Source organism: Sphingobacterium sp. MYb382, from assembly GCF_037572665.1.
Classification (GTDB): Bacteria; Bacteroidota; Bacteroidia; order Sphingobacteriales; family Sphingobacteriaceae; genus Sphingobacterium.
Map to the genome: position 1 here is coordinate 403,700 of NZ_JBBGZT010000029.1, position 57,671 is coordinate 461,370.

Below are 57,671 nucleotides of genomic sequence, written 5' to 3' on the forward strand. Positions count from 1 at the left end.
TGTCTTCTTTTTTCGCGTAGCGTTGTAGGTCGGGCCATACTTGAAACCGCAACTGAGGATCGGTTAAAGAATCTTTTGTTGAGTATAAAAATACCTGTCCTTGATTAATCACAGCGATATGAAGCTGGCTAGAAGTACTATAAATTTTTATTCCCCGATAGGAAGAAAGGTGAATAGCGGTCCATGAAGAACGAAATAAAAGCACGGATAAAACGGCAACAAACAAGAGTATATTACGCTTCGTAGTCCTTCGCCAAGTCAATAATAAAAGATACAACAACAAGCTGGCTATAATCAGTTGCCCCTTATCGAAATCTATTCCTGAGCTGACCGCGAAAGGTAGCTTACTCATCCATTTAAGCCCATAAATGGTAAAATCAATAAAATAAGTTAGCAATAGCGCTATCCAACCATTCACCATCCCCACAGGACATAGTGCCAAGGCAATACCGCTGTACATTATTAAATTTGAAGGAAGCATAATGAAGAGGTTTCCAACTAAAAACAAATTTGGAAACTGCTGAAAATAGAACAGTGCCAATGGCGCGGTAAACAACTGCGCGGATATAGAAACCCAAATTGATGATACCATATTACGCATCCAAGGGCGCTTAGGTAGCCACCATTCGCGCAGTAGCGGATATAACGTAAAAAGACCAAGCATAGCACTATAGGAAAGCTGAAAACCAACATCGAACAGTACTTTAGCATCGACAAGGAGCATAAAAAAAGCAGAAGCAAAAAGGGTATTCAAGTGATTTTGCGGCTTTCTAGTTCCTTCGGTTATCAAAAAAAAGCTCATCATAATTCCCGCCCTTAAAATAGGTGGTGCCAATCCGGTCAGAATTACATAGCCCCAAATACACAAAAAACTGAGTACTAAACGCACAATTCTACCACGAGAGAACCTATCAAAAAAGCTTAAAATTCCATATAAAATATAGAAAACCATGCTAACGTGTAATCCCGAAACGCTTAACACATGAATGGTGCCTGTATCTGTAAAAGCTTCCAATACGGAAGCATCAACGTCGGCACGATACCCTAGAATCAAAGCCACGCTTACCTGATAGCCCCGCTCGCTGGACAAATAATAGCGAAACTTATCCACGAGGTATAGACGCCATTTCAAGGCATAATTTATGACCATCTTTCCTTCATCTGCTTTCAACAGCCGTAGCTGATTACTCTTCAAAAAAGCTTGATGATAAATAGCACGCTTTGCCAAATAACTGCTATAATCAAACTGTTTGGGGTTTAATGCTAGAGGCACCACCTGCGTGGTATTTGCCAAAATAATATGGTCGCCATAGGCATAGCTATTTCTACTGCTATCGGATTTAAGCGAAACCATAACTATCCCTTCGGAAGGGTAAGCTCTCTTATCTGCGTAACCACTTATAATTCTAACAGGAAAGCGTATACTACGGCTACGCTCTACAGGCTCATCGTCGATAATCCCTGCTAAAAGGGTATACTTATGATGTTGAAAATGCCGCGATTGATGATTGGGCTGATGATATTTTATAACGATAAAACCTGTCAAGACCAATAGAGGAAAAAGCAGCCTTGGAAAAATATAACGACTAACTGCTGGCCTTGCTATTTCTAGCGTCACTATTAAGCAAATGCAGACACATACAACACCGACGCCCCACTGATACAAACGGTGGCTTACAGGCAGGTAGAAGCCCAAGAAAATCCCTAATGCGTAGCCGATGAAAAGCCTCAAAAAGGGCATATGCGCCGCTGACCACATGAACCTTTCTTTTACCATTGATGACGTATTTGCAGTTTCACATCACTCCTTTTTCTCCCTGGGCTAGCATCTAACCCTGAACCTACATTTTCTTGCTCGCTATAACTACTTTGCGCATAGCGCATCCATAGTTGTGTTTTGGCCGACAATCGGTAAGCTACATACAGATAAAAACGGGTTCCTCGATTGTACAGTAGTGTTGATGAATACGCATAGAGCAAATCTTTCTCTTGCGTATACAAACGTGCACTATAGGCATCGGCATGAAAAGATGTGATTCTGAAGTTTAGCTGAACGGATTTGTTTCGGGGCTTCCATTGCAATTCCTGATAGGCTAAACCGCCATTGTTCTGTTGTTTATTTTTTCGATAGCGAACGGCTTCAAGGCGCGATTTGATTTCCCAGTCAGCCCCCATCTTAAAACGAAAGTCTAGGCGCACATTGTTTTTCACGGTAGACTCCAAATAATTTTCGGCGACACGCTCTGCACTATTTTCTTCGCGCAAGCGATGACGATAGCGTAAGCTTAGTAGACCACGTTTGTACCAGGTGTAGCTAAATTGGGTTAAAAAATCAGCTCCACTACTGGGTGCATCGACGCGATAGCGCAACCATGGAAACCGAAATAAATCGATGTACGTGAGCCATTCAATTTTACGATTAGGATGATAACGCAATCCAGAATAGAAGCCTTGTTCATTGACGACACCGGTACTTTCGGAAACTGCCTGTGCATAAAAAGCGTAGTAATTAGGTTGATAACGGCGATACTGTGTAAAGAAACTAACTTTCGGATCAAGACTGGCGAGCATCCCTACATTTGTAGCCCAGCCTCCGCCAAGCTGTTGCGCAAACTCACCGTAGCTATACAAATTTTTATAGCTGTACTGAAAGGTTGCTGTACTGTTGAGCAGCTGCTGTCCACGAAAGGTATAGCGATTACGCATGATGTCTGTAGGCTGCATCTGTCCGTTGAAACGCGTGTATAGGGCTGCCATCTGACTTTTTAATCGTCCTTTTTGATAGGTGAGCACCAATCCACCCAGCCATTGATCAACAGCATGTCGATAGCGCTGCTCAGTTGCTGTACGGTGCAATCCTGTAGATTGAATATTTATAATCACCGTTCTACCGTCCTGCTGCTGCAGATCTCCATCAACTTTGCGAAAAGAAACAAAAGAGGTAGCCTCAAGCTGCGCTAAGGGAAAACGTACTGCGATACCACGTAAAAAATTACTTTCATTCATGGAGGTATAGGGCTTCAATCCAATTCCCTGCCTGGCGCTATTTCCCATGAGGGTACCTTTACCAAGCCTAAGTCCGTTCCAAATCATTAACCCTTGCCCAACTTGTACAGCATAGTCTCCAAGTACAATTTCTTTAATTTTCCCTATATTTTTCAAAGACAAGCTCATGCTGTAATAGTCAAATCCATAACGTTGCTTACCTCTAAAGAAAGGCTCTCCGGCATCCTTTTTCGCATTAATAGCTACACTTAGCCGCTCACCATCGTTCAAGCGATACCAAAGGTTGTAGCGATTAGCATCGCCTAAATACCGTGTTTCATCAGGCCCAGTACGGCTGTACCCTTCTTGTCTTTCCAATACCCGTCCGTAACGAATCATGATTTGTTGATCGGACTCCTGCACCATTTTCCGTAACGAGAAATTAGGCCAAGGAGATGCTGGCGCGACCATCACAAAGGGATACAGACGATCTAGTGTGTTTTCATCCATCCCAGGCACCACCTGTAGCTCCAGCACCGAGATAAAAGGCCCTGCAATTTTGGGATGCTGTAAAATATTAGCGATTTGTACTGGAGATAGAAATAGTAGACTATTTAAACTTGGTTCATCTACTTGATTCAAGTTGATTGGATGCTTTAAATAAAAACGAAGTCGTTCTGTAAACTCACTAATATCCAAATCCACATCGAGATCATTAATGATTTCTTCGACCAAAATATCCTCCAGCTCACTTAATTCTTGCGACAGGCAGGTGCAAAAGCTTAAAAAAAGCGCACATAAAAATATACTAAAACGCATAAGCCATCATAAATTGTGGAGAAGACCCCAGTTTAACATGAAAAAGGTTTGCCCATTCAAACTGCCATTTTTTGTACTTCACCCCCATTCCTGCGGTATATTGAATAGGGTTAGATAGACTTCCTACACGGAGGACAATTTTGGGATGTGGGCTATATGACATGCCAACACGATACAGTAGCTGATGAGGAAAAGTCTTTACAAAATCTAGCGCTATCAACAGTTCTTCGGAGAAGGCATAGCTAAAGCCCATTCCGATTTGACGTGATAGTGGTGGAGAAGAAGCAGTTGGAAAGTTGTTGTTACCAATGTTCTTAAAGAAAACACCCGTACGTAAAGTGGCACTAATACTATACTGTAAACCTAGATCTGCGGAAACCGCACGTTCAAGATGATAGCCTCGAACATAATATTGATGATAATTTATTGTTGTAGATACCGATAGCTGATTCCCAAAAGATCGGTTCCAAGAGATACCTGCACGCAGCAAGCTATTGACATCCTTTAAGCCATACTTCGTCAGGGCTACCCCTATCCTACTAGATTGAGCAAGAGGCAGGGCCACGAGTATTCCTTGAGTGGCTATATCTGCTTTTAGAAAGTGTTGCTGATAGGCTATCGCTATCTCTAGACCTTGCACCGCCTGTAGGCCTGCAGGATTCGTAACGATAGCATACAAACCAGTTTGTGCAACAGTGGCCTTTCCCATTCCCAAGAACGGTGCTGGCGAAAATTCTTGCGCATAAAGGTTCCATGCCCCTAATAGGGTTAATAACATCCAGATTCTCATAGATTAAAAATTTGGTTTTTATTGGATATTAAATGCGGGCTTTATGTTAGTAGCTGTTGCTTTCGGGCGAGGCAACTTCATCAAATTCATAAATGGTTACTGGAATATACACAAAAAGAAAGACAATAAAAAACGGGCAGTATCGAAAGATACTGCCCGTTTATCATCTACTAAAAGCTTGATTAATCTAGTATTTCTTGCAACTTCGCATAAAGTGCTTCTGCACGCAATCCACGTGCAATTACTTTGCCTTGCCCATCTAATAAAAAACTATCAGGCACGCCTGTTATACCATATAATTTTGCAACGGGTTCATCCCAATAGTTTAAACTTGACACATGATACCAGGTCATTTCGTCATTGACGATGGCTTGCTTCCAAGCACCCGCGGAGCGGTCTAAAGAAACACTTAAAATATTAAATCCTTTATGGTGAAATTCTTTATACGCTTTCACAATATTCGGATTTTCCTTACGACAAGGTACACACCAACTTGCCCAAAAGTCAACTAACGTTACTTTACCCTTCTTTACCACTTCTGTCAGACTAAGTTCGCTACCTAAGGTGTCCTTAGATGTAAAATCAGGCAATACCTCGCCGATATTCGTAGCTTTAGCAATGGTAATCTTACGTTGAGCATCCTTTCCTAAGGAAGACTTTTGTAAATCGGCCGACAGGCCTGATAATAGAGGTTGCGCAAAATTATAATCTATAGCACCGCCAAGGAACTCATTCAACGTAATCAAGGATAGGAATGATTGCGGATGTGTTTTTATAAAGCTGACTTTTGTCTCGCGCAGCGAATCTATTAAAAGCTTATAGTCTACATTTAACTGCTCTAGTTCGGCTTTCTTGGATTCATCTTTCAATAGCTCTTGAGCGTGCTGACGCAGATTTACAAGTTTATGTTGAAAAGGAGCTACTTGCTTGTCTAATTCTTGAGCCTCCACTGTAATTTTTGAACCTTTGATAACCGCATTTTTAAGGGAGTCCTTTCCGGTGAGCTTCACGGTACCTTGATCGATGTAAAAGCTGTTATTATCTTTTATTTTTCCCGATACTGCCGCAACCGAATAGACGGATAGACGAGATGGTTGATCAAGTTCTAATTTAAAACTAAACTTCCCTTTTACGACTTTCGTCGTATCCTGTTTAAGCGCGTTATCAACGACACGGAGTAGCACCACCTGATCTCCATTTGTCCATTTCGGAAAATTTCCTTCCACACGCACTTGCTTTGTCTGGGCGTTGCTTAAAAATACGATGGCCATAAATAGACCTAGACTTAAATATTTTTTCATTGTTTTCAGCATTTTAAATTAATTAGTTTACGGCTCTCCAATTCATCGTTTTAATTTTCAAAAGCCCATCCCATTTAGAACGTGTAATAGCCTGAATATCGACCTGATTTGGATTATTCCCAATATTAAATCGTCTTAAAGTTCCTTTAGTATTAGTATTGTACGTAGCTATATACAAAGCGTTCGTAGCAGCATCAACGGTAGTATCAAACTTTAACATAGTAATCGGATCTGTGCCTATCTCCGGGAATTGATATATTTTTTCATTACCTGGGTTATAATCATAAGCATAAAGCTTTGCTCCTACGGCATAAAAGACAACAGTACGATTAGAGGAAAACGCATAGTAATCTGCTTTATCAAAATCAGTAGCTATAGGATTTACCGTGTAGGAGGCTCGTTTCGCCGGATTTCCGCCGTTAGCGTAAAATTTATAGATAAAACTATTTTTATTATTATCTACCAATACAGCAAAAGAGTTTCCGTGCTGCGACCCGCCATCTGTATTTCTTGTGTTTTCGGCATAGCGTAGCTTTCTACCTGTACCGGCTTGGTTCCAAGGAAATGGATCATCAGGAAGATCTTGTGGATAATCAGATGTTGCCGCAAAACCTATTGATGGAAGATTCATGAATCTGTTATTATCTACATCATACCAGACAACAGAATTAAAACTTCCAATAGAATACAAGGCATATGGTGCAGCTTTCAAAAGTTTATTAAAATTACTAGCATGTCGATTTGCCGGATTGCCATAAAGATCAGCGGCACCAAATAAAGAAATTGCAAAAAGGTGTCCATTACTTGTTAAAACAGCTCTGGAGCTACTTCCACCACTACCGCCACTACTATTGGCTAACTGTGGAGCAATAACTGCTGGCGATAGCTCATTTTTATTAATGGGATCCGTTGTATACACTAAGCTACCAAAAGTGTTGGCGACTTTACCTTTCATAGTAACACGATCGAGATAATAGGCCCCTGTATTACTAGATATCCAGAGTTTATAATTGCTTTCAAAATTACCTCCAGTATGTTGCGCCAGTAAAGACCCTTTTAATGTAGGTAATCCGCTCTTCGCAAGGAGATTTCTAACTGGGAAAGTATCACGCACCATAGAGATGATATCAAATTCCGCATTGTCATTTTCATTTTCTCCTACGAGCAACCAACCTCTGGAGTATGGCGTTCCAACCGATAGATTTGTCTGCTTTATAAACGTTACATCTGTTTGTCGGTCAATTACACGCAATTGTAAAACATAATTATTTGGAGCAAGAGTTACGGGGTAATTCAAGTTTTTCTCGCGTCCTAGGGTATCTAAAAATTGATTATTTTGTTTAATAACCCAGAAATAGGAAAAACGAGAAGAGTCGACATTTAGTTCTGTCATATTATAAACAGGCTTGATCCGTAAGGTATCAATAGACTGCAAAATAGCATAACTTTTATCTACACCTTCAATTGTAATTTCATTGATATCGTGATAATCATAATTCCCCAACTTTTCTTTACAAGAAGTGATGGCGTAAAGGAGTGTTAAGCCTAAAATATATTTTAAAATTTTCATAGTATTCAATCTGTATTACTAATAATTATTTAGACTCCGGTTTATAAGGCACCCCAATGTAGGATGTCCAAGGGACAGTGCCAACAAACATTAAACGACCATCATCTTCCAATACAGGGTCACCCACTTCATAACGAGCAAGAAGGTAACGCGCACAGGTTGAGGCCACCAATCCGGATAGAATAGGAGGCATGGTGGCGGTACTCGTAAAATCAGCGTAGGTCAGATTCATTAGTTCCATCATCAATTTGATTTTCTTTTCAGAGAAAGCTCCCCATTGTCCAGCCTCTCTATTTCCAGGCTGAATAGATCCGATCCATACGGCAGGTTGCACTAAAAAGTCGTTAATACGAAGCGTATGTAAACTGGCATCAAATTTTTTAACAACTGTTCCTGCCGTATTAGACGGTAATGCATTCCAATTAGGAAAAGAAAGTTGAAAACTTTCATTTGCAACCAATCGTAAACCAATTGTTTTCAATGTTTTCTTTAAATCTACCGCACGCTTTAGGGTCAAGGGAACATTGGCAGTGAAGGCATTTGCTGGGACAGTGACTTCATTTGGTATAGCGTTATAATGCACACCAACTTGAGCAGTTGTGGAGTCAGGATTTACTTCTACCAAAAACTTACGGTCATAATCTTTTGCCGGGCCTGTGATCATTACTTTAATTCCCAATTGAATTTCATTGGCTTCTGTTTTTACAAATTCCACATTGGTATAAGGTTGGTAAGGCCATGTACGTTCATTACCATAGGATGCTCCGTGCTGCACGGCAAAATATACACCTTCTACACCTTCATAGCTCATCATTTCCTTTTCACAACCAGCAAAGGAAATAGCAAATAGTAAACTAAATATTTTTAAGAATTTCATGATTCTGTTCTTTACTTGTTATTAAAATACAATGTCTTATTTATCTATAGACAAGCGTACACTGATCTCACTCTCTGGCAGAGGAACTCTATAATTGCCCAATGGCATTGCTTTTTCTCCTACTAATGCCGCATGGTTCGGAATCATCGTTGACGCATTCCTCTTGTAGTAATAAAACATTTGTCCCTCTCCAATAAACTCTTTTCGATACTCGGCTGTAATAAAGTTCTTCAGCTGTACAGCATCACTAGGATTTAAGCTGAAAGTGTTTCTATTCGTTCGCACTTTATTTAGATATTGTTTTGCTTCATCAAGGTTTGTCGTTGTCTCTGCGGCAATTAGGTACAATTCACTTAGACGAATCAATGGCATCATAAAACGTCCAGGAGCATCGTTATAATCTTTAAACTTTTGGTTAGCCAAGATCAACTTACCTCCAACATTCACGTTTTCCCAAATACGGTATCGATAATCGTTTTTATCATCATAGAGATTATCTACACGTGCCATGTTGTTATCACTGTTATTAAATGTTAACCTATTAAAAGGTTCTTGATTAGGGGAAAATACATCTTCGTATAATTTGAAACGACTACTACTATAAAGTGAAAAAAGAACCTCTGTCGAGAACATACGATCGGGTTTATCAGAGCTCGTCGCTGCGGAGGATGTAACAAAAGGAAAAATATCCCGACCATTAATTTTTGCAGACTGAATAATATCCTGCGCAGTTGCTAGTGCTTTTACCTTATCTCCTTTCCAAAGGTAAGTACGGGCCAACAAGGCCTTCGCAGCAAAATAATTAAGTCGATACTGTCTATAGAATAGATCGTTGGTTCCTAGCGTGTTACTTCCATTACGCACACCTTCCTGAATAATAGGGTCAGCAGCTTGCAAAAGTATAACAGCTTGGTTCAAGTCACTTTCGATAAGGTTGATTACCTGCTCAGCAGTTAATAAAGGAGTTACCTCATTCTTAAGTCCCGTTGTATAAGGAATTGTTTTTAAGGTTTTATTCGTCTCTGACCATATTGGTCCAAAAAGACGCAACAAATCAAAATGAAGCATGGCGCGCAAGGCTAAAGCTTCTCCTTTTACCGTTCCATAATAAGATGCTGGTAAAACTGCGCTTGGTGAATCGCCACAACGATCAATAATCACATTAAGGTTAACAATAAGCTCATAAGCCTTTTTCCAAGCATTATCAAATCCTCCTTTTGTATTCCCTTGTGTATAATCAAACATAGTATAATTATAATACCCATTCGTAGTCGAGTTGATAAAGTAATACTGAGACAATACATCTACCGCTCCTGCTGTCATAAAACGACCATAAAGACTGTTGTTTGTCATTTCCGAATAGACACCACTTATTGCCTTGATATATCCTTCTTTATTTTTATAAAGGAGATCCTCTGCGAGTCGATCTGTTGGTTTTACATCGATCCATTTAGAGCAAGAGTTCAATCCGATCAAGCAAAGGATTAAGAAAATAATTTTTTGTAATTTCATATCAATAATTTTCACAAGTTCAGATAATTTAAAAGCGTAGCCCAAGAGAGAATGAAACTGATCGTGCAAAAGGATAATCTATCCCACGTTCGTTTTTGATAGAAGAAATTCTAAAAATATCATTCATATAAGCACGTGTTGTAATTGATGAAGCACCGATCCTACGTAGCCAGGCTTTGTTACTTGTTTCATAGCCAAAAGAAAAGGACTCTCCTGATATGATATTATTATCAGCTACAAATCGAGATGACATCGGCGTAAAGTCAGTTTGTGAAATAGCTCTAAACTTTGTTACATCTCCTGGTTTTTTCCAACGATCATAGAGCGCTCTCTTATCTTGATTGAGTGCAATATTTTGAATGTTGACATTTTCTACCTTTTCGTACAGTGTTTGCATAAAAGTCTGACCTCCTAAACGATAGCGTAGAAATACACTTCCAGAAAAACCTTTATAATAAAATGACGTGCCTAAAATGCCTTCTAACTTTGGCTCAGAATTCCCGACTACAACCTCATCATCATAGTTATGTACAAAGGTCTGTTTCCCTTCTTTGGTTAAGAATATTTCACGTCCTGTAGCTGGATCAATCCCTGCCGACCTTACAGCCCATAGATCTGAAGGTCGAGCACCATCATAATAACGAACTAAATTTCGGCTTTTATTATCTTGATTAAACTTATTCAGGGCGTCGCCAATATTCTCATATTTAGAGCGTAACTGCCGCATGTTTAGGTTGATTCTCCAGTTAAAATCTTGCTTACGGATAATCGTGTAATCTGTAATCAATGTCATTCCCTTAGTGACTTGACTACCTAAATTTTCGGCTTTGCTAGTCGCTCCTGTAGAAGAAGGCAAACCAATAAATACTAATAAAGGATCTGTATTTTTATTGAAATAATCAAAGTTAAAACGCAGACGTTTATCCAATACTTCCAAATCAAAACCAATATTACGATCTAACGTTTTCTGCCACTTTAGATTACTATTACCGAAATTACTTAAGATAACGCTCGATCCAAAAGGTGTTCTATTTTCACTATTGTAGCGATACACACGCATCGAAATATAATCATTGAAATTCTGGTTACCCGGATTACCAATAGAAGCTCTAATTTTCAAAAAGTTAATCCAATTGAATGACGTCTCCTTAATGAAAGATTCATTATGCATATTCCAAGCTAAACCTGTAGACCAAATCGTAGTAAACTGACGATCTGCCCCATATACTGAAGAACCGTCTGAACGTACGGTAGCATCAATCAAATATTTATTATCATAACTATAACCCGTATTAAAAAAGAAACTTGCACTACGACGTTTCGATTCTTGGTATCCGGCTCGCCCTCCAGGCTCATAGCCTAGTGCAAAAGATGGATTCGTAAATTCGTCATCTACAAATCCACGTACACCATAACCACTAAATAAGCTACTACCTTGCTCCATACGCATCCCTGCGACTAAATTAAGTAGATGCTTTTCTTTTAACAGCTTACCATAGGTTAAGCTTAAGTCGCCATCATAATTGGTACGTTTACCATTCTGTTCATCGTATCTACCACGCTGTAGCTCATTCACACCATCAAATTCAGAATTAAAAGGCGAAAGGAAAGACTCTACTCTTTCACTTCCGTGGCGTAAACCTATACGTGTACGAAAGCGTAACTCATCAAGAATTCGCCAATCAATTTCAAAATTATTCGTAAAACCTTGAGTCGAAGTCTTATTAACATTATTGTTATTCATATCGTACAAAGGATTGTAGATATTTAAACTTTTACTCGTGAAAGTTGCTAAATCCAAATAACGAATATTTTCCATTACCTTATCAATTCCTCCTTGTTCATTATACATCCGATGGTATGGATTTGCCCTAGAAAAACGAGCAAAAGGAATAGACTCTCTATTGGCTGCAACATAATCCACATTTAAAGAGTTAGAAAATGATAAACGATCTTTACGATAAATCAAACGAACAGAACCACTCGTAACCTTACGTGAAGATTGTTTCATTACACCTTTAGTATCACCATAGTTTAAACTAGCGCTATAACGAAGGTTTGCATCTCCGCCCTCAGCAAAAATGTTATGATTTTGCGATAAAGCAGTACGTAAGGGTTCATTCAGCCAATATGTATTGACGCCACGTTCTACTTCTTTCTTACGATGAAAGTATTTCGCTTCATTTTCATCTCCTGTAATGTTGCCAAAGGCATCTAAGCCTCCATAAAAGAGAGATAGCTTCTCGTATTCTAATTTCTCTGAGGCATTCATCAAGTTATAATCTTTCAGGTCAGCAAAGCTCACGGAAGAATTTAGGTTATACGTCAAGCGAAGCTGTCCTTGAGTTGGTCTTTTCGATTCTACGACAATTACACCGTTTGCTGCTTTAGAGCCATAAATTGCTGCCGCCGCTGCATCTTTCAAGATGGTAATACTTTCAATTCGATCCATACTGAAATCACTAATCACAGCTAACGATGACTCAAAACCATCAAGGATAAAAAGAGGTTGATTGGGATTGCTACTAAACTGCTCAGTAAGTCCAATAACGCTACTTTTCCCACGAATCTCAATATCAGGAAGACGATTTGGATCGGATCCGAATTGATTATTTTCAACAATAGCAAACGAAGGATCTAGTGTTCGTAAACTCTGCAGGATTCCTTGGTTTCCAATCATCTTCAACTCTTTGGCTGTATATGTAGACGAAGAACCCGTAAAACTTTCCTTGGTACGCTGATAAATGCCTGTAACGACCGTTTCTTTGATACTTTCTACCTCGCTCTCAAGACTGACATTATATGTGTTTTGTCCTTTAACAGCGATCTCCACAGTTTTATAGCCCACATGGGAAAAAACAAGAACAGGGTTTGCAACATCCTGTGGAATAAGCAAGGTAAACTGACCTTTAAGGTCCGTCAAAATACCGTTAGGCTGCCCTTTAAGCTTGACCGTGACCCCGAGAATGGGTTGACGTGAATCCTCGTTGGTCACCTTACCGGTTATCGTACGTTGCTGCTGTTTAATTTCCACGGTACTAACGGAAGGCGTGCTTGTTGGTACTTTGGTATTTTTCTTACTTAAGGAAATTGTCCTATCTTCTACTTGATAGGTAATAGCTTTATTGGCTAACACCGTTTTCAAAAAATCATCTAAAGGCATATTCTGCGCATCGATGCTGACGAATCCGACTTCGTCTAATAAAGCCTTAGGGCTGAAAACACTATAGCCACTTTGCTGGCGGATAGCATTTACGACCTGACTAAAAGGAATTTTGTTTCCTTTCAATGTAATACTTTGCGAATAGCTGACTGAATTAAAGGACATGAGCACGCCACTAAAAAGCAAAGCACTAGTTCGTATTACTCTTTTAAAGTAAAGGTTATTCATTAATAATTCGTGTTAATAGGATGGTAAATGGTTGATTAAAGTAGATGTAAGCTTATTACGATCATGTGTCGCACTTAGCTTGTTAGGTTAGGTTATTAATTTCATTGTATCTTTTTGACTAAGGTTTTAGGTTGATTTTGTTAATATATTATAAGTTTTCTCGTCTCTTTATCGAGTCGATAATTCACATTGGAAGCGTCAAGAACACGAAGAACAAGGCTTAAATTTTGATTACGATGTGCATCACCAGCCAGCTCTATCGTAGGAATACGGTTTGCATAGACAATATGCAGATCATACCAACGTGCTAGCTCGTCCATGACTACCGCAAACGGTTTATTATCAAAGCTAAATTTGTCATAACGCCATGCCAACTCGCTTTCGATATTTATCTTGCGCTTGGTTATACCATTAGCGCTACTGCTAGCTTGTTCATTAGGCCATAAGGTAACAGCTCCTCCTGCCGCATTACTCACATATAAACGGCCAGAAGCCAATGTTGTCTTAATCTGCTTATCGAAGCTGTTGATATTAAATTTAGTACCTAGAACCTGCGCCTCTTGCTCTTTGGTAATCACAATAAAAGGTTTCTTCTGCGCAGCAGCATAAGGATGGTTAGCTTGGCTACTAAGCACCTGTTCGTTGACCTCAAAATAAGCCTCTCCTTCTAAGTACACGACCCTTTTGTCTTTTTGGAAACGACTCGGGTAACGCAAGGTAGACCCTGCATTTAACCATACACGGCTTCCATCGGCTAGCGTAACTTGATATTGTCCCCCCTTAGGCGTAGAAACCTCCAAGAAGAGGTCTTTTCCCTCATCGGCCAAATTGGCCAATTGATTATCCTCTTTGTCGGCATAACTAATACCACGATCGTCCACGACAATACCGTCTTGGTTATTATCTAATGCAATCGTACGCCCGTCCGCTAACTTCAGTGTTGCTTTATTTCTACCTGGCGATATATCTGTTGAAGTCGTTAGAACGGCTACTTGCGCATCGTTCGTTGGTGAAGACAGACGTAGGCAAAAAAAGATGGCAAATCCTAAAACAAGAAGAATGGCCGCTGCTGTGGCACTGTAGCGATTATTCCATTTCAGGAAGAATCTAGCAGAGCTTTCTGTAGATGCAATTTGATGCATAGCCTCCAACTTATCCCACGCCATTTTTTTAGACCTCAAAGCTTCTATATTAGTTGAAGAATCATCATCAGCCATCTTTTGAAATAGAAGTTCTTCCAAAAAAGCATCTTCTTCAGCAGTCGTTTTACCGTCTTGGTAACGTTTTAAAAGTTCGTCTATTTGCTGTTGCAAATCCTCCATGTATTTAAAATATATTCCTTCTTATTGCTTATGTACGTTAAAGGGGAAGAAGGGGTGAGATAAAAAATAAAAAAAGAGGAGTAGCGCCCTTCGCTAGGCAGCACACTCCTCATTATAAAAATGATTAATTAAGAAACGTAGGGATACATACTATAGGTAAACGTGCAACATGACATGCACATATTTACGAACTACTTTTAGGGCATTTTTAATTTGACTCTTTACAGTCTCCTTAGATATTTCCATCTTTACAGCAATCTCTTCATGGCTCAGCCCTTCAAAACGACTGGCTTCAAAGACTAGGCGCATCTTACTAGGCATAGCTTCTAAAGCCTTAGACAGATTTTCTTGCAGCTCTTTCTCATAGATAAGCTCGTCGAGTGATAAGCCATCCTCTTGCATTTTTGCACTTATACTCCCGATATAGGAAGCAATCACCTTACTGCGATCAACTTTTTTAAGAATCTGATTTAAGGTTGCTCGATAGAGAAAAGAAGATAACTTTGTTTTGATATCAATACGTGCTCGATTTTCCCATAAGGCAGAAAACACATCCTGCAAAGTATCTTGAGCTTCCTCTGAATGGATTTGATGGCGTAAGGAAAAACGCCAAAGCTTATCCCAATAGCGATCATATAGACAACCAAATGCAGCCCAATCTTGCTCCTGTTTTACCAGAAGGAAAAGCTCTTCGTCATTTAATCCTGAAAGCATTTTTTTGTCCATCACTATGGGTAATTGAATTAGCTATAAAACAGCTAAAACGTTTTTAAAAATTAACAAAGACGAATCTATTACTTTTCTTTGGTAAAAGAAATCAAAACAAAAAAATAATCTACTAAACTAGTATATTATTCTAAAATTAGCCTGTGTTTACTGAATTAGGTTCAAAGAGATACTGAAATTCGATAAAAATCAGGACCGCTAACATTATGTACGCTAAAGTACGCAGAAGGGTGATAAGATAGTGAATTAATTTTTTCTTACTAAAAACAAAAGAGCCCAGATAAAATCTAGGCTCTTTATTGAATTGCTATTGCTAGCATCCGTATTTTTTGTCTTATGACAACAGCTTATCCATTAGATAATGCTGCCGCACCAGAAACAATCTCACTTAATTCTGTAGTGATGGCTGCTTGACGTGCTTGGTTGTAAGAAAGCTTAAGGGCTTTCAATAAATCACCCGCATTTTCCGTTGCTTTATCCATCGCTGTCATACGTGCTCCATGCTCAGAAGCGTTCGAATCTAAAACAGCTTTGTAAACTTGTGTCTTAATAGCTTTCGGGATTAACTCTTCGATGATCTTCTCTTTAGAAGGCTCGATGATGTAATCAGTTTCTGTAGTAAGGTGCGCATGACCATCAGCTGCCTTTTCTTCAGGAAGCAAAGGTAATACTTGCTCAGCTACCATTTCCTGCATTGCAGCATTACGGAACTGGTTGTATACTACTTCTACACGGTCAATATTTCCAGCTTTGAACTCTTCCATTACATATTCAGTAACTTTAGATACGTTCAAGAATGAAAGTTGATTGAATAATTCATTGTTATTACCAATCACATTAAATCCACGACGCTCAAAGAAATCATGACCACGCTTACCGATAGCAATAATGCTTAAGTTACCTTTCGCATTTTGCTCAGCATATTTATTGAAGATCAAGTTATTTGCTGCCTTAATCGCATTCGCATTAAAAGCACCAGCTAAACCTCTATTCGACGTCAAAACGATGACAACTACTTTCGTAGGCACGCGATCTTGCGTATAAGGAGAATCGTTGCCTTCTACAGAAGCAGAAACTTGCTCCAAAATACCTCTTAGCTTGTTGGCATAAGGGCGCAATTGAACAATAGCATTTGTAGCACGTTTCAATTTAGCCGCAGCAACCATCTTCATCGCTTTGGTGATCTGTTGCGTTGAGCTTACCGAAGAAATACGGTTTCTTACTTCTTTTAAATTTGCCATATATTATTGGAGACTTGAGTATTGAGTACTGTGTATTGAGTATAATGCTCTATACTCAATACTCTATACTCCTATCTAATTAATATTTTGCTGCTAATTCCTTAGCTACTTTGTCTAAAACATCTGTTAACTCATCCGTGTATTTACCAGCTTTGAAGCCTGCTAATACTTCTGGATGACGTTGCTCTAATTGCGTCAAGAATTCTTCTTCAAACTGACGTACTTTATTTACTGGAACAGAACGGAAAAGACCTTTAGTACCTGCGTAAATAATAGCAACTTGTTTTTCTACTGATACTGGTGAGTATTGACCTTGTTTCAAGATCTCTACGTTACGAATACCTTTATCTAATACAGATTTAGTAGCAGCATCTAAGTCAGAACCAAATTTCGCGAAAGCTTCTAGCTCACGGTACTGTGCTTGATCTAACTTTAATGTACCAGATACTTTCTTCATCGGTTTAATCTGCGCGTTACCACCAACACGTGATACCGAGATACCTACGTTAATCGCTGGACGGATACCTGCGTTGAATAAATTAGACTCCAAGAAGATCTGACCATCTGTAATCGAGATTACGTTTGTTGGGATATACGCAGAAACGTCACCCGCTTGAGTCTCGATAATTGGAAGAGCTGTTAATGAACCACCACCTTTTACTAAGTGCTTGATAGACTCAGGAAGGTCGTTCATGTTACGAGCGATTTCATCTGAAGAGTTGATTTTCGCTGCACGCTCTAATAAACGAGAGTGTAGGTAGAAAACGTCACCTGGGTAAGCCTCACGGCCCGGTGGACGACGTAACAACAAAGAAACCTCACGGTAAGCTACCGCTTGTTTTGATAAATCATCATACACGATCAATGCTGGACGACCTGTATCACGGAAGAACTCTCCGATAGCAGCACCCGCCATTGGCGCGTAGAATTGAATCGCAGCAGGATCAGCAGCAGAAGCAGCAACAACAACTGTGTAAGCCATTGCACCACGCTCTTCTAATACGCGAACGATATTTGCTACTGTAGAGTTTTTCTGACCTACAGCAACGTAAATACAGAATACAGGCTCACCTGCATCGAAAAATTCTTTTTGGTTTAAGATCGTATCGATACAAACCGCAGTTTTACCTGTTTGACGGTCACCGATAACCAACTCACGCTGTCCACGACCTACTGGAATCATCGCATCAATAGCTTTGATACCTGTTTGTAATGGCTCAGTTACTGGCTGACGGTAGATAACACCTGGCGCTTTACGCTCGATAGGCATCTCATACGTTTCACCTGCAATTGGTCCTTTACCATCGATAGGCTGACCTAATGTGTTTACAACACGACCTACCATACCTTCACCTACTTTAATTGAGGCGATACGGTTTGTACGTCTTGCAGTATCTTTTTCTTTAATTTCGTCTGAAGAACCTAAAAGTACAACACCTACGTTGTCTTCCTCTAAGTTCAAAACGATACCTTCTAATCCGTTATCAAATTCAACCAACTCACCGGACTGAACTTTGGTTAAGCCGTAAATACGAGCAATACCGTCACCTACAGCAAGTACGGTACCCACCTCTTCTAGTTCGGCTTCTGATTTAAAGCCCGACAATTGTTCTCTTAGAATTGCCGATACTTCATCTGGTCTTACCTCTATCATTGTATATTAGTATAAGGGTTTTTGATTTATTCTATTATTAAATATCAAGATTACACACCTTGATTTGCAAAATGCTTCTCCAATTTATTCAATCTTCCGGCAATACTCGCATCGATCTGACGATCGCCTACGCGAATAATTAAACCACCAATCAAGTTTGGATTCACGTTATTCGTCAATAAAACACTTGCTTGTATTTCTTGCGAAATCTTGTTGCCTAAAACATTTAAGTTGTCAGCCGAAAGTGGACTCGCCGAAGTAACAGTAGCTTTCACGATACCTTTTACTTCATTGTACTCACGGATAAACTCTTCGGCAATTTCCAAGATAATAGCAGCACGTCCTTTACTCACCAAAATCTGGAAGAAAGAAATCACGAAAGGATTTACTTTTCCTTCAAAAAGGGCTTTCAAGATATTGACTTTTTTATCCCCGCTAATAATTGGGTTTTTAAGTACAGCTTGTAACTCAGAGTTGGATTTTAACGCAACAATAACACCATCGATATCCGCCTTAACGGTATCTAGGTTGCTCTGCTCGTTAGCCAGCTCTAAAAGTGACTTTGCGTATCTTGATGCTACTGTAAAAATTGACATATTCTTAATTTAAAACTTGATGAACCAATTAGCTTAATTTCACGTCTTTCAACAAGTCGCTTACGAAAGCTTGTTGTGTTCCTTGGTTTTCAAATTCTTTCGTTAATACTTTGCGTGCAATATCCAAAGATAAAGAAGAAACTTGATTTTTAACTTCAGCCAAAGCTTTGTTCTTTTGATCTTCGATTTCTTTTTTCGCTTGCTCTAATATTTTTCTACCAGACTCTTGCGCTTCGTTTTTTGCTTCAGCAACAATCTTGTCTTTTAAGGATTTCGCTTCCTTCAAGATTTCATCACGCTCTGCGCGTGCTTCTTTTAATAACTGCTCATTTTCATTAGTCAAACGCGCCATTTCTAGCTTCGCTTTTTCTGCCGCTTGTAACGCATTGTTGATTCCGTCTTCACGTTCTTCCAAAGCGTTGATAATAGGCTTCCAAGCAAATTTACCTAGAATGAAGATAATAATAACTAATATGATTAGTTGCCAAAAGAACAACCCGAACGAAAACTGATCTAATAGTTTTTCCATTATTTATTATATAATAATTTGTAAGTGACTTTTAAAAAAAGTACCGACAGCAACCAACCGTTGATCTATCGGTACTTTTATGGGTTTTATTGGGATTACTTACCTAAGATTAAAGCACCGAATGCTAAACCTTCAACTAAGGCACCAATAATGATCATTGCAGTTTGAATTTTAGATGCTGCTTCTGGTTGACGTGCGATAGCTTCCATTGCTGAACCACCGATTTTACCTAAACCTAAACCTGCACCGATAACGATTAAACCTGCTCCAATTAAATTGTACATGATATTTATTTTATATAATTAAACAATAATTTCTTAGTGATGCGAATGCTCTTCTACCGCCATTCCAATGAATAGGGATGACAACATCGTGAAGATAAACGCTTGTAAAAATGCTACCAAAAGCTCTAATAAGAACAATACAATAGACAAAAGTAAAGATACGCCAATACTACCAGGTATTGTTAACTCTGCTTGGAACAAGTAAATGATCGCGATTAAACCCATTACTACAGAGTGACCTGCTGTAATGTTGGCAAACAAACGAAGCATTAACGAGAAAGGCTTTGTGAACATACCTAACACCTCAATTGGCGCTAAAACAAATTTGAATGGTACAGGAACTCCTGGCATCCAGAAGATGTGTTTCCAGTAATCTTTATTTCCTTTGAAGTTAACGATCAAGAAAGTAAAGATAGCCAAACAGAAGGTAATAGTGATGTTACCTGTTACGTTGAATCCGATTGGTGTTAATCCTAATAAGTTAAGAATTAAGATCAAGAAAAACACAGATAACAAGAAAGGCATAAACTCCTTGTAACGGTGACCGATATTTGGAAGCGCCATTTCGTCACGTACATAAAGCACTAAAGGCTCTAATACACGACCCATACCTTTTGGTAAGTTGTTTGCTCCTTTTTTGTATGTTTTAGCTAAGCTTAAAAAGCCCCAAAACATTAAGATAGTCGTCAAGATAAGACCTGTTACATTTTTCGTAATAGAAAAATCTAAAGGTTTAGCATTTGTAGGATGGTTGTGCTCATCATAGTTGATTGTACCTGCAGCATCCGTTTCGTAGATTTTACCGTGGTACAATGTGTAGAATTTACCACCTTTTTCAACAACCTGCTCACCATGGTGAAACTCTCCTGAAGAGAACACTTTCAAACCATTGTCAAATAAGATAACCGGCAATGGAAAACCATAATGTTTACCAGCTTCTTTATCAGAAAAAAGCGAGAAATAGTGGTCATCCTGTAAGTGATGTTCCGCATATTCATCAATTTCTTGTTTCTTGGATTTAGGAGCATCTGCATGCGTATCCTCAGCAGCCATTAAACCGAAAGGCTGAACAGCAAATAAAATTACTGTAATTAGTAAAAGAGCTCTCTTAAGACTCACCATATTGTACGTAGATTGCATTAAAATTTGCGCAAAAATACAATTATTTTTGGCATAAATTAACATTTGTTTAAACTTTTTATAACTTTAGTTTTCAACAGTCTTTTCGTCCTGATTCACAATCACGTAAGCGACAAAAACATCAAAGAACAAAAACAAAAAAAATACCGCCAGAAAGTTCAACTCGAGAAACTTATTTTCAAACGAGCCTAAGCCTTCTTTTATGTATAGATAATTGGCCACTGCTTTAACCATAAAAGCCCCCAAAAACACAAAAGCTATACGGTCGGGCATTGAAAATTTAGTCAAAACCATCAACACAAAAACCAGTAAAGAACCAATAGCCGCGAAGCTATACATCCCCAAAAGCGTATAGTCACTACGCTCCCACTGTGCCGAAAGACCCAGACTTTGTAATAAGAAATAATGAACAGCAAAGCCAACTAAGGTCAGCAAGAGTAACATCATTCCAATTTTTAAATAATTAGTCATTTTTATTTAGATAGTTTACTTGTTTTATAAATTGATACATAGACACCGCAACACCAAGAAGCGTGAAGCCTTTCATCCACCAATCGCCTTCTACAGGATACTTAGCACCTAGCCAGGAGCCAACCCAATAAAAGGCGTAAATGGTAACACCCATTTGCACGGGCATACTCGTAAAAACAAGCCATTTATTCTTCTTATTTCCTTCGTTTTCTTTAGCCATGCTGATCGCCCATTAGTTAACCGTTTCTTCCGACTCTTTTTCCACGGCACGTAATTCCATGATACGCTGTCCAATTTTAATATCTGGATAATCGAAACCTTCACCCAAAATCATCTTTAGCTCGGAAGACGATTTCCCGTCATTGGCTTCCATCACCGCCATGAGCTTATCAAGCTTCTCCTGATCAATCAAATCTGTCGCATCGATATCTGTTCCCACGAAGTGGATCAGATGCCCATAAATCGTACCCGCCACCATATCTCTTTTCTTGGCGATATCCTCAATGGTCAATCCATCCAAGTACAAATCTAAAGAGATGGTCTTCGTATCTTTTACCTTTTCGTCATCTTCGGTTTTAACAGAATCATCTTTAACCGTTTTCTTCTGTCCTACCGCAGTCACGGCATCCGAAAGATCGCCCTCCTTAGTCAAGATATCAGCGATTGTTAAACAATGCGCCAGCTGCTCTTTTTTACGTCTAAAATCTAGCAGCATCGACTTCAATTCTTCTACGTATTTCTTGGTACGTTTTTTTACTTGCCATGCCGCTACATGCTCTTGCGTCGTGATCAGCACATCAGCATCAAAACGAGGTAAGAACCAATCTACCGCCGATTTTGTTCGTGTACATATTTTAGGGTAATCCAAAGCTTCTTTATCCGTCAGCATAGCGTAAAGCTGCGTCACAAACTTATTAGCGACCTTCTCCTGCTCTGTAAGCCCTTGTATCAGCCCCTGAAAATAAGCTTCCGCCTCGGCCTTACTATCAATATTTCGATCCGCTAAAGACAGCTGTAGCTCTTTTGCACGCTCTACCAATGTACCCCAACGGAAACTCTGAATCAAAATTTGTCCTAGATAATTGCGCTGCGAATGCTCCAACATTTTATTGGTCTCCGCATCGTCAGGCATACGTTGCATAAAGTCAACGACCTGAAAGTCGGTCCGTATAGCATGCATCGGCACCTTAGACTTTAATACCAACCCCTCGAGGCCGGTCAAACGGCTCAACGCCACATATACTTGCCCTGCGGCGAATGAAGTACCGGCATCGACTACCGCTTTTTCAAAAGTTAAACCCTGACTTTTATGAATAGTAATGGCCCAAGCCAAACGTAAAGGAAACTGCGAGAAAGTTCCCAACACTTCTTCTTCAATTTTATCTTCGCCTTTATTGTATTTATAGCGGATATTCTCCCATGTTTCACGACGAACGACCACATCTTCGGAACCATCTTTGAAAGCAACCACCACTTGGTGCTTATCCAAGTTCAGTTCCTTGATAGTCCCTATCTTTCCATTGAAATACTTACGGTCTTCACCAGAGTCATTCTTGATGAACATCACCTGAGCATTTAACTTCAACGGTAGCGACTCATCTGCGGGAAAAGAACCCGACTGGAATTCATCTTTCACAATGGCTTTCACATTATGCATTTTCCCTTCTAGGGCAATAAGCTGATCTTGATTGATCGAATCCGCCAATTTATTATGCGAAGTCAAGGTAATATATTGTTCTCCTACAGCAGGAGTGAAACCTTCTTTGTAATGAGCATTCAGCTGATCGATATCTGCTGTGCTACATTGGTTGTTTCGGATATTATTAAGTAGGCGAATAAAATCACCATCTTTCTGTCTATAAATTTTGCTCAGCTCCAACATCACTGGCGGGTGTTCACGTAATACCTTGGCATCGAAGAAAAATGCACTGGTGTAATGATCACGAAGCACCTGCCATTCATGGTCGCGCACCACAGGAGGCAACTGGTAAAGGTCACCGATAAACAACATCTGTACACCACCGAAAGGACGCATATCGCGACGTACAGATTTCAAGATGACATCAATAGCATCTAAGGTATCTGCACGCACCATAGAAACCTCATCGATCACCAACAGCTCTAGCTCCTGCAAAATTGCACGACGCTGCTTTGTAAGCTTGATTGTCGAGAAAAGACGGCTCTTATTGTAGATATGACTATCCTGCTCATTCCAGTTTAAGGTATGGTTTTCGACGAAAGTACCAAAAGGAAGCCAAAACAGCGCATGCAAGGTTGTGCCACCAGCATTCATTGCCGCCACCCCTGTTGGTGCAGTAATCGCCATCTTCTTATAGCAATGCTCTTTGATATACTTTAAGAAAGTGGTTTTCCCTGTCCCTGCTTTACCCGTTAAAAATAAATGCTGATTGGTTTGATTCACAAAAGAGACGGCTTGTAAAAAAGCCTTATTCTGCTCATCAAGTTTTGGTTGTGCCATGCAATGTACCCCTTAAAAATGATTAATCTTACAAAGATAAGAATAACTACCCTTCGGAAGGAGCAATACAGCATAAACTCCATTTTTTTAGGCTTTTTACAAGAAAAAAGCTAATTTCACGTCAAATACTTAAATCATGGCAACATATACAGACAAAAGCGAACTTTTTGCGCAGATAGAAGAGCAACTAACCGCACAAGGCTTTACGATCGATAACGTTGATCAAACAAGACCTTGGGGAGGCTTTTTCGTAATCAGCGAAGAGCAATCGCAAAAATTTGCAGACCAATACTTCGATGGTTTAGACGTACAGAACCTAAAGATATCTGGTAAATTAAGTCCAAAAATCTTAATTGTAGCTCCGCTAAAACGATTATCTTGGCAGTATCACCACCGCAGAGCTGAAATCTGGCGTGTGACACAAGGAGAAGTTGGCGTGGTAACAAGTAGCACAGACGAAGAGAACGAAGTGAAAAAATTAACAGCAGGCGAATTCATCCGCTTGTCGCAAGGTGAGCGTCACCGTTTAATTGGTTTAGAAGGCTATGGTGTTATTGCTGAAATCTGGCAACACACGGATGCAGAAAACCCATCTGATGAAAGCGACATCGTTCGTGTTCAAGATGATTTCGGTAGATAATAACAGCTTTAGGGCTTTATTTTACTTAATTTAACGGCAAAATCCGCTTTTTTTTAACGAAAGCGGATTTTGTTTTTTTTTGCTATTTTTGTGGTTCAGCACATAAAGAAATTACATGACTACATATAACGAAGACAGTATACGTTCCCTGGATTGGAAAGAGCATATTCGCTTACGCCCGGGGATGTACATCGGTAAGCTTGGAGATGGATCTGCTTACGATGATGGTATTTATGTTTTGTTAAAAGAGGTTGTCGACAACTCTATTGATGAGTTTGTTATGGGCGCCGGAAAGACGATTGAGATTACCGTTCACGAAAATAAAGTATCCGTACGCGACTTTGGCCGTGGTATCCCCATTGGCTCTGTTGTCGACGTGGTTTCCAAAATAAACACGGGTGGTAAATACGACAGTAAGGCATTCCAAAAGTCCGTAGGTTTGAACGGGGTGGGTACAAAGGCGGTAAATGCGCTTTCCCAACAATTCACAGTACAGTCCTACCGTCAAGGGTTAACACGTATTGCACAGTTCAGCCGTGGCGAGTTACAAACCGACGAGCAGAAAGAAACGACACAACGCAACGGTACTTCAACCATCTTTTATCCTGATGAAAGCATCTTCCGCAACTACAAGTTCCGTACGGAGTTTGTAGAAAACATGATTTGGAATTACGTTTTCTTAAATGCTGGATTAACCATCAATTTCAATGGACAGAAATTTATTTCGGAAAACGGACTAAAGGACCTGCTAGAGCGTAATATTGATACCGATGCGATGCGCTACCCGATTATTCACCTCCGTGGTGAAGACATCGAAATCGCCATGACCCACGGTCAACAATATGGTGAGGAGTACTACTCTTTTGTCAACGGTCAGCATACCACACAAGGGGGTACACACCAAGCAGCATTCCGTGAGGCTATTGTAAAAACAATACGTGAATACTATAAAAAGGAGTTTGACGCTGCCGATATCCGTGCTTCCATCATTGGAGCCATCGCTATTAAAGTGCAAGAACCTGTTTTCGAATCGCAAACAAAAACAAAATTAGGCTCGCAGAGTGTAGGTCCAGATGGTCCTACGGTACGTACTTTTATTCACGACTTCATTAAAAAAGCGCTAGACGATTATTTACACAAAGATACGGCTACGGCTGATGCTTTATTAAAGCGTATCCTACAGTCAGAGCGTGAGCGTAAAGATATTGCTGGTATTAAAAAATTAGCTAATGAGCGCGCTAAGAAAGCATCTTTACACAACCGTAAATTACGTGATTGTAAGATTCACTTCGGCGATAAGCAGGAGCGTAACTTAGAGACTACCCTATTCATCACCGAGGGGGATTCGGCCAGTGGGTCGATCACCAAATCACGCGACGTACAAACACAAGCTGTATTCAGCTTGAAAGGTAAGCCGCTAAACTCTTATGGCATGTCTAAAAAGATTGTCTACGAGAACGAAGAGTTCAACCTCTTGCAGCACGCTTTAAATATTGAAGATGGCCTTGATGGCTTACGCTACAATAATATTGTTGTCGCTACCGATGCCGATGTCGATGGGATGCACATTCGCTTACTCCTATTGACTTTCTTCTTGCAGTTTTTCCCTGACTTGGTAAAAGCAGGGCACGTATCTATCTTGCAGACGCCTCTTTTCCGCGTTAGAAATAAGAAAGAAACAATCTACTGCTATTCTGATGAAGAACGTCAGCACGCCATTGCAAAATTAGGTGCTAAACCAGAAATTACGCGATTTAAAGGTTTGGGAGAGATTTCTCCTTCCGAATTTGGCCTTTTCATCGGCAAAGATATCCGTTTAGACCCTGTTATCTTATCCAAAGACAATAAGCTTCCACAGTTATTGGAATATTATATGGGTAAAAACACCCCTGAAAGACAGAAACATATTGTGACGAATCTACGGGTGGAGGTCGATATCCAAGAAGAACTTCTAAAGAAACAAGCTGCCTCCTAAGGGCAGCTTTCTTTTGTTTAAACCCTATTAATTTTATAGCCGAAGCCTATACGAAAAAAGACAATCAACCCAACCATGAATAACCAAACCTTAATCTTAATACATTCTACCGATGCCGTGGGCCTCGTTGCTGGCATCAGTCAGGTCATTGCGAATCATAAATTGAACATCATCACCATGCGCGAGTTTGTGGATGAAGTAAATCAGCAGTTTTTCTTACGTGTCGTATGCACTGGCGTTCCTAGTGCGGTCGAAAATCTATCAACAGGCCTCCTTGAAGTTCTTCCGACTGGTGCGAAGGTCAGCATTAATCCTGCGGAGCAGAAGAAACTCGTAGTCCTAGTAACTAAAGAGCATCACTGTCTAGCGGATATTTTAGTACGTCATTTTTTCCAAACGCTCAATGCAACAGTTGAAGCCGTTATCGGTAATTACGAAGTGTTAAAAACATTTACAGAGAAATTCGATATTCCTTACCATTATATATCCCACGAGGAAAAAACAAAGGAGCAATTTGAGGCGGAAATGGCGGAGCAAATCGCACAGTATGAACCAGACTATATTATCTTGGCTAAGTTTATGCGCATTCTATCCCCTAGTTTTGTGGCTAAGTTTGAGAATAAACTGATTAATATTCACCACTCCTTCTTACCGGCATTCATTGGTGCCAACCCTTATCGTCAAGCACATACCCGAGGCGTTAAAATTATTGGCGCCACTGCGCACTTTGTGACAAACGACCTCGATGAGGGACCTATTATTGTGCAGCGCACAAAATCTATCAACCACAGTCAGGATGTACCACAGCTGGTAACGGCAGGTAAGGAAATTGAAAAAGCCGTTCTTAGCCATGCTATACACTTATTAACGGAAGACAGGGTAATGCGTCAAGGCAATAAAACTATTGTTTTTGAGTAAGAACTATACTAACATATAACACAAAAAGAGCGCTGTAGAATTAATTCCACAGCGCTCTTTTTGTAGTAGCGAAGTCTAATTTAGGCTTCGCCGTATATCAATTGCTTAGCATGTGCTAATGCAGCATCCCCCGGACGAGATCCGCTCAACATTTGCGCAACCTCTTTGATACGTTCATCTTTATCTAGGCGTACAATACTAGATTTCGTTTTATCTCCTTCATCAAATTTGTAGACTTTAAAATGTGCCTCTCCTTTAGAGGCTATCTGTGGCAAGTGCGTAATCGCCATCACCTGCATACGGTCGGCTAGTCCTTCCATAATCTCACCTACTTTCAGCGCTACCTCTCCAGAGATACCGGTGTCAATCTCATCAAAGATGATGGTTGGCAGGGATGAACTTTTCGCGATAAGCGACTTTATAGCTAACATCAAACGAGATAGCTCTCCACCGGAAGCTACCTTATGAATCTGCTGCAACGATTGCCCTTTATTGGCAGAGAATAGAAACTGAACCTCATCGCCTCCTGAAGTTTTATACTTCTCCGGCGACAGCAGGTTCAAGCTTATCTGCAACTGCGCATTCGGCATCCCTACAGTAGTCAATACCGCATGTACATGCGCTTCTACTTCTTTTATTTTTGCTTTACGGCTTTCGTGGAGCCTTAAAGCTACTGCCGATAGCTTGGTTAAACTTTCTGCTACCTGCTGCTCCGCTTTCTGCAGCTCCTGCTCTTGGTTGGCCGTTACCTGGAGCTTGTGCTCCAAGGTTTCACGTAGAACGATTAATTCTGCCAAACTAGCAGCACGATGCTTCTTCTTCAAATTATAGAGAACACTCAACCGCTCATTGACAAAATCAAGTCTTCCTTGATCAATGCCTATTTGCTGTTCTAAAGATGCTATCTCTTGGCTTATATCTTTTATTTCAATCAAACTACTCTGCAAGCGTGCGGCAAGGTCGTTATCTGCAGACAGGAACTTCTCCAAAGACTGTAGCTGTTGATGGGCCTCTTTCAAGCGTTGGATAACGGCATATTCTTGTTCATCGAGCAAAAATGTAGCCGCCAAAAGCCCCCGTTTAATCTCATCGGCATGTTCCAATTGGCCTTGCTCCTCTTCTAGCGCTTCCTCTTCTCCTTCTTGCAAATTGGCCGCATCGAGCTCATCAAATTGAAACTGGTTAAAATCTTGCTCCATTGTGGCGGCCGCAATAATCTCCTTCAACTCCTTCAAGGCTTTTTCATGCTGCCTATACTGCTTTAACCCGACTTGGTACTCCTGCTGTATAGCTTGATTTTTAGCAACAGAATCGAGCACTAAAAGCTGGAATCCTTCCGTTGTAATCTGTAGTGTAGCATGCTGCGAGTGGATGTCAATCAACTGCTCACCCAAAGCACGCAATATATTTAAAGTAACGGGCGAATCGTTTACAAAAGCACGGGATTTCCCATCTACGGCAATCTCCCGACGGATAATCGTCTCTTCTTCATAGTCTAAATCATGCTCTGCGAAAAAATCACGCAACTGGTAATTTCCGATTTGAAAATAGCCCTCGATTACACATTTACGACTGTCGTCAAAAAAATGCTTACCCTCCGCACGATTACCTAAAATTAAACCCAAGGCTCCCATGATGATGGACTTACCAGCACCTGTTTCACCGGTTATAATATTTAAACCTTGGTGTAAGGATATATCCAAATTCTCAATAAGAGCGTAATTCTTAATGGTTAACTTACCTAACATAAAATAAGGTTACTATTTTTTTAAGACTTCATACTTACTCGTATTGCTGGGATCCAGCTCTACCAATTTGTTAAACACTTTGATGCTCTCATTGCCCGGAAGCTTACTGAAGACACCAACAAACTCATTCGACTTCGCCGAATAAAGCACCGAAGTCCATACATTTCCGGTATTGTTACGATCTACCTCTTTCAGCTTATCCAATAGAGCAACCATACGCATACGTGATGCAGACTCATCCTGCGCCATCTTATCTAATCCATTGATGTGGTATTCATAGGCAAAATCACGGTAAGGTTGAAATCTAGAATCTTGTAAATTATTAATCAGCCAGTAGCGATTATCCAAGGACTCCATCGAGCGCCATCCCTCTTCGCTGCTACTCTGTGCAGCATTTAGAATGGTACGCGCTGAACTTAAGTATGGGTTACCACCAAAACGTCTGAACGTATCGGCATCCATCCCTACAATTACATTAGCATAAAAAGCAAGTAAAGAGGATAAGCTGCTGCTATTCATATTCTCGTTGAAATCCAACTGCTCACCTTCCACATAGGAAAAATTAAAGTTACGATCATGATAGGCCAACACAGGAGTGCTGTAGTTAGTACCATAGACCGGACGGAAAGAATAGATCTGTGCCGATCCTTTATAGACCTTAGAACCATCCCACTGTGTGATGGTAATCACCATCGAACAATCAATGCGTTCCTGCGGTGAGATCTTTAAGTTGGTCCACGATCGGTTATTCATAAAATCTTGAATTACCTTTTGCAATAAATCTAGCGCCCGCTTATTGGTATTCTGCACTTGTGGCGATTGAATTTCGATACGTGCATTTAATTCTTGCGCTGGAAGCACCAAACGTAAAAACATAAATAGCACCAATAAACTAATTTTTCGCATACATTATCGGATTAACATACCAAAGATAATTATTTAAGTGGGCATCAGAAAATTGAATTGTAGGCGTATTTATGGAAAAAGTAATAAGTTTGTAACGGATGACAGACTTTTCTAAACAACTAAGTAAATATATGCCTGCTACGGCTGCCCCCATCATATCGGCATGGATAAACGATAGTGGCTGCAAATTCCGTATTTCACGCAGCAGGCGCACTAAACTAGGCGATTACACGGCTCCTTTTCGTGGGGAGACGCACAAAATATCTGTCAACCACGACCTCAATCCCTATGCTTTTCTCATTACAACGGTACATGAATTTGCGCATTTAAAAACGTGGCAGCAGCATCAGCGCAAGGTAAAGCCACACGGCATCGAATGGAAAAACAACTACAAAGTGCTGATGGCTCCTTTTATTCAAGCGGAAATATTTCCAGCGGATATTTTGCAAGCTATCACCAACTATATGGAAAATCCAGCAGCCTCCAGCTGTACCGATTTAAACCTGCAACGTATTCTCATGAATCACGACAGTAAAAAAGGAGAAGTAATAACTGTTGAGAGCATCCCTGAAGACAGTTTATTTAGGCTCAAGGATGGCCGTGTATTCAAAAAGATGGAAAAACTACGTAAGCGTTATAAATGCCTTGAAGTCACCAGTAACAGGTACTACCTTTTTCATCCTATCGCTGAAATTTTCCCTATAGAACAAGAGCCAAAGCCAATATTTAAGCGCTTAATTCCTTAAGGTCACAAAATCATGACCTTTATCCCTTGATTTAGCAGCTCACTTTTCGAAATAAACTTGTATTTTTAGGGCATAACCTTTCAATTTGCTATGAAGAAAACAAGCTTAGGTATTTTCACGGTGGCTTCTTTAGCCATTGCTTGTCAATCCGGAAATCAGGCAGGCTACGATGCGTCGGGCCTCGATTCTACCGCATTGGCATCCATCACCGAAGAGGCTTATAAAAGCTATGTGATGAAACTTTCCTCGGACGAGTTCTTAGGCCGTAAACCATTCACCAAAGGTGACACCTTAACGGTCAACTATATCCAAGAACAATTTAAACAGTTGGGATTAAGCCCTGGAAATGGAGATTCCTACTTCCAGGAAGTTCCGCTAGTGGAGATAGACACCAAACCCGTTAGTCCGACTTTGACCTTCACCGGGGCCAATGGTTCCTTAACAGTGAAGCATTTAGATGATTTTGTGGTAAGTAGTAAAAGGCTACAAAATGATATCAAAATCAACCAGTCCGAATTGGTATTCGTGGGCTTCGGTATTGTAGCTCCCGAATTTAACTGGAATGACTACGCGAATATCGATGTTAAAGGAAAAACTGTTGTCGCCATGGTTAGTGATCCGGGCCGTTATGATAAAAGCTTGTTTAAAGCGGATACCATGACCTACTATGGACGTTGGGACTATAAATATGAAGAGGCAGCACGCCAAGGTGCCGCAGGTATCCTTCTTATCCACGAAACAGGAGCTGCCAGCTACGGCTGGAATGTGGTGCGCACAGGATGGGCAGGGCCGCAACTAGCAATGGTCAGCGATGATAAAGGGGCTTCAAAAACGGAGTTTGAAGGTTGGATTAGCCAAGAGACGGCAACGAAACTGTTAAACCTTGCAGGCCTACCTAAAGATATTCAAGAGCAAGCGAAAAAAACTGGATTCAAGCCGGTTCCGATGCCTGTAACGACTACTTTCGCCCTGAAAAACGAATTTAGAGAATCTAAAACGAATAACGTTATTGCCAAAATTGAAGGTTCTAAAAGACCTGATGAGGTAATTATCTATACAGCACACTGGGATCACCTAGGTATTGGCGAGCCTGTAAATGGCGACTCTATTTATAATGGTGCTATTGACAATGCAAGCGGCGTGGCGGCTCTTTTTGAACTCGCTAAAGCTTTCAAAGCTGCAAAAGTGAAACCGGAGAGAACGATTGTTTTTATCGCATTAACTTCCGAAGAAGAAGGTTTGTTGGGCTCTGAATACTACACGCAACATCCAATTTATCCATTGAAAAAGACCGTAGCCAACTTAAATATCGATGCTTTTAGTCCGCTTGGTGCTACGAAAGATGTATCGGTTGTTGGATTTGGACAAACGGAAATTGAAGACTACGTCATTAAATCAGCGGCAAAATTTAATCGCACCGTAAAAGGAGAACGCAATCCGACAACGGGTGGCTTCTACCGTTCAGACCATTTCAACTTTGTGAAGAATGGCGTACCAGGCCTGTTCATGGGCAGCGGAAGCGATTTTATGGAACAAGATAGCACCGTTATCAATAAAAGAAAGGCCGCTTTAGGCGGTCGCTACCATACGGTGAGAGATGAGGTTACCGAAGATTGGAGTTTCGATGGTATTCTAGCGGATATTAAGCTATTCTTTGATATCGGTTATACGATGAGTATGGAGAAGAGCTTCCCTAATTTCAAACCTGCTTCAGAATTTAAAGAATTAGGTGATAAAAGACTAGCAAAATAGTACCTTTGCGATAAGAGATAATGTATTAAATAAAAACTTATGTTAACAGGAATGAAACACTTACACTCTACCCTAGCGATTATCCTTTTGCTAGCTTTAGTTGTGGCAATCGTCATTACATTGATAAACTACTTTGGAAGTAAACCTTACAACCGTAAAATCGCTTTATTAGGTTTAATCTCCGCTCACTTACAATTAGTCATTGGGTTTGTCCTTTATTTCACGTCACCATTAGGGCTATCGGCTTTCTCTGGTGCGAACATGAAAAATAGTATATCGCGTCTATACTTCTTAGAGCACCCTTTAGTGATGTTGATTGCAATTGTGTTAATCACAATCGGTTACTCTAAATCGAAAAGAGCAACAGATAATTTCACAGCAAATAAAACAGTATTAATTTTCTACGTATTAGGTTTAATCGCTATCCTTTCCAGAATCCCTTGGAGCACATGGTCGCTTTTAGCATAAGCATAGAAAGTCTTAAAATATTAAAAAGCCGTATCGTCATTAATGACGATACGGCTTTTTTGTTTAACGTTCACTCTGATTGATTTACAATTCAATCATATCCACGATAAAGGCTTCAACAGGCTAAAGAAAGGTGAAGAATATAGGGCTACGAAACCTTACTATAAAGAATGCACTATCACGGACAACTAAAGCGCACAAAAAAAAGCCTTAAAATTTCTTTTAAGGCTTTCATTATAGAAAAAGACTATAAACTAGTCTCTATTTTTTCCAAATCCTAAAATTCCAAAAACTACTTTAAAAGCAATGATTGCAGCGATAATAACCAAAATATTAGCTAACGCTGAAAATAAAGTGGTATGTTGGTCTAAAGCTGTAATTACATCAGGTACAAATCTAATGAAAACACCTACTAGTCCAATAACGATAGCTACCGTTAACGTTACGTAATATTCCGTGCGGTTTGCGTTATTATCTGTTGTTTTTGCGGGTCTTTGAGACGCTGTATTTGCCATATCAGTCTTATCTTTTATTACTTTCCCCAAAGGTACAAAAGAATAAACAATCAAATGAAATAATTTTGTTATTTAGAATAGGTTAAGTTACTTTTTTAAAACAAATCTCCAATAATGCCCATCTCCTCTTGATTATTCTTTTTTTTAGTATAATTGCAACAGAATAAGAATATCGTGAAAAAACTAATCGCTTCCCTTACATTTTTGCTTTTGGCTACTTTATGGAGCCATGCGGCGCCTCAATATATCAGTAACTTCATCGTAAAAGAAAATTTAACGCAGAACGGTAAATTGGCGATTATAGCGGTAGATAGTGCTGACAATCCGATGGAGCGCATCAATGGTACTTTCTTATTTAGCATCAATGGATTTCAGCAGCAGCTGGCTTTCCATGATGGTATTGCTGTCGTTAAGCATCCTTTAGAGTCGTCTACCTTTTTTTTCTTTAAGCATAAAAACCAGGAAAACAGCGTCGGCAAATTATACTACATCTATAAATCTGCAGAAAGTTTAAAGCCGATTAAGATTTATGGTATGCTCCTCCTTATTATTCCGGCACTTTTGCTATTAATAGGTTATGCTTTCAAACGCCTAATTACCACGGTTGTAGTCTTAGCTGTTGTTTATGCCTATTTCAACTATAGTAAAGGGTTGGATTTGTCCAAAGTATTCGAGAGCGCATTTATGGCTTTAAAAAGCTTCTTCTAGAAAGGAAGACCCACACTAAAATTATACTGAATAAAGCTGTAACGATCGGGGCGATGTGTTTCGTAGTAATTCGCTTTAAAGGCCTTTGAGTTGCTCAGAAAGTCTTTAATCACCCATTGGTTCGATCCTTGAAACTGTGGGTCTTTAAGCTTTAGGCCAGCATCTAGACGCAACAAGAAATAATCCATATCCAGTCGAATACCGAATCCAGTACCCAACGCGATTTGGGATAAGAACTTGTCGACCTTAAACTCGCCCCCCACATTAATACCTTCGTGCTCTTTCAATCTCCATATATTTCCGGCATCCAAAAAGGTTGCGCCGTTCAGCTTGGCTCCAAAGAAGTTATTTAACAAACGGAAGCGATATTCAGCATTAGCCTCTAGTTTTATTTCCCCTAGTTGGTCCAAGTTACGTAGGTTTAAGCGTAAAATCTCTGGAATATCAGCGCGGTTATAATTTCCGGGTCCCAAGGTACGTGCCTGCCATGCGCGGATACCATTCATCCCTCCAGCATAAAAGCTCTTTTCAAAAATCAATAAGCTAGAGTTATTACCATATGGCACCGCCACACCACCGTTAAAACGCAATACCAACTGTCTATTTCCGTTTAGGTATTTGTACCAACGGTAATCGACTTCCGTTTTCACATATTGCAAATAAGGCACATTAAACAAAAGACGTTCACCAAGGCTATTACTTTTGAAATTAAACAGATTGCTCGCCAAATTCAAAAGGTTTCCACTGGATTCAATACTTCCACGGAAATAATTAAAATCTTCCTTCTTGAGTAGCTTCGCCGCATTGTGCGTATACATGTACTGCGCTCCCAAACCAAAATAAGCTCTATTGTTACTCTGTACATACAATAGATAGCCTTCTTCAATCAACTTATTAGCAAAGTCTTCATTCAGTCGACCTAGACGGTAGTCCAAAGATATAGGCGTGAGCGTGTGTTGCGACTTAGCCGAGCTATGCCAAATATAGCTCAACGAATTTGTAATATAGCGGTTAGAGTAGGTCTGATCTTGTTGGAACAACTGTAAATTGGAGGAGAAGGTCGTACGTGGTAATCCATAGGTACCCATACTCGAATTCTCAAAAGGGGTCATCAAACGTGGTATCGTCAAATTTACCCCGACCTGTATATCCTTATTAAATATTTTATTCTTCAAACTTCCCGGTAAACGCGGATCAAAAAGAACACCATAGCCAAGTTTTATATCTAATTGTTCGGCTCCGCCGAATACATTACGATGGGAGAATGTGTTACCAATATTAAAGCCGCTCATCCCCGAACTAAAGGTAAACTCGCCTTCAATTTGATTGGCCATGACCGAACGTGGAATTAATTGGTAGGTCACATCAAGCGTAGCGCTATCTTTTTTTACGTAATCTATCTTTACATTACGAAAGCCATTCATCTCATACAATCGGTCAAAAGACATATTCTCTTTCGCGATACTGTATTTCTGTCCTTCACGCACATACATGTAGCGCGATAGCGGCTTCAGTTTGAACTTTCCTGTATAATCTTCATACGTGATGTGTAGTTTATCATCATAATAAAGCTTGGGATTTGCTGCATTTTTAGTCCCTGGAGGAGGAATTATGCGCACTTTCACCTTATCGATCGTATAAATTTGATGTTGCTTTAATCCAGCAGGATTTTCAATATCAACGTTTAAATTTGCCACCTTATTTTGCGATAAGGTATCTACCCCTACACGCATATATTGACGTAGGTAATCGTAATAACCTTGTGCTTTTAAAACATCATAAAGGCGCTGTCTTTCACTGATGAGGTCGTCGGAGTCAAACCGTTTTCCGGTCTGCACTTTCGATAAAGGGCGTACCTCTTTAACGTAGATTGCGGCCAAAAGAGAATCCTGCGCTTTGTAATTAAGTTTCCCCACATAATAGGGCATCCCCAAGTCTACCTTAAAGTCAATATAGGCTTTCTTACGTACGATTTTCACCTCTGGCTGCACCTGTGCATTGAAGTATCCTTTCGTTTGTAAAAAACGCATCATCTGCTTTGCGGAAAAATCGACCAAAGAAGAATCTAAAATATGAGGAGACTCTCCTACATTACGTATTTTATCTTTTTTGAAACGTCCCGATTTGGTATTAAAAATCGTGTAGATGGTAAGATTAAGCTTGGAATTTGGTTTTATCTCGTTAGAAATATAGGCTACAGCAGGCTCACGCAGCTCGGGAGGCACCCCAATAACGTCTACAGATGTCACAAGTGCCTGATCCTGTTCTAGATATTTTGACGACCTACAGGATGCAAAAAATACAGACAAAAGCGTTATACTTGCATAAACAAAAAAACTACATTTCTTAATCATTAAGTGCTATGTTATCAAAAGCGCAAATAAGTTTAATAACGTCTTTGCAGCATAAAAAATTTCGCAAACAACAAGGGTTATTTTTGGTTGAGGGTATCAAGTCTGTTCAAGAATTCATTTCCTCCTCCTACCTTATTCACAGTGTTTATGCTACTGCCGATGCCTTAGCAAAAATGGGGATTTTACCTAAAAATTTAAAATATCAGGTCGTTTCAGACGCAGAATTCAGCAAAATAACGCAATTAACAACGCCACAGGGGGTATTAGCCTTGGTGTATATCCCAGATAATAGCCAGATTGATTTCAAAAAAATTGCTAAACAGCATAGTTTAGTGCTTGATGACATCCAAGATCCAGGAAATCTAGGTACTATTATTCGTACGGCGGAGTGGTTTGGCATTGAGCATATCATCTGTTCGATTGGTACTGTCGATGCCTTCAATCCTAAGGTTGTACAAGCAACAATGGGTTCGCTGTCACGTGTTACCATCCACTACACCCCATTAGCGCCCTTTTTGGAAGAGGCTAATCTGCCTACTTTTGGAGCTTTACTCGATGGACAGTCGATTTATAACACCGATTTCCAAGAAGCAGGGCTCATCATCATGGGCAATGAGGGCAATGGTATAGGTCAAGACCTACTTCCCTTAATCCAACAGGCAGTCACGATTCCCAGACTTGGCGGTGCTGAGTCTTTAAATGTAGCTGTCGCTACTACCATTTTTTGTTCCGAATTAGCGCGTAAGAAATTAAAATAATGCAACAGGAAAATACCTCAATCTACACCCTACCTTTTGCTTTGCTCTGCTTGAGCTCCTTGCTCTTCTCTGCAAGTTTCAACATGATGATACCCGAGCTACCCGCCTACTTAACGAAGCTTGGCGGCGCCGAACACAAAGGACTTATCATAGCCCTTTTCACGTTAACAGCAGGTATTTCACGTCCTTTCAGTGGGAAACTAACAGACCGATGGGGCCGCGTTCCCGTCATGGCTGTAGGTTCCATCGTATGCTTTGTATGCGGTTTTCTTTATCCTGTTATTAGCTCGGTCGCGGGCTTTTTTTTGCTACGCCTAATTCATGGTTTCTCCACAGGCTTTAAGCCTACAGCAACTTCGGCTTATGTAGCCGATATTATTCCACAAAACCGTTGGGGAGAAGCTTTAGGCATGCATGGCCTTTGCTTTAGTATCGGTGGTGCCGTAGGACCTGCTATAGGTAGTTTTATCGCGCAATCTTATGGTATTAACCCGATGTTTTATGCTTCGTCTGTGTTTGCTTTGCTTTCCATTGTTATCGTGATGAACATGAAAGAAACATTAGCAACCAAAGAGCGTTTCAACCGTAGCATGTTGCGCATCAAAAAAGATGAAATCATCGAGCTTCGTGTGATTCCTGCCGGTATTGTAACCCTCCTTTCGTATTCTGCTTATGGCGTTATTTTAACCTTAATACCCGATTGGAGTGAACATTTAGGTATTGGAAACAAAGGTTTATTCTTTACCGCATACACCCTTTCTTCCATCGGCATACGCTTTGTTTCCGGTAAAGTAGCCGACCGTTATGGGCGAATCAAAGTGATGCTCGTCGGTTTAGTCATCATCTCCATAGCTGTTTTATTCCTGGGCTTAGGGAATAGCGTGGAAGGTTTAATGGCTGGAGCTATCATCTACGGTATAGGAACAGGTATTCTTTCACCTGCGGTGAATGCGTGGACGATTGACTTAAGCCTTCCTCAACACCGTGGAAAGGCGATGGCAACCATGTATATCGCGTTGGAAGTTGGTATTGGTGGTGGTGCCCTCCTTGCTGGCTACATCTTCCGCAATGATGTATCACGTATTCCGTCCATCTTTATCGCTAACAGTGCGATTATCTTATTGGCATTTTTCTACATTCTATACTGGCAAGCAAAAACAAAAAAAGGGAATTAAGCGTTATTCAATAAAAGCGCTTAATTTATGGATAACAACAAAAGAAAACAACCTTATTCTATACAGCTAGCAGCAAGTATGCTCGCTTTAACCCTTATTGTCGCATTTATGTATGCTACCCAAGGGGTATTAATTCCACTTTTGTTTTCCATTCTTATTTCCATTTCTCTATTTCCGCTAGCGAAGTTATTGGAACGTTTGCGCTTAGGCAAAGCCTTTGCTGCTATTTTAGCGGTTATCGTGGCCATAGCCGTTATTTCCGCTATTGGCTGGTTCATTGTTCATCAAAGTATCGTTATCAGCAAAGATGCATCAGCCATCACAGAAAAAGTGCTATCCGTTGTCGAGAGAGCGCAATTGTGGCTGGAAGATAGCTTTGGCATTCAGCGAACCGCAGTTTCGGAGCATCTACGGGAGCAAGGCAACAGCTTATTGTCCAATATGGGAAGTATGGCATCCGCCACTTTTGGTTCCATCGGCAGCATGTTGGCCGCAGCCATTCTAGTGCCGCTATTCAGCTTTTTCTTACTTTACTACCGTGATTTCTTTCGCGTATTCTTTTTTAAAGCGTTCAAAAGTATACCTCACCATAAAGTAGATAAGACACTCAACAAAATTTACGAGGTTGTACAAAGCTACCTACTCGGATTAGTAACGGTGATGGGTATTGTCGCCGTATTGAATACAATCGGATTAATAGCCCTAGGTATAGACTACGCTTGGTTTTTTGGGTCGCTAGCATCTTTACTCATGCTACTCCCCTATATTGGTATTGCTATTGGCTCTATCCTTCCTGCCTTATTTGCCCTTGCGGTGAAAGATAACGCGTGGTACGCCATTGGTGTCGTTGCTTGGTTTCAGGTGGTTCAATTTCTGGAGGGTAATATTATTACCCCCAACATTGTTGGTGGAAAAGTGAGCATCAATCCGCTAATGGCTTTGATAACGATGCTCCTGGGCGGGATGCTTTTTGGTGTTGCCGGTTTGGTAATCGCCCTTCCATTAACGGCAACTATCAAAGTTATCTTTGATGCTATACCATCTATGGAAGCTTTTGGTTTCTTAATTGGGGAACCCGAGAAAGAACACCTCAAAAGAAACTCAACACAAGAACTTCTAATTAAATGGGGCGTCGTGCGCGTTCCAAAAACAAAATCAAAAGCCGAAATTGATGTGGATATTGACCCATCGGCAACGCCAGAGAAGATTGAAGTACACTACAAGGAGATCCACGAATCGCCAGAAAACCCCTATAAAGAAGAATCTAAAGGAAATAAAGACCCTAAAAACGAAGAAAATACTTAGTTTAAGATTTTAAAGATAAGCTCGCGCAATAGATCGGCATTACTCGTAAAAGGACCAACGGACAATCCTTTGGTTTTTAAATCGTAGTCACAAAGCTCGTGAATCACGTCAAACGTTTTACGTCGATTGAAATTGCGTGCCGCCAGTTCATACTCTTTCACAAAGAAAGCATGTACGCCTAATGCCCGTGCTGCCGATTGCTGGCTTTTATCGGGTAGGTAGTGATATTTAAGAATCTTCGTGAAGTAAGAGCCTAAATTTCCAATTACTAACGGTAACGGGTTGGATTTCGGATTAGCCGCAAAATAATCAACAATCTGAATACACTTCACGGCGTTTCGTTTTGCTAAAGCAGACTGTAGCTCAAAAACATTAAAATCTTTACTGATTCCAATGAACTGTTCCACATGGAGCGGCGTTACTTCGTGCTGCTGATCAACATTAAGCAACAATTTCTCCACCTCATTGGCTATTTTCGAGAGATCCGTACCGAGGTAGTCGCTCATCATCGCTGCCGCCTGTGGATGGATATTCCGGTTTGCCTCCCTAAATTGGTCGACTATCCAATCGCCTACTTTATTTTCATAGAGCTTGGCCGACTCCACGACGGTACCGACCTTTTCGATGGCTTTGTAAAGCTTCTTACGCTTATCAAATTTACCATACTTATAGGCCAACACCAGAATTGTTGTGGGCGTCAGATGCTCTACATATTTTAGTAAAAGCTCCTCTTCGGTTTTCCACTTCAGGTCTTGCGCCTCTTTGATGATGATAACTTGGTAGTCGCTCATCATCGGATACCGCTTGGCAGCATTCACGATATTCACCAAGCTGCTATCCTTTCCATAAAGAACAGTCTGGTCAAAACCTTTCTGTGCATCGTTCAACACGGAATGCTCCAGCGCATCACTCACCCTGTCGATAAAATAAGACTCCTCCCCGTGCAAAAGATACACAGGACTAAACTTCCGCTTCTTAATATCTGCTAAAATACCGTTGATTTGCATACCTTGCGAAAATACAACTTTTAAAGCAATTGCTGAGATTTTGTTCCCTTGATGAAAAACCTTATTTTTGTCTATGTTTGAACCGATTCCTTTAAACTTACCCGCTTACCCGTCGAAAATCACTAAAAAAACGAATAAGCTTTTTATTTTCGATGAGCTGCGCAAGAAGGATTTGGTGCTAACGCCTGAAGAGTGGGTACGGCAGCATTGGATAAACTATCTGCATGTACATAAAAATTATCCTAAATCACTGATGCAAATTGAGGGCGGATTGAAGCTCAATAGCCTACAAAAAAGAAGTGATCTTCTGATTTACAACAGTCTTGGAGAAAAGATACTTTTGGCAGAGTTTAAGGCTCCATCTGTCAAAATTACAGAAAAAGCGTTCCAACAGGTGGCCAATTACAATAGTATTCACAAAATTCCATTACTTTTAGTCAGCAATGGAATACAGCATCATTATTGTAGAATAGACTTTGAACAGAATAGCTTTGAGTTTTTAGCAGATTTACCTGCTTATCGTATCTGATAACGAAAAATATCAGGCTTTTAAAATTATAGTTTTATATTAGTATACCGAAAACAGGAACAAAGAAACATGAACATAGATAAAAACGAATTTCGGAAGTATGCTATTAAGCATCACAGAATAGGTAGTCAACATGTTGACGGCTTTATTTCACGCGTTCAAAAAAATATGCCTACCAATCTAACGCCTTACATTATTGAAGAGCGTCAGCTAAATGTAGCACAGATGGACGTTTTTTCACGTTTGATGATGGATCGTATCATCTTCTTAGGTGATGGTATCAATGATCAAGTGGCTAACATTGTACAAGCACAATTATTGTTCTTACAATCTACCGACGCACAACGTGATATCCAAATTTATATCAACTCACCAGGTGGTAGTGTATACGCTGGATTAGGTATCTACGATACTATGCAGTATATCACTCCAGATGTAGCAACAATCTGTACAGGTATTGCGGCATCTATGGGCGCGGTATTACTTGTCGCGGGAGCGAAAGGTAAAAGAGCAGCCTTAAGACACTCACGTGTTATGATTCACCAACCATCAGGTGGCGCACAAGGGGTAGCTTCCGATATGGAAATCAATCTACGTGAGATGATGAAATTAAAAGAAGAATTGTATACTATCATCTCTGAACACTCCAACCAGTCTTACGAATGGGTAGAGAAATCATCTGATCGTGACTATTGGATGAAAGCTGCTGAAGCAAAAGAATTTGGTATGATCGATGAGGTCTTATTACCAAAAAAAGAAATAAAATAATCAATGAGTAAAACGAATAATAAAGATATCCGTTGTTCATTCTGTGGCATTAGCAAAAGTGATGCACAGATGCTTATTGCGGGTGACGGAGCTCATATCTGCGACCGTTGTGTAACGCAAGCAGGAGAAATTCTTACGGAAGAGCTGAAACAACGCAAGAATAAAACCTTGCAGACGACTTTAGAGCTTATCCGTCCGACGGAAATTAAAGAGCACTTAGATCAGTATGTTATTGGTCAGGATGATGCTAAAAAGGTAATCGCTGTCGCGGTATACAATCATTACAAAAGATTGAACCAAAAGGTAGAGAAAGACGATATAGAAATCGAAAAATCTAACCTTATCGTGGTTGGTGAAACAGGAACAGGAAAAACACTCTTAGCAAAAACTGTTGCTAAGATTTTAAATGTTCCTTTCAGCATCGTTGACGCGACCGTATTAACGGAAGCTGGTTATGTAGGTGAAGATGTGGAAAGCATCTTGACACGCTTACTTCAAGCAGCAGACTACGATGTAGCAGCCGCAGAAAGAGGTATCATCTACATTGATGAGATTGATAAAATAGCACGTAAAAGTGATAACCCTTCTATTACACGTGATGTATCGGGAGAGGGCGTGCAACAGGCATTATTGAAAATATTGGAAGGCACGAATGTAAACGTACCACCGCAAGGAGGTCGTAAGCATCCAGACCAGAAGATGATTTCGGTAAACACAAATAACATCTTGTTTATCTGTGGTGGTGCATTTGATGGTATTCAAAAGAAAATTGCCAACAGATTGAGAACACAGACGGTAGGTTATAAAATGAAAGATGAAGAGGAAGATATCGACCTCAACAACTTATACAAATATATTACCCCGCAAGATTTAAAGAACTTCGGTTTAATTCCAGAGCTTATCGGCCGTTTACCGGTATTGACATACCTTAATCCATTGGATAAGGAAACGTTACTAAGCATCTTGACAGAACCGAAGAATGCCTTAATCAAACAGTACACAAAACTATTCGAATATGAAGGTGTTGAACTTGTGTTTGACCCTGCAGTATATGAATTTATTGTGGACAAAGCTTGGGAGTTCAAACTGGGTGCACGTGGTTTGCGCAGTATCTGCGAAGCCATTATGCTGGATGCCATGTTTGAGACACCAACAGAAAAAGAAAAAAGTGGCGAAAAAACATTGCATATCTCTCTGGAGTATGCGAAACAAAAAATCGCTAAATCGGACATTAAAAAGCTGCAAGTCGCTTAATAGAAAAACCCTCACACCTGCTGTGAGGGTTTTTTGTATCAAAAAGTTAATCACTCAACGAAAGAAGCTAACAGAAAAAAGCTATCTTCAAAGAACGTAAAACTTTAAAAGCGAACTGTTGTTTTAAAAATTAAAGCTTATGACAAAGAAAAAATTGGAGGACAGCCCTATCACCCCGGGCTTAAAATCAAAAAAAGACATCGTCAACAACTGGTTGCCACGTTATACAGGTTGCCCATTAGAAGATTTTGAACCATACATCTTATTAACAAACTTCTCTAAGTATGTGAAGATGTTTTCAGAGATGAATGATAATGCACATATCTACGGTGAAGACAAGGCTATGCAGGCATGTTCTGCTGGCGGGATTACCATCATCAACTTTGGTATGGGTAGCCCTATGGCCGCAACCGTTATGGACTTACTTTCTGCCATCAATCCTAAAGCCGTTCTTTTCTTAGGTAAAACGGGCGGATTAAAGAAGAAAATCCCTGTAGGTGAGTTGATCCTGCCTATCGCTGCTATTCGTGGCGAAGGAACATCAAACGATTACTTCCCACCAGAAGTACCTTCACTACCAGCATTCGCCTTGCAAAAAGCGATTTCGACAACGATTCGTGACCACTCCCGTGACTACTGGACAGGTACGGTATATACGACCAACAGACGTGTATGGGAGCATGATAAGGCTTTTAAAAAATACTTAAAGTCTATTCGTGCGATGGCAGTAGATATGGAAACAGCAACCATTTTTAGTGTTGGCTTTGCCAATAAAATCCCTACGGGAGCGTTATTGTTAGTATCCGATCAGCCGATGGTACCAGAGGGTGTAAAAACTGTAGAAAGCGATATCACCGTTACGGCAAAATATGTAGAAACACATTTAGTCATTGGTATCGATGCTATTAAACAACTGGTAAATAACGGACTGACCGTAAAACACCTGAAGTTTTAAAAAACACTATTTTTTTACGAAATAATAAAAAAGAACAACAAGTATGTGGTATAACAATATCCTGGAGACGATTGGCAACACTCCTTTGGTTAAGCTCAACACAGTGACTGAAGGACTAAAAGGGACAATTCTCGCAAAGATTGAAACAACGAATCCTGGAAACTCTATCAAGGACCGTATGGCCCTAAAAATGATTGAGGATGCTGAACAAGCGGGCTTACTGAAACCTGGAGGAACAATCATTGAGGGAACTTCCGGAAATACGGGAATGGGCCTAGCAATGGCTGCCGTTGTGAAGGGATATCGTTGTATTTTTACCACTACAGATAAGCAATCGAAAGAAAAGGTCGATGCCTTACGTGCCTTTGGTGCGGAAGTTATCGTATGCCCTACAAACGTCGATCCGGAGGATCCACGCTCCTACTATTCCGTTTCAAGCCGACTTGAAAGAGAAGTGCCCAACGGTTGGAAGGCTAATCAGTATGACAACCCTTCGAATGCAAAAGCACACTACGAACAAACAGGCCCCGAAATATGGGAACAAACGGAAGGTAAAATCACCCACCTAGTGGTTGGTGTTGGAACCGGAGGAACGATTTCTGGAACAGCGAAATACTTGCGTGAGAAGAACCCTAACATAAAAGTTTGGGGCATCGACACCTATGGCTCTGTTTTCAAAAAGTATAAAGAAACGGGCATCTTCGACAAAAATGAAATCTACCCGTACATCACGGAGGGCATCGGGGAAGACTTCCTTCCCGAGAATGTAGACTTCTCTTTGATTGACCTTTTCGAAAAGGTAAGCGATAAAGATGCTGCTTTGATGACGCGCGACTTAGCGCGTAAAGAGGGCATCTTCGCCGGAAACTCCGCTGGAGCTGCAATTGCAGGATTGCAACAACTGGGAGCGACCTTAACGGATGATGATGTGGTGGTTGTCATTTTCCATGACCATGGATCACGTTATATGGGTAAGATGTATAACGAAGATTGGCTACGTGAGCGTGGTTTCATGAAGGATGAGAAGCTTACCGCTAAAGAAATCTTGAAGAAACGCGCCAACCAAGAAATTATTACAGCCGATGTGGAACAAACGGTTATAGAAACATTTAACAGCATGAAAACGTTAAATATTTCTCAAATTCCCGTGACACAGCAAGGCATGGTGATTGGTAAGATTACGGAATCGGATATTCTATCTGCTTTGCTGGAAAACCCTTCTTTAAAATCATCTAAAGTAGGGACAATCAGCTCGAAGCCTTTTCCTTTTGTGGATCTTAACACATCCATCGATAAGATTTCAGCGTTAATCAATAAAGATACACAAGCTGTATTGGTGGAAGATGAATTCGGAAGAATTAACATCATCACACAGTATGATATCATCAATGCGATATCAGAAGGCTAAGCCTAATAAAGGCTAAAACAAAAGCGGGACATTGTAAAATGTCCCGCTTTTGTTTTATTATTCTTTGGCCTCTACTTCTTTGACCATATAAATATCTTCGTTATCTTTTTTCATTTTATAGCGCTCACGTGCTATACGTTGAATCTCACTCGGATTAGACTGTAGGTCTTTGACAGATTTCTCCATACGTTCAATCTCCGTCACATAGAAAACCTTCTCGCCTTCTAATTTTGTTTTTTCTTGTTGATAAGCAAACTGCGTTCCTAAATCATAACGATCAAAGAAACACATCCATACAAAAAAAGCAGCGCCTGCAATGAGATACTTATTACGAATTACCGTGAGCAATCTTTCCATACTCAAATGTACAGATACCTTTTTGATTTTTAAAGGCAATCTTCATTTTCAGCGTGACAATGCTTTTGGTTAGCGTTTAAGCCACTTTAAAGGCCTAACCATAGCATACCCTTTAGGTAACAAAAAAGCGGCTATCTCGAAGAGACAGCCGCTTTCTTTTATCGACCGAAGGTAAATTATTTTTTAGCGTACTTAAAGTTTTTACCGATGAAGCGCGCATTGTTGCCCAATTCTTCTTCGATACGTAACAATTGGTTGTATTTCGCCATACGGTCAGAACGAGAAGCTGATCCCGTTTTGATTTGACCACAGTTTAATGCAACAGCTAAGTCAGCAATCGTTGAATCTTCAGTTTCGCCAGAACGGTGAGACATTACCGAAGTATAGCCAGAGTTCTGTGCTAAAGTAACCGCATTGATTGTTTCTGTCAACGAACCGATTTGGTTAACTTTTACTAAGATAGAGTTTGCTGTATCTGTATCGATACCTTGTTGTAGACGTTTTGTGTTTGTAACGAACAAATCGTCACCTACCAACTGAACGCGGTCACCGATTTTCTCAGTTAATGCTTTCCAGCCAGCCCAGTCATCTTCACCCATACCATCTTCGATAGAGATAATAGGATATTTAACTGTTAATTCTGCTAAGTAAGAAGCTTGCTCTTCGCTAGAACGGATAGCACCTTTATCGCCTTCAAACTTCGCGTAGTTGTATTTACCATCTTTGTAGAACTCAGATGCAGCACAGTCTAACGCTAAAGCGATGTCAGATCCTGGTTTGTAACCTGCTGTCTCGATAGCTTTTAATACCGTTTCAATAGCATCTTCCGTACCATCAAAAGTTGGTGCGAAACCACCCTCGTCACCTACTGCTGTAGATAAGTTACGGTCGTGTTAGATTTTTTTTAACGTGTGGAATTACTTCAGTTCCCCAACGCAATGCTTCAGAGAATGAAGGAGCGCCAACAGGCATAATCATAAACTCTTGGAAAGCGATAGGCGCATCAGAGTGCGAACCACCATTGATGATGTTCATCATCGGGATAGGCAATGTATTTGCGTTAACACCACCAATATAACGGTATAAAGGCTGGTGAGACTCTTGAGCTGCTGCTTTCGCTACTGCTAAAGAAACACCTAAGATTGCGTTAGCACCTAAAACACCTTTGTTTTCGCTACCGTCTAAATCGATCATAATTTGATCAATTGTGTTTTGTTCAAAAACATCAACACCGTTAAGCGCCTTAGCGATTTTAGTGTTTACATTCTCAACAGCTTTCAACACCCCTTTACCAAGGTATCTAGACTTGTCGCCATCACGCAATTCTACCGCTTCATGAATACCTGTAGATGCACCAGAAGGTACTGCTGCACGACCTACAAAACCATTTTGTGTAGTAACATCTACTTCGATAGTAGGGTTACCGCGCGAATCAAGAATCTGACGCGCATGAACATCAATTATTAAACTCATCTGTATATTATTGTCTATTTTTAATTTTGGCTTAGTGTAACTCGAACACTAAGATACTGTTTTCCCTTTGTAATACCAAACTTAGCTAATTTTAGTTTTATATACAATACAAACCCGATTTGCCGCTTGGTATAGGTATAAAAAAAGCTAAGCGTTACCCGCTTAGCTTTTTCATTTTATTTTGTCAACATCGCTACGAAGTCGTCGAATAGGTAACGTGAATCGTGTGGACCTGGAGATGATTCTGGGTGGTATTGTACCGAGAATGCACGTCCGCCTTTCACGCGGATACCTTCGATCGACTGATCGTTTAAGTTGATGTGTGTTACTTCGACTTTATCAGATTTCTCAATGTCTTCAGCTACTACACCAAAACCGTGGTTTTGAGAAGTAATCTCACAACGATTAGCAATAATGTTTTTAACAGGGTGGTTGATACCACGGTGTCCATTATGCATTTTCTTCGTGCGGATTCCGTTTGCTAGCGCTAAAATTTGGTGACCTAAACAGATACCAAACATTGGTTTGTCAGCAGCAACGATTTGTTTAACCGTTTCAATAGCATAATCCATCGCAGAAGGATCACCAGGACCATTCGAGATAAAGTAACCATCAGGATTCCACGCTTCCATTTCTGCGAATGTTGTTTTCGCAGGGAATACTTTCGCATATACTTCACGAGCGTCGAAGTTGCGTAAGATATTTTTCTTAATTCCTAAGTCCAACACAGCGATACGAATTGCTGCATTTTCATTACCATAGAAATAAGCCTCTTTTGTCGACACGCGCGAAGAAAGCTCTAATCCATCCATGGAAGGAACTGTGGCTAACTCAGCTTTCAAAGCATCAACGTCCAAGTTTTCCGAAGAGATGATCGCATTCATTGCTCCTTTGCTACGAATGTGGCGCACTAACGAACGTGTATCGATATCGGAAATACCAACTAGATTTCCTTCTTCAAAATACGTTTGGATAGAGCTATCGGCCATCTTACGGCTGTAGTTGATGTTATAGTTCTTACATACCAATCCTGCGATTTGAATCGAATCAGATTCTTCATCATCTGCATCGATACCATAATTACCAATGTGTGCATTGGTGGTAACCATAATTTGTGCATGGTAAGAAGGATCGGTAAAGATCTCTTGATAACCTGTCGTACCTGTATTAAAACAGATTTCACCTGTCGTCGTTCCAATCTTTCCGGCAGCCTTGCCATGATAAACTGTTCCGTCTTCAAGCACCAAAATCGCGGGTAATTTACTGTAGTTGGTCATTATTCTATAAAAATTTTATAACTGTTCTTTTCCTTATCAGACACAAAAAAAGCCCAAATGGGCTAAACGATACTATTAAAAATATAATACTTCTTCAATGTTGCCATTGAAATTTTTCGACGATGCGATGAGATATAAGACCTCGATTTTCATTGGGGAACAAAGGTAAATAAAAAACATAATAAGACCTAGCATTTTTATAAAATATTACAATAGATACCGCCAATTGCTACGTAATCGATGATTAGACGGCACTATTGACATAAATTTAATAGGGACTTTATCGTCAAAAAGCTGCTATCCTAGCTAGACCAACCTTCAACGGCCTCTATAAATGAATCTACCTGCTCTGGTTCTGTCGCCCACGAAGTGATCAAACGGATAGCCGATTTTTCACTATCGATAGCTTTCCAAACAAAGAAAGCGTAATGTGTACCCAAGTGTTCAATCAGCGCATGCGGAAGAATCGGAAAAATTTGATTTGTCTGTGGCTTGGTTAAAAAATCATAGCCTTTAGCTTCAAAAGCAGCAGCCATTTTCGCGGCCAAAATATTTGCCTGCTGAGCTAGTTCAAGATACAAATCGTCCGTAAATAGAGTCAAAAACTGAACGCCAAGGATACGTCCCTTAGCCAACAAGGCCCCTCTTTGCTTCACCACATAGGCGAAATCGGGAGCCAATTCTGGCTTGTTAAAAACGATAGCCTCCCCAAGCAAAGCCCCATTTTTGGTACCACCGATATAAAAAACATGACTTAGCTTGGCCATATCTGCCAAAGTAAGGTCGTTATCTATTGCCGTCAAGGCATGGCCTAAACGAGCACCATCGACAAAAAGGTACAGACCAGCTTCCGTACAGTAGTTCCATAGCTCCGTTAATTCAGCTCGTGTATACAAGCTTCCGATCTCTGTAGAATTAGAGATGTAAACCAATTTAGGTTTCACTACATGTGGACGCATACCATAAGCAGCCACCGTTGCAGCAACACTTGCTGCTGTCAATTTGCCATCATCACTAGCAACAGCAATAACCTTGTGGCCTGCGGCCTCTATTGCGCCAGCCTCATTCGTATAAATATGTCCCGTATTGGCACTAATGACGGCCTCATGCGGGCGTAACAAGGTAGATATAACCAGTAAGTTTGCTTGTGTACCACCACTTACAAAATAAATATCAGCTTCAGGATTTTGCATCTTAGCTTTCAGCAAAGCCTTCGCTTCCTCACCATAAACATCCTCTCCATAACCGGCTTGCTGCACAAGATTACTAGCTACCAAAGCGTCTAAAATAGCAGGATGTGCTCCTTCAGCATAATCATTTTTAAAACTATACATGCGTACTTCTTCTTTTTTCAAAAATCCTAATCTAACATTTTTTAGAGCAGCCTACTCAAAAAGTAATGTCCTAAAAATGCACAACAAATGTAGGAAAAGCATCGCTTATTTTCGGGGAAAACAAAGGGAGATCTGCAGATTGAAATTGGATTTATTAATCCTTCTACAAAGGAATATTCTTTGAAAAAGATAAAAAAAGTAAACAATTGCCCCAACATTAAAACATTCTAACCTCCTTCTAAGGCCCTTCTTATATAGGGCTTAGCACCTTCTAATTCCGTAAAAATACCTTTGAGCATTACTAAAATTAATTATTTATTCAACTCAACTGTATGAAGAAAATACTACTAACGATGTTATTCGTCAACAGCTGCTTGTTCATTTTTGCACAAAGCAGACTCGTAACGGGAACCGTTAAAGATGCACAAACCATGGAAGCATTAATTGGTGTTACCATCACCTCTACTGATGCACAAAGCAGCACCACTACCGATGGCAATGGAAACTACAAAATTCAACTGAACCCCAACCAATCGGAATTAAAATTTGCCTTTCTAGGTTACCAAACAGCAAGCATAAGTCTAAATCCAACGGCAAAGCATGTAGATATGCTATTGCATAGCAGTTCGGAGCAAATTGATGATGTTGTCATCACTGGATATACCCGTCAAAACAAATCACAACTTACCGGAGCTGTCACTAAAATTGAGGGCTCCAAAATCAGCTCCATGCCCGTAGCCTCCCTAGATCAGGCTTTACAAGGGCAAGTGGCAGGTTTGTATGTAGCTTCCCCATCAGGACTACCCGGCACACCTGGACGTGTTACCATCCGCGGTATTGCTTCGCTGCAAGGCGGAGAGACCAATCCGCTATATATTGTTGATGGCGTACCTGTTGACGCCGCGTCTATCTCTCAGCTAAACCCAGAAGACTTTGAATCGTACACCGTCCTTAAAGACGCCGCATCGACGGCACAGTATGGTTCTAGAGCAGCAAATGGTGTTATTGTCGTAATAACAAAAAAGGGAGCGGCTAGCAGCAAGCTATTATTCAATTATCAAAACCAATTTGGTTTCTCTAAGGTCAATCTTTCCCGTTGGAACATGATGAATACAGACCAACGGCTACAGTTTGAAGAAATGCTCGAAGACTCCTCCCTACCGGGCTGGCAGTATTCCAGAAAGAACGATAGAAATGCTGACGGCTCTTTGAAGACGGAGGAAGATTACACTTATGGCGACAACTACTTACAAGGGTTACGCTACCAGTCGAGCAATTTAAACGACAGAATACTACGCAACGGCTTTACACAAGCGCACAATTTAAGTGCTTCAGGAGGATCTGAAAAAACAAGCTACTTTATGTCGGCAGGCTACTTAAATCAAGACGGCGTGTTGCACAATTCAGGTATCGACCGCTACAACTTACGCTCCAACATACAACACGTAAATGGTCGCTTTAAACTAGGTCTTAACATGGGCTTGGGGTATACGCGTGCGAAAGTAACGGAAGGCGATTTCGATGTATCGGAAACAAACCCAGTGGCGGCACTATATTTCGCATTACCTTACGAACGCTTATACCATGATGATGGTAGTTTAGCGACTGGTACCAATAAATTTGGCGCCAATGCCCTATCTATGTATGAGGATATCAAACGTAATGAAAACAAAATTAAAACCTTGCTATCGACTAACCTGTCCTACCAAATCACGTCGGATTTAAGTTTCACCAGCACCTTAGGCTTAGACTTTCAGCAAGCGAACAATACCTGTTACATTCGCCCAGACTCCTACCTTGGAAGCCTTGTGGATCCAGGCGGTATGGGAAGCTACGAAAATGCGTACATCAACCGTTTAGGATTAATCGCAACAGGTGGGTTCATGTATAACAAAAAAATTGGTTTACATGATTTTGAGGCCAACTTGCTCGCTGAGATCAACCAACGCCATTTCAACAGTTCGGGCTATACAGCATATGGCTTAATTCCAGGATTAGAAAATACACCTGCTGGTATTACGCCAGGAACGGCAGACAATGATTTCATCCCATTGATTAACGGTGGTCGTTCACAAAACAGATTAATCTCACAAATTGGAATATTTAGATATTCCTATGCTAACCGCTATACCTTCACCGCGAGCATACGCCAAGACGGCACCTCGCAGGTGGCGAAAGACAACCGCTACCAGCTATTTTATGCCTTAGGCGGCGCATGGAATATTTATAATGAAGACTTCATGAAAAATGTAGATGGCATCAGCAACCTACGTCTACGTGGAAGTTATGGCCGCACAGGTAATGCTGCTGGTTTTGCAAGCGACTTCGGTTACCGCAGTTTATATGGTCGTGGCCACTACGGCGGATCGGCAGCCTTAATACCGATGTACCCAGGTAACCCAACCTACAATTGGGAGCTTAATGATATTGCTGATGTAGGTTTAGAATTCTCTTTATTCAATGGGCGCTTGCGTACAGAGATAGATGTATACAACCGCATCACCGCTAATCTATTCATGGAGAAACGTCTTTCCTACACTTCTGGATTTGAAAGCATGGCCATCAATGGCGGTAAGGTTCGTAATCGCGGGGTGGAGTTATTCTTGGCGGGTGATATCGTAAAAAATCGTGACTTTACTTTTAGCGCATCTTTGAACTTAGGTTACAACCAAAACAGAATCTTAAACCTCGGGGGTGAAGATGACCTTGTCACAGAAGACTACAGTATCAACAAGGTTGGCAAACCTATCGGACAGTTCTACATGGTACGTTGGGCAGGTGTTGACGCGCAAACAGGCGCACCAATATACTTGGATGCTGAAGGGGAGAAAACATATGAATTCAATCCTGACGATGCTGTGGAAGTGAAAGGTTCTTTTGATCCACCATTAAAAGGAGGACTAAACTTGATGTTCAGCTACCGCAAGTTTGAGTTATCTACATTATTTACGTTCATCAAAGGCATGTACCGCTTGAATACGGCAGAGTTATTCCGTACTTCCGCAGATGAGAACTATCGTTTCTATAACCAATCGGTAGATATGCTTAATATGTGGCAAAAACCAGGCGATATTACCGATCATCCGGGAGCTGCCTACCCACGCTACATGACCGACCGAGAATTACAAAATGCAGATTATATAAAGTTGAGGAATCTACGCCTAGCCTATACCATTAAAGATGCGACGAGCAGTGGAAAGATTAAAAATTTCAACGTATTCGTTCAAGGACAAAACATCCATACATGGACGAAATTTAAAGCTTTCGACCCAGAAGATGACAATAACTGGTATCAGTATGAGTATCCTTTACCACGCATATTCACCGCAGGTTTCAATCTTTCTTTCTAGCATATAACAACGATTACAACATGAAATTAAATCAATATACAAAAGTAATATTAGGGCTTATCGTCCTGTTCATTACGCAAGCCTCATGCTCCAAAATACTGAACCTCAACCCTACGGACCAGATCGATGAAAAAGATATATTCAAATCTGTGGAAAGCCTAGAGCGTGCCGTATTGGGCGTTTATGCGAATTGGAATCTTGAATATAGCCTACGCATTGCTTCGGTCATGTCCGACGAATGCCGATTGGGTTTAAACAACGCTGGTGTATCGGCCGCAGGCCAAAACCTATTTCGTTGGAACTACTCTTCTGAAGATAATGAAATTGTAGAACCTTGGAAAAATGGTTATCAGGTAATCGACCGGGTTAACCGCTTGTTGGCCGGCATTAGCCACGTTCCATCAAACAAGGAGGCCGATAAAGAAAAACTTGACCTACTCCAGGGGGAGCTTCTAGCTATTCGCGCATACCAGCATTTCGACCTCTATAGAATCTATGCTGCCAGCGGAACCTACAATGGTCAAGCTTTAGCAGTTCCTTATGTCAAAAAATCGAATACAAACAGCCAGCCTAGTCGTCCTAATACGGAAAGCTTCTTTAGCGACTTTTGGCATGATATGAAAGAAGCTGAAACCTTATTAGCTGGAAAGGATGCATTAGCCAACAGCAGAATGGGCCTTTTAGCGACCTATGCCCTACATGCGCGCGCAGCACTTTACACACTAAATTATCCAGAAGCTGAGCATTACGCGACAGCGGTAATTCAAAAAATACCTTTAGCCAGTGGACAAACTTTTGAAAAAATATGGAAAGATGAGTCTAATACAGAATTAATATTCAAGCTAAAAAGAACCAATGTAAGCGAAATTCGTCCGGGTGATTTATTCTACAATATCGGTGCAGAAAGAATATTGTTTGCTCCTTCATTGCAGCTGATGTCGCTATACGACGAGGCTGATGATGTACGTTTTAATAGTTATTTTGAGGAGGACCCAAATTTGGCCGATGAAGGCGAGTTAACAGAGCGCATCATCAAATATCAAGGAAGTGATAGCGCCCCTAATCGTACCGATGTGAAGGTGTTCCGCACGTCGGAAATGTACCTTATCCGTGCCGAAGCCGCTTTGCAAAAAAACGATCAAAACTCCGCAGAAAATGATATCAACACGCTAAGAAGGGCACGCATTGAAAACTATAACAACGAAACGTTTGACAATGAGGAGGAAGTTAAAGCAGCTATTGAGACCGAGCGCTATAAAGAGCTCGCTTTTGAAGGCCACCGTTACTTTGATTTGAAGCGCTGGGGCAAAGCTATCAACCGCAGCAACCTTGATGTGGAACCGCGTTATATGTTTTTATCTACGAACGATAAGGCTTATTTAATCCCTATCCCACAAGGTGAGGTTTTAGCGAACCCGAATATACGTCCAAACAACCCAGGCTGGTAACAACATGTGTCTATGTAGATTAGAATATTCTAATCTACATGGAAATACATAAGAAGCAATTTATATTTGACCATGAATATACTATTAATCGAAGACGAACTGAAGGTTTCTGGCTTTATAAAAAAGGGTCTCGAGGAACAACTGCACCACGTCTCGCTGGCTTATGACGGTAGTATGGGCAGCAAAATGGCTTTGGAAAATGAGTATGACCTCATTATTCTTGATGTCGTTTTACCCTACATTAATGGTATGGAAGTTTGTAAATTAATACGTAAAGTAAAGAAAGAAGTACCTATTCTGATGCTTTCGGCTTTAGATACAGTAAATGATAAAGTTCAAGGCTTAGAAAATGGGGCCGACGATTACCTCACGAAGCCTTTTCATTTTGAAGAATTGTTGGCGCGCATTAAAGCGTTAAACCGTAGAAAGGATATGGTCTTGCCAGGTACGATCTACAAAGTGGGCGACCTAGAAATGGACTGTTACAAAAAGACGGTCAGCAGAAACAAGAAGACAATCTTACTATCGGCCAAAGAATTCACATTGTTAGAGGTATTAATGGCTAATAAAAACCGCGTATTATCGCGCGTTTATATTGCGGAATCTGTGTGGGGAATTTCCTTCAACCGGGGTACCAATTTAATTGATGTCTACATAAACTACCTTCGTTCGAAAGTCGACAAAGGGTTTGAAAAACCACTTATACACACCGTCATCGGCATGGGCTATGTAATTAAAGAACTGTAGATTTATGAAGTTTAAAAATGCGCTATCCTTAAAGTTCAGCTTTATGTTTGCGGCGATTATTCTTATCCTTTTCTTGGGAATTTATTTCTTAGTAGAGCACAATCGTTCGTCGTCCTTTTTCACGAAACTCGACGAGCGTGCCCTTATAGCCGGGCAGTTTTACTTTGCCGAAGACAACCTCTCTACCCATAGCTTCAAGCAGGTCACAAAGAAGTTTCCACAGTCCTTATCGAATGAGTCTATCAGCATTTATGACGAAGATTTAAAACCTACTTTCTTGGCTAAAGATTCTATGAACTGGGATAAACAAATCCTAAATCAGATTCTTAAAAAAAGAAGTACACACTTCACAGCGGGTGAATACCAAGTATCAGGCCTTTACTTTGAGGATAACTCGGGAAACTTCCTGATTGTTGTGTCTGCTATCGATGAACGTGGTTTTTCGGACATGAACCAGCTACGCATGATTATGGGTGTATTGTTTATTCTATCCATCTTCGCTACATTTTTTATTGGTAGAATCTTTGCTCACATCTCTCTGCAGCCCTTGGTAAAAATAACGAACAACCTCAAGCTTATCCGTTCTTCCAACCTCCATATGCGACTCCCCATAGATGCGTCGAAGACGGATGAAATTGACAAGCTTTCGCTCACCATCAATCAGGTACTTGAAAACTTAGAGCAGTCATTTGACAACCAGCAGGCCTTCGTCGCCAATGCTTCACATGAACTGCGCACACCGATAACAGCGATATTAGGAGAGGCGGAAATCACCCTCATGCGAGATCGAGAGCCTGAAGAATACAAACTGGTACTCGAAGAGATTGTATTCAGCACCAAGAAGCTCAATTTGATCATCAATAGCCTGATGGAGCTTATGCAGACGAGTCTGAACAACAAAGATTTTCAACAGGTAATTGTTGATGAGTTGATGTGGGAAATTGTTGATGAGCTTCCCGAAAAGACGGATAAAGAAGTGATACAGGTACGTTACGTTATGCCCGATGATATCAATAAAAGGATACTACTTGGCAATAGGCGTTTACTGTTTATCGCCATCAGCAACGTACTAAAAAATGCATTGAAATTTTCAAAGGGTAAGCCCATTTATTGCACAATAGCCGACAAAAATAACGGTATTGAATTTACGATTGAAGACCAAGGTATTGGTATCGCCGAGGAAGATTTAGAAAAAGTATTCCAGCCATTTTTCCGCTCTAGCAATGCTATGCGCTATAAAGGATATGGTATAGGTTTATCCTTAGCAAGCAACATTGTCAAATTACATAATGGACGAATAAGCATCAAGTCGGAGTTGGAAAAAGGAACACAGGTCACGCTCTTTTTCCCACGGACTTAATGGTTGGCGATACCGAAGACTTTCCATAGGGGTGCATCCTCACCCCAAATTATCCTCAGCCTGCAAACTTTGTTTGCAGGTTTTTTTATTTTTCAAGCTCAATTTATTAGCTATTTTTACGGCTATATACCCACATATTATGCAAAGAATTACTGTTTTCTGTGGTTCCAGCTTCGGAACAGACACGCTATTTGAACAAGAAGCTTATCAACTAGGCAAAACACTGGCTGCTAAAAACATAGCCTTAGTCTATGGAGGGGCCAAAGTAGGACTTATGGGCGTTGTAGCCAACGGCGCGCTAGAAAATGGCGGAGAAGCTATCGGTGTGTTGCCTACTTTCTTACAAAACAAAGAATTGGCACATGAGCAATTGACATCGTTAATTCTGGTAGACACCATGCATGAACGTAAAGCAAAGATGAATGAGCTTTGTGACGGTATTATCACCCTGCCGGGTGGATTTGGGACGCTAGAGGAACTATTTGAAATGCTCACTTGGGCACAGCTGGGCTTGCACCAGAAACCTATAGGCATCTTAAACGTCAATGGCTTTTACGAACAATTATTAGGTTTATTGCAAGTTATGGTCGACAAAGGATTCTTAAAAGCAATCAACAAAGACATGCTTTTAGTCGCCGACACCATTGATGAACTGCTTCATAAAATGGAAAACTACATAGCTCCTACTGCAATTAAATGGATTGATAAGGCTTCCGTTTAACGCGAGCAATATTCATCCGCTAACTATA

Annotated in this window: 47 protein-coding genes and 1 pseudogene (1 of these 48 cut by a window edge); 20 read left to right on the plus strand and 28 right to left on the minus strand. The window is 40.5% G+C overall.

Annotation, left to right across the window (positions count from 1 at the left end):
* The 19 genes from WH223_RS19460 to WH223_RS19550 all read right to left on the minus strand — a co-directional run.
* Nucleotides 1–1,777, minus strand: the 5' portion of a protein-coding gene (locus WH223_RS19460) for a ComEC/Rec2 family competence protein (RefSeq protein ID WP_340049537.1). Its footprint begins 308 nt before the window's first position; only the first 1,777 of its 2,085 coding nucleotides appear in the window; it begins with the start codon at nucleotides 1,775–1,777; its stop codon lies beyond the left edge, outside the window.
* Nucleotides 1,771–3,804 carry a helix-hairpin-helix domain-containing protein gene (locus WH223_RS19465; protein ID WP_340049538.1) on the minus strand — a complete coding sequence of 678 codons (2,034 nt, stop codon included), beginning with the start codon at nucleotides 3,802–3,804 and terminating at the stop codon, nucleotides 1,771–1,773. The genes WH223_RS19460 and WH223_RS19465 overlap by 7 nt, the downstream gene beginning before the upstream one ends.
* Nucleotides 3,794–4,594 (minus strand): hypothetical protein, encoded by an 801-nt coding sequence (locus tag WH223_RS19470; RefSeq protein ID WP_340049539.1) that lies wholly within the window; start codon nucleotides 4,592–4,594, stop codon nucleotides 3,794–3,796. The genes WH223_RS19465 and WH223_RS19470 overlap by 11 nt, the downstream gene beginning before the upstream one ends.
* Nucleotides 4,595–4,776: 182 nt before the next feature.
* Nucleotides 4,777–5,895 carry a TlpA disulfide reductase family protein gene (locus WH223_RS19475; protein ID WP_340049540.1) on the minus strand — a complete coding sequence of 373 codons (1,119 nt, stop codon included), beginning with the start codon at nucleotides 5,893–5,895 and terminating at the stop codon, nucleotides 4,777–4,779.
* Nucleotides 5,896–5,917: 22 nt separating this feature from the next.
* The gene (locus WH223_RS19480) at nucleotides 5,918–7,465 is read right to left on the minus strand and encodes a PKD-like family lipoprotein (RefSeq protein WP_340049541.1); all 1,548 of its coding nucleotides are present in this window, start codon (nucleotides 7,463–7,465) and stop codon (nucleotides 5,918–5,920) included.
* Nucleotides 7,466–7,490: 25 nt separating this feature from the next.
* On the minus strand, nucleotides 7,491–8,342 hold the full coding sequence (locus tag WH223_RS19485; RefSeq protein WP_340049542.1) for a DUF4843 domain-containing protein: 852 nt from the start codon (nucleotides 8,340–8,342) through the stop codon (nucleotides 7,491–7,493).
* 36 nt (nucleotides 8,343–8,378) lie between these two features.
* Complete coding sequence (locus WH223_RS19490) at nucleotides 8,379–9,854, minus strand: RagB/SusD family nutrient uptake outer membrane protein (RefSeq protein ID WP_340049543.1); 1,476 nt, start codon at nucleotides 9,852–9,854, stop codon at nucleotides 8,379–8,381.
* Between the two features lie 28 nt (nucleotides 9,855–9,882).
* Nucleotides 9,883–13,182 (minus strand): SusC/RagA family TonB-linked outer membrane protein, encoded by a 3,300-nt coding sequence (locus WH223_RS19495; protein ID WP_340049544.1) that lies wholly within the window; start codon nucleotides 13,180–13,182, stop codon nucleotides 9,883–9,885.
* 203 nt (nucleotides 13,183–13,385) lie between these two features.
* Nucleotides 13,386–14,567, minus strand: a complete 1,182-nt coding sequence (locus WH223_RS19500; RefSeq protein ID WP_340049545.1) for a FecR family protein — start codon at nucleotides 14,565–14,567, stop codon at nucleotides 13,386–13,388.
* A gap of 150 nt (nucleotides 14,568–14,717) precedes the next feature.
* Nucleotides 14,718–15,281, minus strand: coding sequence for an RNA polymerase sigma-70 factor (locus WH223_RS19505; RefSeq protein WP_340049546.1), 564 nt, complete (start codon nucleotides 15,279–15,281; stop codon nucleotides 14,718–14,720).
* A gap of 359 nt (nucleotides 15,282–15,640) precedes the next feature.
* Nucleotides 15,641–16,534 carry an ATP synthase F1 subunit gamma gene (atpG, locus tag WH223_RS19510; protein ID WP_340049547.1) on the minus strand — a complete coding sequence of 298 codons (894 nt, stop codon included), beginning with the start codon at nucleotides 16,532–16,534 and terminating at the stop codon, nucleotides 15,641–15,643.
* A 79-nt stretch (nucleotides 16,535–16,613) separates the two neighbouring features.
* On the minus strand, nucleotides 16,614–18,188 hold the full coding sequence (gene atpA, locus WH223_RS19515) for a F0F1 ATP synthase subunit alpha (protein ID WP_340049548.1): 1,575 nt from the start codon (nucleotides 18,186–18,188) through the stop codon (nucleotides 16,614–16,616).
* A gap of 50 nt (nucleotides 18,189–18,238) precedes the next feature.
* Complete coding sequence (gene atpH / locus WH223_RS19520; RefSeq protein WP_340049549.1) at nucleotides 18,239–18,784, minus strand: ATP synthase F1 subunit delta; 546 nt, start codon at nucleotides 18,782–18,784, stop codon at nucleotides 18,239–18,241.
* Between the two features lie 28 nt (nucleotides 18,785–18,812).
* On the minus strand, nucleotides 18,813–19,313 hold the full coding sequence (locus tag WH223_RS19525; protein WP_340049551.1) for a F0F1 ATP synthase subunit B: 501 nt from the start codon (nucleotides 19,311–19,313) through the stop codon (nucleotides 18,813–18,815).
* A gap of 95 nt (nucleotides 19,314–19,408) precedes the next feature.
* Nucleotides 19,409–19,597 (minus strand): ATP synthase F0 subunit C, encoded by a 189-nt coding sequence (gene atpE / locus WH223_RS19530; protein ID WP_028070619.1) that lies wholly within the window; start codon nucleotides 19,595–19,597, stop codon nucleotides 19,409–19,411.
* A gap of 33 nt (nucleotides 19,598–19,630) precedes the next feature.
* Nucleotides 19,631–20,737 carry a F0F1 ATP synthase subunit A gene (gene atpB, locus WH223_RS19535; protein WP_340049552.1) on the minus strand — a complete coding sequence of 369 codons (1,107 nt, stop codon included), beginning with the start codon at nucleotides 20,735–20,737 and terminating at the stop codon, nucleotides 19,631–19,633.
* A 66-nt stretch (nucleotides 20,738–20,803) separates the two neighbouring features.
* On the minus strand, nucleotides 20,804–21,208 hold the full coding sequence (locus tag WH223_RS19540; RefSeq protein WP_340049553.1) for a hypothetical protein: 405 nt from the start codon (nucleotides 21,206–21,208) through the stop codon (nucleotides 20,804–20,806).
* Entirely contained in the window at nucleotides 21,201–21,428 is a 228-nt protein-coding gene (locus tag WH223_RS19545; protein ID WP_340049554.1) for an AtpZ/AtpI family protein, read from the minus strand. The genes WH223_RS19540 and WH223_RS19545 overlap by 8 nt, the downstream gene beginning before the upstream one ends.
* Nucleotides 21,429–21,440: 12 nt before the next feature.
* Nucleotides 21,441–23,687, minus strand: coding sequence for a helix-turn-helix domain-containing protein (locus WH223_RS19550; protein ID WP_340049555.1), 2,247 nt, complete (start codon nucleotides 23,685–23,687; stop codon nucleotides 21,441–21,443).
* A gap of 136 nt (nucleotides 23,688–23,823) precedes the next feature.
* On the opposite strand from WH223_RS19550, the gene WH223_RS19555 reads away from it, so the two are divergent.
* The 3 genes from WH223_RS19555 to purU all read left to right on the plus strand — a co-directional run bounded on the left by WH223_RS19555 (nucleotide 23,824) and on the right by purU (nucleotide 27,220).
* On the plus strand, nucleotides 23,824–24,327 hold the full coding sequence (locus WH223_RS19555; protein ID WP_340049556.1) for a phosphoheptose isomerase: 504 nt from the start codon (nucleotides 23,824–23,826) through the stop codon (nucleotides 24,325–24,327).
* A 115-nt stretch (nucleotides 24,328–24,442) separates the two neighbouring features.
* On the plus strand, nucleotides 24,443–26,302 hold the full coding sequence (locus WH223_RS19560) for a DNA topoisomerase IV subunit B (RefSeq protein ID WP_340049557.1): 1,860 nt from the start codon (nucleotides 24,443–24,445) through the stop codon (nucleotides 26,300–26,302).
* A 75-nt stretch (nucleotides 26,303–26,377) separates the two neighbouring features.
* Nucleotides 26,378–27,220, plus strand: a complete 843-nt coding sequence (gene purU / locus WH223_RS19565) for a formyltetrahydrofolate deformylase (protein ID WP_340049558.1) — start codon at nucleotides 26,378–26,380, stop codon at nucleotides 27,218–27,220.
* Nucleotides 27,221–27,300: 80 nt separating this feature from the next.
* Here purU and recN read toward each other — a convergent pair whose 3' ends face one another.
* Both recN and porD read right to left on the minus strand, forming a co-directional pair.
* On the minus strand, nucleotides 27,301–28,968 hold the full coding sequence (recN, locus tag WH223_RS19570; RefSeq protein WP_340049559.1) for a DNA repair protein RecN: 1,668 nt from the start codon (nucleotides 28,966–28,968) through the stop codon (nucleotides 27,301–27,303).
* 12 nt (nucleotides 28,969–28,980) lie between these two features.
* Nucleotides 28,981–29,874: a type IX secretion system protein PorD gene (gene porD, locus WH223_RS19575; protein WP_340049560.1), complete on the minus strand. Its 894-nt coding sequence runs from the start codon at nucleotides 29,872–29,874 to the stop codon at nucleotides 28,981–28,983.
* Nucleotides 29,875–29,972: 98 nt separating this feature from the next.
* Between porD and WH223_RS19580 the strand changes: the two genes are divergently transcribed.
* From WH223_RS19580 to WH223_RS19590, 3 genes are all read left to right on the plus strand, one after another.
* The gene (locus WH223_RS19580) at nucleotides 29,973–30,620 is read left to right on the plus strand and encodes a sprT domain-containing protein (protein WP_340049561.1); all 648 of its coding nucleotides are present in this window, start codon (nucleotides 29,973–29,975) and stop codon (nucleotides 30,618–30,620) included.
* A gap of 90 nt (nucleotides 30,621–30,710) precedes the next feature.
* On the plus strand, nucleotides 30,711–32,372 hold the full coding sequence (locus tag WH223_RS19585; protein ID WP_340049562.1) for a M20/M25/M40 family metallo-hydrolase: 1,662 nt from the start codon (nucleotides 30,711–30,713) through the stop codon (nucleotides 32,370–32,372).
* Nucleotides 32,373–32,411: 39 nt separating this feature from the next.
* On the plus strand, nucleotides 32,412–32,840 hold the full coding sequence (locus WH223_RS19590; RefSeq protein ID WP_340049563.1) for a hypothetical protein: 429 nt from the start codon (nucleotides 32,412–32,414) through the stop codon (nucleotides 32,838–32,840).
* A 254-nt stretch (nucleotides 32,841–33,094) separates the two neighbouring features.
* On the opposite strand, the gene WH223_RS19595 is transcribed toward WH223_RS19590, so the two are convergent.
* On the minus strand, nucleotides 33,095–33,409 hold the full coding sequence (locus tag WH223_RS19595; protein ID WP_340049564.1) for a hypothetical protein: 315 nt from the start codon (nucleotides 33,407–33,409) through the stop codon (nucleotides 33,095–33,097).
* Between the two features lie 120 nt (nucleotides 33,410–33,529).
* Here WH223_RS19595 and WH223_RS19600 point away from each other — a divergent pair, with 120 nt between their 5' ends.
* On the plus strand, nucleotides 33,530–34,063 hold the full coding sequence (locus tag WH223_RS19600) for a hypothetical protein (RefSeq protein WP_340049565.1): 534 nt from the start codon (nucleotides 33,530–33,532) through the stop codon (nucleotides 34,061–34,063).
* On the opposite strand, the gene tamL is transcribed toward WH223_RS19600, so the two are convergent.
* Nucleotides 34,060–36,417 carry a translocation and assembly module lipoprotein TamL gene (gene tamL / locus WH223_RS19605; RefSeq protein ID WP_445265629.1) on the minus strand — a complete coding sequence of 786 codons (2,358 nt, stop codon included), beginning with the start codon at nucleotides 36,415–36,417 and terminating at the stop codon, nucleotides 34,060–34,062. The two genes, WH223_RS19600 and tamL, sit on opposite strands and share 4 nt — an antisense overlap.
* An 8-nt stretch (nucleotides 36,418–36,425) precedes the next feature.
* On the opposite strand from tamL, the gene WH223_RS19610 reads away from it, so the two are divergent.
* From WH223_RS19610 to WH223_RS19620, 3 genes are read left to right on the plus strand one after another with little or no spacing between them, the layout of a single operon-like run.
* The gene (locus WH223_RS19610; RefSeq protein WP_340049567.1) at nucleotides 36,426–37,175 is read left to right on the plus strand and encodes a TrmH family RNA methyltransferase; all 750 of its coding nucleotides are present in this window, start codon (nucleotides 36,426–36,428) and stop codon (nucleotides 37,173–37,175) included.
* The gene (locus WH223_RS19615; RefSeq protein ID WP_340049568.1) at nucleotides 37,175–38,350 is read left to right on the plus strand and encodes an MFS transporter; all 1,176 of its coding nucleotides are present in this window, start codon (nucleotides 37,175–37,177) and stop codon (nucleotides 38,348–38,350) included. The genes WH223_RS19610 and WH223_RS19615 overlap by 1 nt, the downstream gene beginning before the upstream one ends.
* Nucleotides 38,351–38,377: 27 nt before the next feature.
* Entirely contained in the window at nucleotides 38,378–39,655 is a 1,278-nt protein-coding gene (locus tag WH223_RS19620; protein WP_340049569.1) for an AI-2E family transporter, read from the plus strand.
* Here the strand turns inward: WH223_RS19620 and holA are convergent.
* Entirely contained in the window at nucleotides 39,652–40,662 is a 1,011-nt protein-coding gene (gene holA / locus WH223_RS19625) for a DNA polymerase III subunit delta (RefSeq protein ID WP_340049570.1), read from the minus strand. The two genes, WH223_RS19620 and holA, sit on opposite strands and share 4 nt — an antisense overlap.
* A gap of 73 nt (nucleotides 40,663–40,735) precedes the next feature.
* Between holA and WH223_RS19630 the strand changes: the two genes are divergently transcribed.
* The 5 genes from WH223_RS19630 to WH223_RS19650 all read left to right on the plus strand — a co-directional run bounded on the left by WH223_RS19630 (nucleotide 40,736) and on the right by WH223_RS19650 (nucleotide 45,576).
* Entirely contained in the window at nucleotides 40,736–41,191 is a 456-nt protein-coding gene (locus WH223_RS19630) for a type I restriction enzyme HsdR N-terminal domain-containing protein (RefSeq protein WP_340049571.1), read from the plus strand.
* Between the two features lie 69 nt (nucleotides 41,192–41,260).
* Nucleotides 41,261–41,959: an ATP-dependent Clp endopeptidase proteolytic subunit ClpP gene (gene clpP / locus WH223_RS19635; RefSeq protein ID WP_340049572.1), complete on the plus strand. Its 699-nt coding sequence runs from the start codon at nucleotides 41,261–41,263 to the stop codon at nucleotides 41,957–41,959.
* A gap of 3 nt (nucleotides 41,960–41,962) precedes the next feature.
* On the plus strand, nucleotides 41,963–43,213 hold the full coding sequence (clpX, locus tag WH223_RS19640) for an ATP-dependent Clp protease ATP-binding subunit ClpX (RefSeq protein ID WP_340049573.1): 1,251 nt from the start codon (nucleotides 41,963–41,965) through the stop codon (nucleotides 43,211–43,213).
* A 139-nt stretch (nucleotides 43,214–43,352) separates the two neighbouring features.
* Entirely contained in the window at nucleotides 43,353–44,168 is an 816-nt protein-coding gene (locus tag WH223_RS19645) for an AMP nucleosidase (protein WP_340049574.1), read from the plus strand.
* A 43-nt stretch (nucleotides 44,169–44,211) separates the two neighbouring features.
* Nucleotides 44,212–45,576, plus strand: coding sequence for a pyridoxal-phosphate dependent enzyme (locus WH223_RS19650; RefSeq protein ID WP_340049576.1), 1,365 nt, complete (start codon nucleotides 44,212–44,214; stop codon nucleotides 45,574–45,576).
* 57 nt (nucleotides 45,577–45,633) lie between these two features.
* On the opposite strand, the gene WH223_RS19655 is transcribed toward WH223_RS19650, so the two are convergent.
* The 4 genes and pseudogenes from WH223_RS19655 to WH223_RS19670 all read right to left on the minus strand — a co-directional run bounded on the left by WH223_RS19655 (nucleotide 45,634) and on the right by WH223_RS19670 (nucleotide 50,038).
* On the minus strand, nucleotides 45,634–45,933 hold the full coding sequence (locus WH223_RS19655; RefSeq protein ID WP_340049577.1) for an FtsB family cell division protein: 300 nt from the start codon (nucleotides 45,931–45,933) through the stop codon (nucleotides 45,634–45,636).
* Between the two features lie 176 nt (nucleotides 45,934–46,109).
* Nucleotides 46,110–47,406, minus strand: a pseudogene (gene eno / locus WH223_RS19660) (phosphopyruvate hydratase).
* Nucleotides 47,407–47,582: 176 nt separating this feature from the next.
* Nucleotides 47,583–48,683 (minus strand): glutamine-hydrolyzing carbamoyl-phosphate synthase small subunit, encoded by a 1,101-nt coding sequence (gene carA, locus WH223_RS19665; RefSeq protein ID WP_340049578.1) that lies wholly within the window; start codon nucleotides 48,681–48,683, stop codon nucleotides 47,583–47,585.
* Between the two features lie 302 nt (nucleotides 48,684–48,985).
* Nucleotides 48,986–50,038: a threonine aldolase family protein gene (locus tag WH223_RS19670; RefSeq protein WP_340049579.1), complete on the minus strand. Its 1,053-nt coding sequence runs from the start codon at nucleotides 50,036–50,038 to the stop codon at nucleotides 48,986–48,988.
* A 311-nt stretch (nucleotides 50,039–50,349) separates the two neighbouring features.
* On the opposite strand from WH223_RS19670, the gene WH223_RS19675 reads away from it, so the two are divergent.
* From WH223_RS19675 to WH223_RS19695, 5 genes are all read left to right on the plus strand, one after another.
* Entirely contained in the window at nucleotides 50,350–53,367 is a 3,018-nt protein-coding gene (locus tag WH223_RS19675; RefSeq protein ID WP_340049581.1) for a SusC/RagA family TonB-linked outer membrane protein, read from the plus strand.
* Nucleotides 53,368–53,387: 20 nt separating this feature from the next.
* Complete coding sequence (locus WH223_RS19680) at nucleotides 53,388–54,815, plus strand: RagB/SusD family nutrient uptake outer membrane protein (protein WP_340049583.1); 1,428 nt, start codon at nucleotides 53,388–53,390, stop codon at nucleotides 54,813–54,815.
* Nucleotides 54,816–54,887: 72 nt separating this feature from the next.
* Nucleotides 54,888–55,562, plus strand: a complete 675-nt coding sequence (locus WH223_RS19685; protein WP_340049584.1) for a response regulator transcription factor — start codon at nucleotides 54,888–54,890, stop codon at nucleotides 55,560–55,562.
* 4 nt (nucleotides 55,563–55,566) lie between these two features.
* Nucleotides 55,567–56,922: a sensor histidine kinase gene (locus tag WH223_RS19690; protein WP_340049585.1), complete on the plus strand. Its 1,356-nt coding sequence runs from the start codon at nucleotides 55,567–55,569 to the stop codon at nucleotides 56,920–56,922.
* Nucleotides 56,923–57,061: 139 nt separating this feature from the next.
* Nucleotides 57,062–57,643: an LOG family protein gene (locus WH223_RS19695; protein ID WP_340049586.1), complete on the plus strand. Its 582-nt coding sequence runs from the start codon at nucleotides 57,062–57,064 to the stop codon at nucleotides 57,641–57,643.
* Nucleotides 57,644–57,671: the final 28 nt, after the last annotated feature.

Bases quoted from the DNA above. Each gene is read 5' to 3' on its own strand.
- WH223_RS19465 (WP_340049538.1), bottom strand. From the start codon at position 3,804: ATGCGTTTTAGTATATTTTTATGTGCGCTTTTTTTAAGCTTTTGCACC.
- WH223_RS19470 (WP_340049539.1), bottom strand. From the start codon at position 4,594: ATGAGAATCTGGATGTTATTAACCCTATTAGGGGCATGGAACCTTTAT.
- WH223_RS19475 (WP_340049540.1), bottom strand. From the start codon at position 5,895: ATGAAAAAATATTTAAGTCTAGGTCTATTTATGGCCATCGTATTTTTA.
- WH223_RS19480 (WP_340049541.1), bottom strand. From the start codon at position 7,465: ATGAAAATTTTAAAATATATTTTAGGCTTAACACTCCTTTACGCCATC.
- WH223_RS19485 (WP_340049542.1), bottom strand. From the start codon at position 8,342: ATGAAATTCTTAAAAATATTTAGTTTACTATTTGCTATTTCCTTTGCT.
- WH223_RS19490 (WP_340049543.1), bottom strand. From the start codon at position 9,854: ATGAAATTACAAAAAATTATTTTCTTAATCCTTTGCTTGATCGGATTG.
- WH223_RS19495 (WP_340049544.1), bottom strand. From the start codon at position 13,182: ATGTCCTTTAATTCAGTCAGCTATTCGCAAAGTATTACATTGAAAGGA.
- WH223_RS19500 (WP_340049545.1), bottom strand. From the start codon at position 14,567: ATGGAGGATTTGCAACAGCAAATAGACGAACTTTTAAAACGTTACCAA.
- WH223_RS19505 (WP_340049546.1), bottom strand. From the start codon at position 15,281: ATGCTTTCAGGATTAAATGACGAAGAGCTTTTCCTTCTGGTAAAACAG.
- atpG (WP_340049547.1), bottom strand. From the start codon at position 16,534: ATGGCAAATTTAAAAGAAGTAAGAAACCGTATTTCTTCGGTAAGCTCA.
- atpA (WP_340049548.1), bottom strand. From the start codon at position 18,188: ATGATAGAGGTAAGACCAGATGAAGTATCGGCAATTCTAAGAGAACAA.
- atpH (WP_340049549.1), bottom strand. From the start codon at position 18,784: ATGTCAATTTTTACAGTAGCATCAAGATACGCAAAGTCACTTTTAGAG.
- WH223_RS19525 (WP_340049551.1), bottom strand. From the start codon at position 19,313: ATGGAAAAACTATTAGATCAGTTTTCGTTCGGGTTGTTCTTTTGGCAA.
- atpE (WP_028070619.1), bottom strand. From the start codon at position 19,597: ATGTACAATTTAATTGGAGCAGGTTTAATCGTTATCGGTGCAGGTTTA.
- atpB (WP_340049552.1), bottom strand. From the start codon at position 20,737: ATGCAATCTACGTACAATATGGTGAGTCTTAAGAGAGCTCTTTTACTA.
- WH223_RS19540 (WP_340049553.1), bottom strand. From the start codon at position 21,208: ATGACTAATTATTTAAAAATTGGAATGATGTTACTCTTGCTGACCTTA.
- WH223_RS19545 (WP_340049554.1), bottom strand. From the start codon at position 21,428: ATGGCTAAAGAAAACGAAGGAAATAAGAAGAATAAATGGCTTGTTTTT.
- WH223_RS19550 (WP_340049555.1), bottom strand. From the start codon at position 23,687: ATGGCACAACCAAAACTTGATGAGCAGAATAAGGCTTTTTTACAAGCC.
- WH223_RS19555 (WP_340049556.1), top strand. From the start codon at position 23,824: ATGGCAACATATACAGACAAAAGCGAACTTTTTGCGCAGATAGAAGAG.
- WH223_RS19560 (WP_340049557.1), top strand. From the start codon at position 24,443: ATGACTACATATAACGAAGACAGTATACGTTCCCTGGATTGGAAAGAG.
- purU (WP_340049558.1), top strand. From the start codon at position 26,378: ATGAATAACCAAACCTTAATCTTAATACATTCTACCGATGCCGTGGGC.
- recN (WP_340049559.1), bottom strand. From the start codon at position 28,968: ATGTTAGGTAAGTTAACCATTAAGAATTACGCTCTTATTGAGAATTTG.
- porD (WP_340049560.1), bottom strand. From the start codon at position 29,874: ATGCGAAAAATTAGTTTATTGGTGCTATTTATGTTTTTACGTTTGGTG.
- WH223_RS19580 (WP_340049561.1), top strand. From the start codon at position 29,973: ATGACAGACTTTTCTAAACAACTAAGTAAATATATGCCTGCTACGGCT.
- WH223_RS19585 (WP_340049562.1), top strand. From the start codon at position 30,711: ATGAAGAAAACAAGCTTAGGTATTTTCACGGTGGCTTCTTTAGCCATT.
- WH223_RS19590 (WP_340049563.1), top strand. From the start codon at position 32,412: ATGTTAACAGGAATGAAACACTTACACTCTACCCTAGCGATTATCCTT.
- tamL (WP_445265629.1), bottom strand. From the start codon at position 36,417: ATGATTAAGAAATGTAGTTTTTTTGTTTATGCAAGTATAACGCTTTTG.
- WH223_RS19610 (WP_340049567.1), top strand. From the start codon at position 36,426: ATGTTATCAAAAGCGCAAATAAGTTTAATAACGTCTTTGCAGCATAAA.
- WH223_RS19615 (WP_340049568.1), top strand. From the start codon at position 37,175: ATGCAACAGGAAAATACCTCAATCTACACCCTACCTTTTGCTTTGCTC.
- WH223_RS19620 (WP_340049569.1), top strand. From the start codon at position 38,378: ATGGATAACAACAAAAGAAAACAACCTTATTCTATACAGCTAGCAGCA.
- holA (WP_340049570.1), bottom strand. From the start codon at position 40,662: ATGCAAATCAACGGTATTTTAGCAGATATTAAGAAGCGGAAGTTTAGT.
- WH223_RS19630 (WP_340049571.1), top strand. From the start codon at position 40,736: ATGTTTGAACCGATTCCTTTAAACTTACCCGCTTACCCGTCGAAAATC.
- clpP (WP_340049572.1), top strand. From the start codon at position 41,261: ATGAACATAGATAAAAACGAATTTCGGAAGTATGCTATTAAGCATCAC.
- clpX (WP_340049573.1), top strand. From the start codon at position 41,963: ATGAGTAAAACGAATAATAAAGATATCCGTTGTTCATTCTGTGGCATT.
- WH223_RS19645 (WP_340049574.1), top strand. From the start codon at position 43,353: ATGACAAAGAAAAAATTGGAGGACAGCCCTATCACCCCGGGCTTAAAA.
- WH223_RS19650 (WP_340049576.1), top strand. From the start codon at position 44,212: ATGTGGTATAACAATATCCTGGAGACGATTGGCAACACTCCTTTGGTT.
- WH223_RS19655 (WP_340049577.1), bottom strand. From the start codon at position 45,933: ATGGAAAGATTGCTCACGGTAATTCGTAATAAGTATCTCATTGCAGGC.
- carA (WP_340049578.1), bottom strand. From the start codon at position 48,683: ATGACCAACTACAGTAAATTACCCGCGATTTTGGTGCTTGAAGACGGA.
- WH223_RS19675 (WP_340049581.1), top strand. From the start codon at position 50,350: ATGAAGAAAATACTACTAACGATGTTATTCGTCAACAGCTGCTTGTTC.
- WH223_RS19680 (WP_340049583.1), top strand. From the start codon at position 53,388: ATGAAATTAAATCAATATACAAAAGTAATATTAGGGCTTATCGTCCTG.
- WH223_RS19685 (WP_340049584.1), top strand. From the start codon at position 54,888: ATGAATATACTATTAATCGAAGACGAACTGAAGGTTTCTGGCTTTATA.
- WH223_RS19690 (WP_340049585.1), top strand. From the start codon at position 55,567: ATGAAGTTTAAAAATGCGCTATCCTTAAAGTTCAGCTTTATGTTTGCG.
- WH223_RS19695 (WP_340049586.1), top strand. From the start codon at position 57,062: ATGCAAAGAATTACTGTTTTCTGTGGTTCCAGCTTCGGAACAGACACG.